Here is a 55522-nt window from a genome sequence, read left to right as displayed (position 1 = left end):
AGCAGTTTCAAGGGCGGCCGATGCATCGCTTCGTTGGAGCTCCGCCGACAGGTTCGCGCTGGAGGTGACGTGGTCTGAGCCCTGCCACTTCATCTCGCCGTCGTAGAAGTGGAAGTCGACCTGGCGGCAGACGCCGTCGCGGATCGCCCGTCCGTACCCGTAGGAGTAGTCGGCCTGGGACTTTCCGTCTTCGCCATACTGCACGAATGGGATGGGGTTGTTGTCCGAGCGGAACGGTGTGCCTGACATCGCCAGCCGTCGGCGCGCAGGGCCGAAGGCCGTCTGCACCGCAGCGCCCCACGCCTTCTCGTCACCGGCGTGGTGAATCTCGTCGAGGATGACCAAGGTCGGCCGTTGGCCGCAGCCCAGACGGTGAAGATCCGGAGTCGAGGCGACCTGCGCATAGGTCAGGACAGCGCCCTTGTAGTCGGAGGGGTTCTCGAGTCCGTCCGCGTTCTTCGTGGACGGATCGAGGGCGATGCCGCATTTGTGTGCGTTGTCGGCCCACTGGACCTTGAGATGCTCGGTGGGGACGACGACGATCACGCGCGTGATGACGCCAGCTGTCAGCAGCTCGTGGGCCACACGGAGAGCGAAGGTCGTCTTGCCGGCTCCGGGCGTTGCGACGGTCAAGAAGTCGTCCGAGTTGGAGCCGAGGTAGGCATCCAGTGCTTCGCGCTGCCAGCCACGCAGGCTCGGCCCAGTCCAACCCATGGATCGGTCTCCCTTGCTCAGGTTGCATGCCGGGCACAGAGCCTGGCCGTTGACTACGTCGGTAGGGCCGCCATGCGTCCACGCCTGTTTGTGGTCGGCGTGCCATCCGGGCAACAGGGGGGAGCCACAGGCTCCGCACTTGCCCCCAGCGGCGAGAAAGAGCGCCACTCGCTCACTCGAGTTGAATGACCGACGTGAGTCACGGAAGTCTTCGGGCAACGCGAAACCCCTCTCGTAACAGCGCCGTTACGACGTGTCAGTCAGCCTGCCAGAGGGGTCTGACAATCGGGTCACCCTCACGACATTTGGTGCGTCAGCCTTTGCAGGCATCGCTGGACGCAGCCAGCCATCTCATCAGCCTCGGCGCCCAGGACGCCCCAGATCATCTGCTCCGCGTGCTCGGGCAGCGCGGCGAGCACCTTCGCCCCCGGGGTCGGTGGGAGGAGCTCCTTCTGCGGCATACACCGGTGATGGCCCACCCCACTGACATCCCCGGCCCCGCCAAGTCCTGCCGCCGGGGAAAACCCCTGCATCAAGGACCTGTTGGAGGCCTACGCTCACGTCATGTACAGCAGCGCCTATCCCGTGCCGTTGACCGGCGGCGGCTTCCGGCTCGGAGTCTTCGACACCTCGGTGCTCACATCGGACGTCACCGCGGCCCTGAAGCGCGGCCAGCCGTCCTCGATCCTCGCCGGGATGCGGCACGGGACGCTGCGCGGGTTCATCCCTCACTACGTATGGGCGGAAGTCCCTCGTGTGCTGGCCGACCGCAAGCGCGAGGGCGGTACCTTCGATCTCGCCCAGGCGGAGCGGCTGTGGTGGCAGCAGTACGTGCCGCTGCTGCACGTCGTAGACGTGAACGGGCTTCCCATGACGGCGGCCGCCCACAAGCTCGCCCACGAGGACCTCAGCGACGTCGGCATCCTCCAGCTCGCCGGCGTACTCGCCCCCGTGGTCCTGCTGGCCGCCGACCGTGACCTGATCCGCCAGGGCGCCGCCGTCCCGAACTGGGAAGCGATCCGGGCTGTGCTGGGGAGGATTGGCAAGGCGGAGGCGGGCATGCAGGGCAGTACCAGCACGATCGTGGGAGCCGGATATGGTCTGGCCGGAGCCGTACGGCTGGCCCGAGCCCACCCGGTGGCTGCCACCGTGGCGGTTGCCGCCGTCGGCTCCTATGCGTACCTCAACCGCAGCCGGTTCTCCAGCGATACTCGCGCGAAGCTTGCCCGGTTCGGCACGGAGGCCTTCAAGATCCTGGGCGAGCCGTTCGTCCAGCATGAGGTGCACGGGCGCGACTGGGCTCAGGCGCAGCGCGGCGCCGCTGGGGACGACGTGCTCTCGCAGGTCGCTCGCCTGCTCGCCCGCGCGCCCGAGCCAATGACCCGGACCGACATCCTCGCCGCGCTCCCCGCCGCGGTTCAGGAACCGCACCGCCGGCAGATGGACGGACTGGGGCGGCTCCTGCACCGCTTCCCCGCCTTCCATCAGGCAGCACCCGGCCGATGGCAGCTCGGCAGGAACAACATGCAGATCACCGCCTCGCCTTGGGCGTAGAGCGGCGGAACGGCAGTGGCAGGCCATGCAGGACGCAGATGGCTACGATGCGAAACGACCTGACCCCGGCAGTTGCGATGCCGGGGTCAGGGCGTTGCCACTGGGTGGCTATCCGAGCCAGGTGATGGTGAGGACGGACAGGCGTCGCATGGGGCGGTTCACCCAGTAGGTGAGGGAGAGCTGGCCGACGGAGGCGTGCCGGACGTCCTCGCCCTCGGGGTCCTCCGTGTTCCACTGCCGAAAGCCCCACGGGTCGCCGGCGGCGGCGTCCAGGACGTCCCACACCATGTCTTCGACGTGCTCGGGCAGGGTGGCGAGGACCTTCGCGGCCGGGGCGGAGAAGCGGACCGCGTACGGCTGTTGGGTCACCGGCGCCGCCCGCGAAGCTCCGCCATGTCGATGAACTCGCTGTCGTCGTAGCCGGAGGCGACGAACGCGTCGACGGCCGGGGCGGAGGCGAGACGGCCCTGCCACTCCTGGACGACCTCGTACAGCGGTGCGAGGGAGAACGTGCGCCGCGATTCCTCGAGGGCGGCCGCCCACTCCCGCTCGAAGGCCGGTACCCAGGTGTCCGCGCGCCGGTCGGCGCGCAGCTGGGCGAGGAGTTCGGCCGGCGCCCCGGGCGCGGGGGCGTACGGCGTGACGGGTGCGTGGTCGGGCTGCGCGCTCATCTGGTCCTCCCGGCGGGTCGTCTCCTCACGGTACGCGCGCCGGGTGGCCGTGGATGCGGGCATGGACAGATCCCCTCCTACTGGGTGGTGGGCCGGATGATGTGGCCGAAGCCGAGGGCGTGCGGCCTGGTGTGGTAGCCGAAGGCGTTGAGGATGCTGCCGAGGGCGAGGTGCATCGTGGCGCGGGTGGTCTCGTAGCGGATGACCACGTCCTCGCTCTGGCGGCCGGCGTCCTGCATGTCGGTCGCGGCCTCGTGGAGCCGGTCGTGCATGCCCCAGCTGACGTGCACGTGGTCCAGGTCCTCGAAGACGGAGACGAGGAGGCCGCCTTCGGGGTCGTCCTCGTGGCCGGGCGCCACCGAGGTGAAGCCGGCGCTCGCGAGGTCGAAGCGCACGCGGGCCGCGAGGGCTTCGAGTTCCGTCAGCGCCATTCCAGCTCCCTCTCCCAGTCGAGGAAGTTGTGGCCTTCCTCCTCCTGGCGCTGGTAGTCGTCAGCGGCCTGGCGGTTCGCCGCGCGTTCGGCTTCGTTCTTCGGGTCCGGGTACGGGTACGGGTAGTTGATGCTCGCCATAAAGGGCTCCGAATTTAGTAGTCCAGATCGAGGTAGTCGATGTCGTTGATTTCCACCTCCGACAGTCCCATAGCGCGACCGCCACCGTCCTGGAAATACACTTCCTTAAACCCTTCGGCGATGATTCCGCGCATCTGCTGGTCGCTGGCACCCGCGTCGCGGGCCTCGAACAGGCGGCGGGCGTACTCCGGGGGAAGGTGCACGGGAAGTCGCCGGAACCGTCCGTCGTCGGTCGTGCCGACCGGCGCGGTGTAGCCGAACGGGGCCCGGGTCTCCCCCGTGATGCCGGTGGCGGCGGCCTGCTTGCGCACCTGCGGCTGCCAATGGGAGCGCACCACGTCGTCGATCTTCGCGGCGACATCCGCGCGGGCATGCTTGCGGGCACCGCGAACGGTAGCGGTCCACGGGGTCGGCGGCGACATCAAGCACCTGCACGACGGCCTTCGCGCAATGGACGAGGTCACACCACTCCTGCCCGAGGCAATCCTGCCATTCCGGCTGTTGAAGGTCCCTCACGTGGCTAAGTTTGGGACTGTGGCAACTAGAATTTTCTACCTAGACGACTCGGGCACGGTTGACACCGGATTCATCGTCTACGGCTGGCTGGAGATAGACATCGTCTACTGGAGCAGAGCTCTGCGCTGTTGGCTGGACTTCCGCAAGAAGTTGTACCGCGACACCGGCATCCCAGCGGACTTCGAGATCCACTCGACGAAGTTCATCAACGGTCGTGACCGACCTTCGACTGACGCGAGGTGGAACCGGTCAAAGGAAAATCGGCGCGTGGTGGCTCAGCAGGCGCTTGCTCAGCTGGCGTACATGCCTAGTGCCCGGGCCGGGGCCGTGTACCGGTGCACTGACAAGAAGGGAGCAGCGTACGGTGAGGAACGGGCCGCGGTGTACACAGCGACTCTTCATCATCTTGATCGACAGCTCGCTGGTTCCGGTGACCACGGCATCATTGTGATGGACGGCGATGGCTCGGACCTGTCCTATCAGCGTGAGCATCGGAAGCTGAAGCTAGCCACCAGGCACATCGTGGAAGATCCCTGGTTCGCAGCCTCTGACACCAACCAGCCGGTCCAGGTCGCTGACCTGCTGGCTTACACCGCTTATCAGGCCACTCTGAAGCATGCAGGCAAAAAGTTCATGTGGGATTGGTGGGGGCGTCACCTGCCTGCCGCTGACGTACCGCTGCACTTGTAGCAGTCCCGAGTCTTGCCTGCTGGCTGCGGTCATGCGCGGGAGGATGAGTTCTCTCGGACGGCAGAGAGACCACGGCTCCGGACCCCAAAAATAAGCTAGACCCGGTTTCCCCAAGTACATGGGCCGGGTCCGCCCACTCAGTATGACACAGCTCTGCGTTCTACGCCATCACTGCGTGCGATGAGATGTCACAAGGATTGCGATGTATTGCTCCCCCTCGCGTGGCCGCATGTGGAGACTTGCACGTGTTGACGGGCCAAGCCTCTGGGGGGTGCGATGAAGATTGAGCGGCAAGAAGTTGTCTGGGCGACGGCGCTTCGCGCTCTGGACGCCCTTCACCGCATCACCTCCTGGCTGAGGCTGGGGTGCGTCGCCGTCCTGTGGATCGTTGCGCTGCTCTGCGATCCACAGGACCAAGCGCGAGTCTTCCTGCAACTGCTTCCAGTGACCATGGGCAGTGTCCTGGCGCATGTGCACGCCCGGCCGGCTCTGCTTGAACACCTTGAATCGGTGCCGGCCTTAGACCGGGTGGCCGCCCACCTCGACGGCACGCGCGGTCGAGCCACATTCGATTTGCCTGGGATTCTTGAGGGGGGCGGCATCCTGCTCGCCAGCACTCTCTACGGAGGTTGGTGGGCCGTCACCGGGTTCTCACCCCAGGAACTGGCAGTCGCTCTCGTCGCAGTGGCCGTTTTCACGTGGTCCGTCTTCTTGAACGTCATACTCGACCCGGGCTACTACGCCCCGCAGAAGGAGATCACCTTCGGCGCGGAACAAAGCGCAGGCCCTCCCTCGCCTGTCCTGAACTGGCTGCGTCACGCTGTCCCTCCCGGCGTCGCCCTGCTGATGGCCCTGATGTTCCTTCCTGCCTGGACACCGTCCCTGGCGGCGGTCCCCCTAACCCTCCGCATCGTCCTTGTACTGAGCATCCTTTCGCTCCGCCTGACCTGGCTCGTCTTCGACCAGGTCTTGCTCGCCTCGGCCGAAACGGTTGCCGATGCCGAACAGGCTGCACGGATTCGGGAAGCGGGCGAGCTCCACAGCGTGGGCAAGAACGCCGTCGGCAGCATCCTCAACGCTCTGGAGAGCCCTCACTACAAGCGCAACGAGGTGCGCTCGCTGCTGCGCAACACCCTTGTGCAGATGGAAGAGTCGATCCGTACATCCCGGGGGACGGCATCGGTCTCCTCGGACTCCCCGCCACCCCTGGGAGAACTCTGGGACGCCGCGGTAGCGATCCTCCCCCTGGAATTGCGTCGACGGTGCACTCTGAACCCCGAAGCGCATTCCCTGACCATGGGAGATGCCGACCGACAGCTGACGCGCCGCCTCATCTCTGATCTTGTGACCAATGCACTCAAAGCTGGCGCCAAACAGGTCGCATGCACCGTGCGCTACCGACACGACGACCCCCAGGCCATCAGGGTGGAGGTCCTTGTCCGCGACGACGGCTGCGGCATGCCCCACGACGTCCTGAGGGATCCCAAAACCAGTCTGTCCGTCATGGCCAAGGAACTGCGTCGCTTCGGCGGAGAACTAACCTTCGCCACCCCAGCGGGGGACAGCACCGGAACCTTGGTGCGCGCGTGCTGGCGATCCGCCACTCAACTGATGCCCGCCTCGCCATCACGCGACGGCGCCATGCCCGCACTGCATAAGGAGAGCTAGAGATGCGCATCCTCGTCGTGGACGACATCGTCACGCTCCAGTCGGGTGTCGCCCGTGCCACCGAGACGGACGGCCACGAAGTCACAGGCGTCATGAGGCCGGCCCACTTGAAAGATCTGCTGGCCAACGACTCCGACTACCAACTGGCTTTCGTGGACATCGACTACGGGGCTAATTCGTCAGAATCAGGCCTGGCGGCCCTCGAAACGCTTGAAAAATACGATATCCCCAGCGTGGTTTATTGTGCAGACGCGGAAGTGAACAGGCTTCTTTATATACTTGCCGCATTTGAATTTTTCCCCCAGACCTGCACTTTCCTTTCGAAGCATGCAGGAGACCTGGAGGTTCATCGCGTGGTAACAGCGATCGCACAGGGCAATCGGCCGCACGATAAGGCCGCCCAACGCTACCGGCCACCCCGCAACGGCATGTCTTACCTTCGACAGCTCATCACACGTAGCTCCGACCTGGCTCTGTGGCGCGCATTGTCCACTCACAGCACGCTCTCGCTGGTTGCGAAAGCGGCCAATGTCTCCCCCCGCACCGTCTCCAGCTTCATCGCTGATCGCCAACAGGTCATTGCCAACCTGCATCACGAGATGCTCGATCTCCCCATCGCTCCGCCGACGCCCGAGGGGGGACGGCAGGCCAACCTCCTAGAGGTCTGTCGATTCGCCCGCCCGCACGAGAAGTTCTTCAGGGACAACGACGTGGAGAGGCTGGTTCGCCTGGCCTGGGACCCGGCCCCGCGGCGCAGCGCCGGCGCCCGCGCGGGTGACGCACACCGCAGGAAGCGCACATGAGCGCTTGGCTGCCGTACGTCGGCGAACCCATGAACCACGGCCCCCTGGCGACCTTCTTGATGGCCTTTGCCATTAGCCCGGGCATCCCGGCAGTCCTAGCCCTCTCGCTGGAACGACGTGTCATGAAGGGCAGTCGCGAGTTCGTCGCCTTCTACTACGGTGACCCGCTACTGGCCGTCGCTGCAGCGGTGGGCGTGACACTGAGCGGAGCGTCTCCGCAGGCTCCCGTCCTGCGCTTCACTGCGGGACCGGTGCCTGTGATCCTCATGGCGTGCTGGTTGGCCTTCGGGGTCTGGCAGTGGAACGCCGAGCTGAAGGCCGGTACGTATACGCGTACCCAAGCATGGTCTCCCACCAAAATCTGGCACCAAATGGTGGTGTACCCCGCGCTGGGATATGTCGTGACCGCTACAACTGTGGCAGGCATGACCGCTCCTGCCGGCGCCGCAGGCGTAGGGGCCAAGGCGCTCATGGCCGGCTGCCTGTTCGTCTGGGTCGTGGCCAACATCTACGACCGTCGACACCTCAAGCTCGGTCACCCTCCCTACGACTGGCGTCGCCTCAAACCAGCGCCTCAGCCATGGCCACTGCACTCCACGACTCTCCAGGCACACGCCCAAAGTCACAACTGAACCCCGCCTGTACAACTACGCACCAACCGCTGCAAAACAAAGCAACATCGCGTTCCTGTCTCGGCGGAGGCGCTCGCCTTAAATGGAATCCAGCACCACGAACCTTTGCTTTAATTTCACCCCTATCTCACGAGAACCTAGAGGGACTGAAATTAAAGCAAAGGGGTAAAGGGAATGACCCTCTGGGAAATAACAAAAGAATTGATCGGCATTTCTCCCTCACTGTTCGCGCTGGCGGTCGAAGTGGCCAAGGCGTACAAGGAACGGCGTTTCAAGAACGACAACACTTAAGGCTCGACAGGAGAGACTGGGGGGCATATCTGCGGACAGCAGGTATGCCCCAGGCGCTTCGCGCCTGCAGTTCCTATCAGTAGTCGATATCCAGGTAGTCAATGTCATTGATGGCCACGTCCGACAGGCCCATGGCGCGGGCACCACTGTCCTGGAAATAGACCTCTTTGAAACCTTCGGCGATGATCCCACGCATCTCCTGGTCGCTGGCCCCAGCGTCGCGGGCGTCGAAGAGGCGCTGCGCGTACCCAGGAGGGAGGTGCACGGTAAGGCGCCGGAACCGTCCGTCGTCGGTCGTGCCGACCGGGGCTGTGTAGCCGAACCGGGCTCTCGTCTCCACCGTGATCCCTCGGGTGGCGGCGGCCTGCTTGCGCCGGCGCTTGCGGACCTGGGGCTGCCAACGGGACCGCACGGCTGCGTCGATCCTCGCCGCGATGTCTTTCGGCGGGTGCTTGCGCTCGCCCTTGCGGTAACGCTCCACCGACCGCTGGCTCACCCCGAGTTCCGCCGCGACGGCCCGGGTCGTCTTGAGCTGCTTCATCAAGAAGCCGATCTGGCCCTTCAGCGTCTTGGGCGGCTCCCGGGTGAAAGCTTCCCGGTCGGCGCGCTCGATCGCGTCGTCGATTTCGCCCACCGTTACTCCCCTTCGTCCAGGACGGCGTCGCCGCCCTTGATGTGGCGGGCCGGGTTGAGGCCCTTCTCCATCAGGTCGACCGCCCACAGCATCGACTGGACGCCCTCCAGCTTCGCCAGGCCGGGCGTGGGCCCGAGGCGGAACCCGCCGGGCTGCGGCTTGCCCGAGGCGGCGTAAGGGAGGAAGTCGAGCGGGCTGTCGCCGGGGCTCGGGTAGACGACGCAGTCGGACAGCACAGCGAGCGGGAACAGCCCGGTCATCCGCGACATGTTCAGCAGCTTGCGGTGCATGTTCACCCGGGCCTTGCTGATGACGGCGGCACGGATGTCGGGGCGCCAGGTCGGCCGCTCCAGGGCCGGCCACCGCTCCCCCTCCTTGTAGTGCTTGCCCTGCGGGCGCTCGCGCAGCTTGCCGACGCCGCCCTTGACCGTCGCCTTGATGGCCGCGAGGACGGCGGCCAGGGCCGGGTCGACCTGCTTGTGCTGCTCCATCGCCGCGAGAAAGGCGCGGTCGTCCAGATCCCGGGTGACGCCGAGGTCGGCGAGGGTGTCGACGTAGGCGGTCTTGAGGCGGTCGTGCCACGGGTCGAGGTACGCGCCTGTCTCGCGGCGCAGGTACGCCTCGATCGGGTGGACGTCGTAGCCGAGCTCCTGGGCGTAGGCGACGGTGTGTGTCTGGTACCAGGCCGGGCCGGTCGGGCGGCTGCCGTCCGGGGTGAAAGGGCTCGGCAGGCGCGGGTCCAGCTCGATGTGGCTGAGGTCGACCAGCCAGGAGCCGGGGATCTTCGGGTTGAACTTCGGGGCGTGGAAGTGGTCGGGCGCGGACAGGCCGACGACCAGGCGGGCCGCAGCGGCGAGGAACGCCGTGTTCAAGTCGAGGCCCACCGCGAAGGGCAGCGTGCACTCCTCATCGGTGAGCGTGTCCACCGACCGCACCCACTGGTACGCCTCTTCGTTCAGGAACCCGCCGGTCCAACCGCTGTTCACGACCACGGGGTGCTCCGGGGTGGCCTCCGGCGGCGCCGGGTCCATCGGCTCCGTCCCCAAGCTGCCCGGGTTGTAGCCGGACACCCAGTTCCCGGTCTCCTCGTCCCGCACGGCCTTCGTCGGCGGGCGCAGCGCCGTCATCAGCTCCAGCCCGGACACGGCCGTCGACCCGCGCGGGGTGATGACCCGCTGGGCGTACACCCCGAGGACGCGGGCGATGTCGGCCGGCTCCATCTCGGCGACGCCGGGCCAGGACCGCTCATCGAGGGCGTCCCACGACAGGATCGCCAGCTGCACGCACTGCCGGTCACGTCCCTGCGCCTTGCGGTAGATCCGCGCCCACGGGCCGAACCCGCGCTGCGTGAGCTGCCACTTGGCCTTCGCCACCTGCTTGACGACTGGGTGGTCCTCCGGCAGGCGCAGGGAGCGGCGCTGCTCGTGGCCCTCCAGGCGCTCGGGCAGCCCGAGCTTCACCGCGGCCGTCGCCGTGAGGACGATCAGCGGGTCGGAGTCCTTGCCGTAGCGGTTGAGCTTCGGCGCACCGAGACCCGACTCGCGCAGCGTCCACTCCACCAGCTCCGGGATCGTGGTCGCCGGGCAGTCGAGCACCAGGCCGTTGACGCCGTACGCGGAGCCGTCACCGTCCAGCACCGCGAGCGGCCCGTGCGGGAACCGCGAGTCGGTCGCGGGCTTCACCGCCTTCTTTGCCGCCGGGCGCCGCGACGACGTCGCCGGGCGCGCGGCCGGACGCTCGGGCGCGGCCGGGACGGCGGGATCCTCCACCGGCGCGGAGGCCTTCGCCTCGGGCGCGGCCGGGCCCGTGAACGTCTCCGGTGCCACCGGCTGCGGCACGGGAGCCGGAGCTGCCGGGGCGGCGGGGGTGCCGTGCGCGGGGTACTTGGCAGCCCACCCCTTCAGTAGCCGCTGGTACGCCTCCAGGCGCGGCGACTTCGGCTCGGATCGGCCGTTCTCATAGTTCTTCACCGTCTGTGTCGACGTCTTCAACGCGACCGCCAGGCGGGCCTGGGTGATGCCAGCGGCCTCGCGAAGGCGGGCGCGTTCTGCCGGGGGCGGGAGCTGCGGCTCCTCCTCCAGCAGAGCGTCGATGTTTGCGAACAGCTCTTCCTCGGACGCCATGTCGAACTCCTTTCGCGCCCCCACTCTAGCAGTCTTTACCCTATTTATTTAACCCGTTTCTTTACCCCTATAGAATTAACTTCCTGGTCTGGGTCGGACGTGGGCGCAGGCCCTGTCTCACACCTGATGACCTCTCGCAGCGAAGGTTGAGCGTTGTCATCGAAGGTTGGTGACCGCTAGGTTTTCTCACCGAAGGTTGAGTGATCGTTTGAGGCTGACTGTCTGGGGAGACGGTGGGGGAACCGGTAGGCGCTTACGGCGATCCTGCGCTGAGCGCCTTTGACCTTGACTTCTTCGACAGCGGTCGGCGTCGACGCATTGCGCTGGGATCCGGGTGGGATGTCGGGTTCGAGGACGTAGCGCCTGTACGCGGGTTCCGGTGGAACAAGGGTGGCCGCGGCTTCGCGGGCTGGTATTACACGGTGACTACGGGCAGTCATGTGGGCTACGAGTCGTGGCTGGAGCGGGACCGGCTGATCCTGCTGGACTTCGTCCCAGATGTGGTGGGGATCGCCTCACAGCCGTTCTGGCTTCACTGGCGCGACGCGGAAGCGAAGCGGCGGCATGCGCCCGACTACTTCGTACGGCTGGCCGACGGACGTGCCCGGGTGGTCGATGTCCGCGCCGAGGACGATGTCGACGAGCGCACCGCGGAAGCGTTCGCCGCTACTGAGCGGGCCTGTTCGGCGGTGGGCTGGGAGTACGCGCACGTCGGTGTTCCGGATCCGGTGTTCATGGCGAACGTGCGGTGGCTGGCCCGCTACCGGCACGGCCGGTGCGGCCGTGAGAGCGACATCGCCGAGCGTCTGGTGGAGGTTTTCCGGCAGTCTCAGGAACTGCGGGCAGGAGCCGAAGCGGCGGGGAACGTTCTGCGCGTCCTGCCTGTCCTGTTCCACCTGCTCTGGAAGGGGGCACTTCGCGCTGACCTTGGTGGTGCTCTGCTGAGCAGTGGCACGGTGGTCCACACGTCGGAAGGTCATGTCGTCGGGCTGCAGCGGCGAGCCGGGGGTCACGGCCTGCTTCGGCCGAGGTCCGGCATGCACGGTGATGGGAGCCAGATGCGCAAGCTGTCGAGGCCGGCAACGGTCGGTGTGGGCGATCGGGTGCGGTTCGCCGGCCAGGTCCGGGCGGTGCTCGCGGTGTCCGCTCGTGCGGTGACGCTGACCAATGAAGACGACTCGCTGCGGGACGTCCCGCTGGCAGTGCTGCTGGGTGATGAGGACTTCGAGGTACTCGACAGCCCGGTGCGGCCTCCTCTGCCGCCGGTGTCGCTGCTGGACGCGCTTCCGGGGCACGCGCGGGAGAAGGCGTTGTGGTGGGAAGGCCACATCCTGGAGGTCCTGCACGGCGTCGGTCCGCATGCGGACGGAGAGGCCGGACCGCGGCCTGAGTACGATCCGGCCCGGCATTCGCTGACCGCGCGGGAGCGGGCGAAGGCGGCCGAGCTGACGGCCGCAGGCTACCGGGTCAGCGTGAGTACGGTCGGCAACTTCCGCCGCCGCTACCAGGCCGAGGGGCTGCTGGGGCTCGCCGACCGCCGGCCGGTGCGCAAGAAGCCGCAGTTCGGGGCGGTCGCCGACGTGGTGGTGGAGGCCATGCGGCAAGCGATCAAGGAGGGAGTCGACGACTCCACCCGCACCGGGACTTACATCCTCTGGCGGACCGGCGAGATCCTGCGGGAGAACGGCGAGTTGGTGGAACTGCCGTCGCAGGCAACGCTCTACCGGCTGCTGGCCAAGCTGACCTACGGCAAGCCCGTCTCGGCGACAGCGCGCAACCGCCGCTCGCGCGCACACGGGGCGAAGCCGCCGTTCGGGCAGTGGACGGTGTTCGCGCCGGGCGAGGTGGTGCAGATCGACTCCACCCCGCTGGACGTGCTGGTCCGCCTGGACGACGGGGTGGTGGGCAAGGTCGAGCTCACCGGCATGGTCGACGTCGCGACGAGGACGGTGCCGGCGGCGGTGCTGCGTCCCACCACGAAGTCGGTCGACGCGAGCGTGATGCTGGCCCGCGCACTCACCCCCGAGCCAATGCGGCCGGGCTGGGTTGACGCCCTGCGGATGTCGCGGTCGGTGCTGCCCTACCGCCGACTGCTGGACATCGACGAGCGTCTCGAGCACGCGGCGGCAAAGCCGGTGATCGTGCCGGAGATGATCGTCTGTGACCACGGGAAGGTGTTCATTTCCCGGAACTTCAAGGCGTCCTGCCGCTTCCTGGAGATCGACTTCCAGCCCACGCACAAGGCGTCCCCCTTCCAGAAGGGCCACGTGGAGAAGATGCTGGACTCCGTCGGCACGCTCTTCGCGCAGTTCGTCGCCGGCTACACCGGCCGCAGCACCGACCACCGCGGTCGCAACCTCGACAAGCAGCCTCTGTGGTCCCTGCCGGAGTTGCAGGAGCTACTCGACGAATGGCTCGTCGCGACCTGGCAGAATCGCGAACACGACGGTCTGCGCGACCCGTTGCACCCGAGCCGCTCGTTCACGCCGAACGAGAAGTACGCGGCCCTGGTCGAAGCCTGCGGCTACGTCCCGGTCGCGCTCAGCGCCGAGGACTACATCGAACTGCTGCCGTCGGCCTGGCGGGCGGTGAACGACTACGGCATCAGGATCAAACGCCGCACCTACGACGGCCCTGGCCTGATCCGCCGCCAGCACTCCGGAGTCACGGAGAAGAAGGGCCTGTGGGAAATCCACCACGACCCCTACGACATCTCCCGGATCTGGGTACGCAACCACCACGGCCAGGGCGAATGGATCGAGGCGACCTGGAAGCACCTGCGTCACGCCCCGGTTCCGTTCGGGGAACTGGCCTGGGACCATGCCGCACGAGGTCTGCCCGAGGGCACCGAGGCGGAGATCGCGGAGGCGGCCGCGGCCCTGCTGACCCGCGCACACGCCGGCCCCCAGGACACGAAGGCGAAGCCGAAGAAGCGTACTCGTCGGGACAAGTCGGTGGCTGCCCGAACCAAAGCGACCTCGCCGGTCCCGCTTCCGCCCCCGGTCCCGCACCCCTCGCCGGAACCTGAGCAGGCGGAGGAGGAAGAGCCCCTCGCCAAGGTGATCCCGCTGGGCCTGTTCGATCCGCTCGCCGACCCCTGGAAGACCCGATGACACAGTCGCAGAGCCTGCTCAACCCGCCGGCAGACGGCTCGCAGGAGCCGGATCAGCACCTGACGGTCCTGACGGGCTGGCGGGCTTTCGTCGCGAACCAGCCAGACATACCCGAGCTACTGAGTGACACGGCATACGCCAAGCTCGCGTCGGCCGAGCGGACCCACTACGACGAGGCCCGGATTGACCACCACACCCGCCTCCTGGTGGTGGCGACCTCGATCGTTCAGCACACGGTCACCTGCGGACGCCGCCTGGTGCTGCTGAACCGGCACGCGGTCAGCGCCCGCCGCGGGCTGATCGTCTCCGGCCCGGCCGGCACCGGCAAGACCACCGCGATCACCCAGCTCGGGCGGGCTCACGAGCTCCTGGACCGGGCCCGCCATCCCGGCGTCAGCGACCGCATTCCGGTCGTCTACATCACCGTCCCGCCCGCCGCCACACCGCGCATGGTGACGGTGGAGTTCGCGCGCTTCCTCGGCCTGCCCGCCCGCTCGAGGTCGAATATCACCGACATCCTGGAGTCGGTCTGCGGCGTATTGATCGACGCCCGAGTCGGCCTGGTCCTCGTCGACGAGCTCCACAACATCTCACTGACGACCAGGTCCGGCGCCGAGGTCGCCGACACGCTGAAGTACTTCTCCGAGCGCATCCCCGCGACGTTCGTCTATGCCGGGATCGACGTCGAACGCGACCTGTTCGCCGGCACCCGCGGACAGCAGATCGCCGGGCGCTTCACCCTGATCCCCACCACCCCGCTGCCCTACAACAGCGAATGGCAGGGACTGGTCGCAACCCTGGAGAACTCCCTCCGGCTCCACGCGCACAAGCCCGGCAGCCTCACCTGCCTGGACCGCTACCTCCACGACCGCACCGGCGGCATGATCGGCTCGCTCTCGCACCTGATCCGCGGCGCCGCCCTCGACGCGATCCTCACCGGCAGCGAGAAGATCACCGAGCAGAGCCTCCAGGCGATCCCACTCGACCACAGCTCCGACTCCCGCTGACCGCTGAGCGGCAAGGAACAGGCCACCACACGATGCCAACCCCGAATACCGGCTCGAAGCTGCCCCCTCTGCCGATGCAGGTCAGACCGCATCTGGGTGAAGGCATCGCCTCCTACATACAGCGCCTGGCCCAAGCCAACCACCTGTCGCCGAACGAACTCACCGCCGTCCTCCGCCCCAGCGGCCGAACACCAGACCTGCACCGGCTCGCCCAACTCACGAACAGCACCGTCGACGCCCTGCGACGCGCCCTGCCCGACGCACCAGGACGAGTCAACACCGACCCCAACCGGACCGGGCCGTTCCCGCAGCGGGTCGACCGCGCACTGCCCAGCCTCAACGATCGGGTCGACCTCCTCCTCGCGCTCGGAGACGCACTCCAAAACGGCGTCCACCGGAACGCTCTCCGCCGCCGCTTCCCGCAGCTGAACCGCCGCCACATCCGCCTCGCGCTTCAGCATCAACCACGACAGCACCGGCCGCACCACCTCAAATGACCACGTCCCGCCTCCCCTCCCGGCTCCCCAGACAGATCCGACCGGTCGCCGGCGAAGGGCTCACGTCCTTCATCGAACGCCTCGCCACCGCCAATCACATCAAGACCTCATACCTGCGCCGCTATCTCGTTGATCCCCCCTGGTCCTGGAACGGATCACCCAGCTGGGAACGACTTGCCGCCGTGGTCGGCCGCGAGCCTTCTTCCCTCAAAAAGATCCTTTTGAGCAGGCGGTGCGTCGCATGCGGGGCCGTCACGTTCCAGCCTGCCGGCGGCAGCCCGCGGCAGACCTGCTCCCAGGCATGCCGACAGGAGGCATACAGAAGACGGAACCCGAAGCCACAGAAGGAGGAGAGGCACGCGGCCTGCCAAGGCTGCGGCGAGAAGCTGACCTTCGTCCCCCGCGGAGCAACGCGCCTCTGGTGCTCGGACTCCTGCCGTCAAGACGCCGAGCGCCAGCGCCGACGCGAAAAGGTTGAGGCCAACCGCGCCCCGGCCCCGCCGAACCTGTCCTGCGGCGTCTGCGACGCTCCGCTCGAAGCCGGCCGGCGAGGTGCTCCGACCGCTGCTGCCACATCGCCTACATGCGCCGCCGAGCGGCCGGGGACATCCCTCTCCGGCTTCAGCCGACAGCCTGCACCGAATGCTCCGGGCCGCTGGAACCAGGACGCAACAAGCAAATACGCCTAACCTGCTCAACCCTCTGCCACGGCAGGCGGTCCAACCGGCTCAAGAAGGAGCGACTCAGCCGGGAGTAATCACTCAACCTTCGCCGAGAACTACCCTCCTTTCACTGCGACAGGTCATCAGTTTTCTCGTGGAGACCGCTCAAGTCGACATGTGCTGACCCCGGACGAGTTGGCGGTTGGCGCCCGACGGGATCACGAAGAAGATCAGTGCTGCGACTGCCGCCACGCTCGCTGCGAGTGCCAGCGTGCCTGGAAGAGACCAAGCCGCGGCTGGTCCGGCAACCGCTGCACCCAGGGCAAATCCGGTGATCTTCAGGCTGGCGCCGGTGGTGAAGATCTGGCCTCGTAGGTGGTCTGGGGCTTCCCGGTGGCGGACAGCGAACAAGGCGGCCAGTTGAGGTCCTTCCCCTATCCCCACGATGAGTACGGCCACAATGAGTACGACTGGTTGAGCCCACGCGGCCAACGCCAGCGCGGCAGCCTGGACAAGGGAACTGGCCCAGATGATCGTGTCGGGGGTGACTGAACGCGGGAACCCGGCGAGTGCGGCGTTGGCCACCAAAGCTGCGATCGCCACGCAGGAGAGCAGCATCGCACCGCGGCTGGCCCCGCCCAGAACACGTTCGCCGAGGAGGGGGATGCACGCCATCAGCATTCCCTGCGCGATGCAGGAGACGGTCGAGGTGAGAGTGGCTCGGGCCAAGGACGGTCTTCCGAGTATGACCCGCACTCCGGCAACAAGGTCTCTGGTCAGCGAAGTTGCTTGCACTGCGAGCACTCGGCCTGGACGGGCGGGCAGCATCCACGCGGCGGGCAGCGCCAAGGCGATGAGCACCGCAGAGACCACCACGGCCGTCGGAGCGCCAAGCGCCTCTGCCACACCGCCAGCGAGAGCCGGACCGGCCAGACCTGCCATGTTGAACGTCATGGCATCCAGGGCATTCGCTCGGGGCAGGTGGTCACCCTCCACCACACGCGGAAGTTGGGCCGTCCATCCCCCCGACAGCGCCGGCCCAAGCAGCCCTGTCACCGCTGCGATCAAGATCGTGACAGCGAACGGCCACCGGTCGAGTGCCCCAAGGATCATCCCCAGCCCCACCGCATACAGGACGAGGGCCCCAGCCAGCAGGCGTCCCGGCCGATCCCTTCTGTCGAGGAGCGCCCCGAGCACTGGCCCCCCTACCGCAGCAGAGATCGTGATAGCCGCGAGCAGCGATGACGCGGCGGTGGTCGATCCGGTCACGGCAAATGCGGTCAGCATCAGTGCCGGTCCCGACATCTCGTCCCCGGCACGGGCCGCCACCGCACCGACGAGATAGAAGCGGAGTGAGTAACGCTTTCCCATCAGCAGGACGTTACGGAGGTAACTCAAAGCTTCGCAAGATGCGTTACATTCCACAGGTGTCATTCCACAGCGACGATTGGTCCACCCGGCACTCCGTGCTGACCACAGCCCGGCGCACCGCCGCCCTGATCAACGCTCTCTCTGACGGCTGCCCCGACCCGGCTGACGTCGCCGACGTGCTCCGCGCATACGGCGAGACCGACCCCGTTGACCTCACCACCCTCGATATCGCAGAAATGCAGGCGGCTGCCTTCCTGCTGCGGCCAGTCTTCGCTGCCGAGCACGTCGATGACGCCGCGGCCACCCTCAACCAGCTCTTGACGGACCACACCGGACCGCTCCGCCTGACCTCACACAGCGGCAGCACCCCCTGGCACCCCCACCTCGACCGCGAGGACAACGCCCCCTGGAACGAGTGGCTCCTCGCCTCGTCCTGCATGGCCCTGACCGTTCTCGTCTGGGACCGCCAACGACCACCCGGCAGGATCTGCACATCCCCCACCTGCCAAAACGTCTTCATCAACCAGGGCAGCGGCCCGGAGCGTCGCTACTGCTCCCGCCGATGCGCGACCCGCGAACGAGTCGCAGCCCACCGACGCTCCCGCTCCGCCGAGCAGCCAAACGAAGCCAAATAGGACGCCAAGGTCCAGCGCAACATCGCTCAACCTTCGATGAGAATCACTCAACCTTCACCGCGACAGGTCACCTGACAGGCTCCTCCCGCAACGCGCGCACCTGCTAAAACACGGTGTGAGACTCGATGAGGACGGGCCGAGTTGCGGCGAGAGACCACCCCCATCGCAAGGGCGAGCTCGCTGCGGTGGCGACCATGGCGGATGAGAGCGGGGCGCGGACGCAGTACGGACGGGCGCGGCTGGGTACTGTCAGGCCGCCGCCGGGCGCCGGCCGGGACGGTGCGGATGGTCACTGGCACCCGATACGACTTCATGGATCGCGCCCCGCTCAGGCCGGGTGCGCCGTACGGTCGCTTCTACGGATGGCGACCAGTCAGTGACGCCGGGTCAGGTGTGGGAGGGGAGCCAGGGATGGTCAACGCCGGTACGTACTCGCTGTGGCGGGACCTCGCGATGAGCAAGGACCTCCCCAAGGAAGCGCTCAAGACGGTGATCGAAGCCCTGTGCACTCCGGCGACGACGCCGGACGGCTTCGACGTGAAGGCCGACCGGTGGCGGGAGGAAGCCCTCAAGGACGCGCTGCCCGCGCTGCTGGCCCGGACCTCTGCCAAGAGGCTGCGCGGCCGGCTCCTGGTGCACGCCGACGAAAGGAAGCTGGCCGCCCTGGCGGCCGACGGCACGGTGACCACCGCTGACGTGCCCACCATCCTGCGGCATCGCCGGGCCTGGGCCGGGCTGGTCTCCGCTCTGGCACGGCACTCCGATCAGGTCGAGGCGGCCATCGCGCTCCTGCCCCGCCTCCCCCAGCACGAAGTGGAGCAGGTCGTCCGGGACTGGGATCCCGACCGCTACACCCGGACCAAGGACACAGAGCCGGCCCCGCCCGTGCCCCAGAAGCTGTTCGACGCCGTCCTGGAAGCCTGCCTCACCCCGCTCGCCGCGTACCTCCTCCACCCGGAGCCCGAAGAGGGCTGGGAAGAGGTGTCCCCGTTCTCGAGGGACTGGTCGATGGAGCTGGGCGGCCGCGCCGGCTGGGCAATGCTGGCCCGCTGCCCCGAGCGGTGGGCGCAGCTCACCGCGCACCCCATGTTCGGGGCGGCCGCCCAGCACCTGCTGCTGGACCAGGCCGAGACGCAGGCCCTCGAGGACGCCCGGCTCCGCGCCGCCGACCCCGATGGTGAGGAACTGCCCGCCGACCCGGCGCCTGCGCTCAGCGAGGATCTACTGCTCGCCTGCCTTCCGGCCCTGTGCCTGCCCGAGCTGGCCGACCTGCCCAACCCGCAGGTGACCGCCCGCCGGTCCCTGCACCACCTCGCCAACCGCGTCCGCAGCAACCCGCGCCTGGCCGTCCTCGCCGCCGACCAGCTGCACGCGGCGGCCGGCGCGCTCGTCACCCGCGGCCAGCTGCTCACCTGGTCCGACAAGCAGGAGAACGACTACGAGTTCGACGGCCGCGTCCTGCGTCTCGCCGATGACCTGGCCCTCCTCAGCGCCAACCCCGACCACCTCGCCGGGGCCTGCGCCCAGCTCGCCCGGCTGGATCCGCCGGCCGTCGTCTCCCCCAAGCCGAGCCGGACCCTGATCCGCGTCCTCGACAGCGTCGACCCGGACCACGACCGACCGGCCCGGCTCCTGGAACGCCACTCCGAGCACCGCCGGGTCCAGGCCCTGACCGTTCTCACCGCCAACCCGCACACCCCACGCACCGCCGTCGCGGACGTCTTGAACGGGCTGCACCCCGCCGAACTCGCCTGGATCGCCGAGAAGGCCGGCGGCCCCGACTGGTTCCTGGCCGCGGCGGCCGCCGTCCCGGTGCCCGAAGACGAGGACGACGGTGTGGTGCGGCTGGTGGACGACGAGGAACTCGGCAAGCACCCCGATCCCGCGGCCGTCCTGCAGTCCTGGCTCGACTCCCCCGCCACCAGCGAGATCCTCTCCCGATCCGAGGTCTACCGCGCCGTCGTGAAGTCCCGCTACCGCACCCTGGAACATCTGCGCCAGATCCCCGCCGACGAGATCCTCGCCCGCCACGAACCCGACGTCGCCCTGCACATCCTGCTGGAGCACTGCGGGCGCAGCACCAAGCGGTGGGAAGCCCTCGCCGCCGCCATGACCTTCGACTACACCGACGAGAAGATCACCTTCGGTCAGCTCCTCGACTCCCTGGACCCCGCGCTGGCAGAGGCGCAGACGCCCTGACGCGTCCCGCCAGGCCGCCGCGTGCGGGTGCCTCCGGGAGCGCAGTCCGCGCAGAGGTCAGTCGCGTGCCATGTCGGCGAAGCGCTGGCTTTGTCTACGAGCACTCGTGTATGGAGCCAGAAGACCGTTTCCACTGGAAACGGCCCGGCAAAGCGTGGGCCTGGCGGCGCAGTGGCAGGTACCTCAGCCCCACAACTTGCGGGTGAAGTCCATCGCCCAGTCCACCCGCTCCTGGTGCGGGCCATGAGGGGTGCAGGGGGAGTTCGGGCGGGCCTGGCACTTCGGGCACGTGACCTCCTTCGCACGCCAGGTCCGCGCTGCCGAGCCCACGGTCTCCTGCGGCTCCCCGTCTGTCCTGCGCGGCGGCCGAGGAGGCTGGGCATTAGTGCGGGCAGGCGGCCGGGCTTGATGCTGGCGTTCGTCGCGGGTGCCCTGCTGCTGCTGACCGGGGTTACTACGGTCGTCGCTCTGCAGGGCGCGGCGCAGGCGTTCGTCGTGGGGAAGCTGTCGCTTCGCGCTGGGGCCGACGCGATCGTCGTTCTCGCACAGTATGCCGGGGCCGGCGTGGCATCGCGGGCACGCCATTCGGTACCAGTCGCCGCGCGGCACCTGGTGGTGCAGCCGGGGGGCCGCGGCGTTCCTCCTCGCTGCAGGCGCCTGGCCCCTCCGGTCGGCCTGCTCCCGCTCCTGGAACGGCCGTTGGGGGCTGGTTTCATGCTCGGGCGCCTCCGAGGCCGGCCGCGTCGGCTTGGCAGAAACCTTGCCTTCTTGCCGGGCCTTCTGCTGTTGCAGGGCCTTCTTTTGTGCGGCTATCCGCTCGTCCTGGATCAACTGCAGCCGCTCGATGTGGCCGCCTTTGCGTGGCTTCCCGCTGTGGGGCCCCTCGATCAGCACACAGTCCTTGCCCTGTTCCGCGTTGCAGCGCGGACAGCTCCGCTGGATCCAGTACCGCCGCGCGACGTGAAGCTGCGCCTGCGGTCCTCGTGCCGCCCGCTTCTTCCAGACCTCCACACGCCGCGCTTCGCCAGGGGTCAGCAGTTCTCCGGCCAAGGCCGCGGACTGCAGAAGCTCCTCGACCTGAGGGCACAGATCGAATGTGTAGGCGTCGTAGCCGCGAAGGTGCTGGAGGGCAGTGCGGACGCGAGTGGCGGCCTTGCGTGCTCCCTTCTCCGTGTCAGCTTCCGCTTCGACCGCATCCCGCGTGAGGTCGTCCAGGCTGCCGAAGTATGTGGTCGCCCGCTCGTAGACGGCAGATTCCGCGTCCGTGCGATCCTCAACGGCCATCCCGTTGACGCGCAGCAGAAGCCTGCGTACCCGCCCAGGCTTGCGTTCCTCCACCGCCCTGTTCAGCTTGGCGAACAGCTTGCGGCGCGCCTCGTCCTGCTCGACCCGCCAGATCCTCGCGTGGCGAACGGCTGCCTCGAGCTGGTCCTGGAGCTCCTCACCCACACCGGTCAGATCCTCGATGTCCGTGCACACCTGCTTTACCAGGGGCACGGACTCGATCCGACGTGCATACACCAGCCGGCGCAGCAGGGCCTGGGCGCGTGCCTCCGGCTCCGGTACCTTCCTCGCCTGGGCGGGCGACCACAGCGATGGCCGCGGCGCTGTGCGGGCCTGCACGATCTTTTCGATCGCCGGTGTCGACAACCCGCGCTCCGTCATCTCGCAGTCGTCCAGAGCAAACCATTCGATCGGCCGGGCGAACGCCTCGGTCCCGATCTGCACGTGGCGTGCGGTGCCCACGCTGTCCAGGCGGATCCGGTGCACGTACCAGCGGCGGATCAGTGTGTCGCGGTCGACCGGCACCATCGTCCCGAGCACCGGCTCGACGTCGTCGTCCCACACCGGCGTCACCGCCTGGTCCAGGTGCACCCGCAGAGCGCCGTGCCGCCAGCGCACATCCACGAGGGACCCGATCGGCGCCCCTTCAGTGCGGGTGTACTCGAAGGTTGCCTGCTCCCCGCGGCCGGCGAGCCAGGCCGCGGCCGCCGACCGCACATAGAGGTGGTCTGCGCTGTCCACACCGTGGGAGCGGCGCCCGCATACGTGCGGCAGCCCGTCCGGGTCCGGGTGATGTGCGAAATGACAGGCCCGGTCCGTGTACAGCTTAGTGGTCAACTGGCCGCCGCAGCCGCCGAGCAGAGTCCCGCACCAGAAGGTGTCGTCCTCGTGGACACGGCGGAAGACATCCAGCTCGATCGCTTCCATCGGCAACATCAACGGCTCATCCGAGTCCGCCCCGCCGAGCACCGCCGTCTGGATCCGTCGCCTGTCCGTGCGCACAAACTCCCCCTCCCCACCCGCCAACACATCCTGTCACCAGCCGAGTACACCAACCAGATCGCCTCTCGGCTCGGCTCAAGCCGTACGCTCCAGTTGCGATGCCCTCGCCGCACTGCCGATCACGTCGTCCGCGGCCTGCCCCTTCCGGGCAGCGCGCTCGGCTCGGGCCCGGCGCAGGGCGGCCGCCTCTGTGGTCGCGGCCTGGCGGCGGCGCTCGATGCGGGCCTGCTCGATCGGGGCCGACTGGTCGTCGGCGACCGCCTCCGGCTCCGGGAAGGCCCGGAGGCTGAGCGCCCGCATCGCCGCGGTCTGCCGCTCCACTGCCTCCGCGATCGACGGGTCGACGCGGCTCGGGGGCACGACGGCCTGGTGCGCGGCGAGCACCTGGTGGAACCCGGGCGACGCCTCCTTGCGGGTCTTCACTGGTGCCTGGGGTGCGGCGGCGGGCAGCGCCGGGGCTTCGCGGGGCCCTGCGCCGATCGCGCCGACGGCCAGGACCCGGACGGATCGGACCGCCTCGGTGCCGACCGCGTCGTTCGCCGCGGCGACGATCCGGGAGCCGATCAGGCGCAGTTGCGTCGCGTACGCGGGCGAGTCGGGGCGCAGGTCCAGCTGGCCGGTCTCCGCGTGGAAGGCGACCGCCTGGACGTGCGCGGCCAGCGTCGAGGAGAGGCTGGCTGCGATGTGGGACCACTGGGCCAGGATGCTTCCACCGGCGGCCGGGATGTCCCAGGCCCGGTCGGCCATCAGGCCCTGGAGCACGGCGGCGAACCCGGTGGGCTCCCGGCCGTCACGCCGCACCGTCGCTCCGATCCGGCGTTTCGCCTTGCGGGTGCCGGACTCGCCGCGGGCCTTGGCGGCCTCGCGCGCCTGGTGCAGTGCGACCCGGGCCAGGTCGACGCCCGACAGCTCCGGGGCCGGCCGCTCACTGCCGCTGGTGGTGTTGGTGTTCAGGGTTTCGGTCATCACGGCCTCCTACCGGCGTGCGACGGTCATGTGGTTGGTGCTGCTGAGCAGCCTGCGTACGCGCTGCACCAGGTCAGCGCCGTAGATCTCCTCAGCGCCGGCCGGGCCGAGGGTGTCGAGCGTCGTGATGACCTGGTCGGGCCTGCCGAGCATGAACTCCTGCCAGGCCGTGGCCCGGAGCTCCGTGAGCGCTTCCTCGTCGGGCACATCGAGGCCGGTCTCGCTGGCGTTCTGGTGGTCGTCCGGGATGTCGTACTGCGGCTGCTTCGGGGTGAGCGCATCGGCTACCAGGCGGTGAACGGACTCGCTGCGTGGCGGTGTCCAGTCGCCCTCCCATTCCTGGTGGCGGGCCTTCTCCGCGCGGCGGGAGTCCCGGTACGCCTGGACGGCGCGCTCCCGGCCTTCTTCGGTCGGCCACAAGGCCACCGCCCCAGCCAGGCGTCCGGCGAGGAACCCGGACGGCCGGTGGACGATCCCCGGGGCGTCGCCACAGTCGAGGAAGGCGATCACCTGGTCGGCCGTCCAGCCTGCGTCCGAGACCTCCTTGAGGATCCAGGCGATCCTGGGTACCGAGGCCCGGCCCATCCACGGCACCCGGCGGATCAGCTCCGAGGCCAGCTGGAAACGGCGCCCGACCGCGTTGAGCTTCCGGCGGCCACGCTTGACCTTCTTCGGGGTGGGGGACTTGCTCTGCGCGCTTGCGAGCTTGCTCTCAGGGGGGAGGGAAGTAGTACCCGCAGAAGAGACAGCTGAGGTACCGACCTGCATTGGGGTGCAACGGACCTCATCCGAAACAGCCGTCACAACCCCCTGCTCAACACCCCTCACGGAGGCCTTCGCCGGGGCCTTCGACGACGTCTTTGAGCGCGGCTTGCGCACCTTCCTGGCCGCCTTCTTCGCCAGCTTCGCCATCAGCTCCCGGCCGGCCTCCGCGATCCCGGACACAGCCCGCGTGTACGCCGGAGCGTCCTCGTCGCGCTGCACTGTGCGGATCCCCAGCGCGACGTCGAACTCCACCGGGATCATCCGCGCGAACTCTGAGGCCTGCGCCGGACCGCCGGACACCCGCGTGCCCTTGACGATGTAGGCGAGCAGCCCGGCCTCCCGCAGCATCCCCAGGTGGTACTCCACCGACCGCTCCGCCAGGCCGGTGCGGCGCACCAGGTAGTCGATGCTCGGACGGCACGGGAAGAGCTGCGCGAGCTCCTGGGCGACGCGCACGGTCGTCGGCCCGAACGAGCGCGGCCCGTGCGACCGGTGCCGCCGCGGCTTGTAGAGCCCGGACCCGGCGACCCAGTGGACCGCCTGCATCCAGGAGTAGCCGTCGCCCGCGATCCGGCCCGCCGACGTCGACAGCCACTGCGACGCCTCCGGCACGAACAGCAAGGGCAGCACGGTGACCGCGTCGGCGTCGTCGACCGACGGACGCGGAGCGGGCAGCATCAGGGCGGCCGGTGCCGCCACGGCGCTCACCGGCCCACCCGGATGCACGAGAAAGAGATCATTCCGGCAGCCTTGCGAGGACTGCCTGTGGACAGAGGCCGGGATCCGGCGAGACCCCCGATCCCTCCCGCCGGGCGGGCAACGACTTCGGATCGCGTCCCGTCGCACGGAACGGCCCTCACGCGGACGGTTTCGTCATCGGAGTGGGAGTGGGAGTGGGCTTGGGGGCCGGATCGTGCGCGAGCGGGCTCCGGCGCTGTTGCGGCACTCACGGAGGGGCTCGAGGTGTCGTGAAGGAGAGTAGGGGTGGCGGGGAGTGCTGGAGATGACAGTGCCCAGACGGCGCGAAATCGGATCAAACGGGCGTAGCTGGGCTGGAAAACGGCATGGCAGTCCTGCACAATGACTCCTGTCGTGGAGGCATCGCCAAGACGGCATGACGAAGCCCCCTGTGGGTGCTTCGTGGTTCTGGAGGAACCAGTACGAGCGTTCGGATCCGGCTGCTAACCGGTCCGGACGACCCCTTCGACCGGGGGTGCTAACCCGGTCGGTGTCAGAAGGGGGCGCTCAGCCGAGGTGCGCTAACACTTCGGGAACTGGGCGTCCCGGCGGCTATGGGCCCGAAGGGCGCCGCCGCATCAGGCGACTACGACGTCTCGGCCTCCCGAGTGGAGAGCTGCCCGTGCTGCCCACCAGCACGGAAGTCGAGTTGCCCCAGATTAGAGAAATAGCTCTGAAGTCGGTGGGTCCCAGAGCAGCTACCGGAACGCGGGCACCCCACCGGAGCGACGTACAACGGTCGCTTCAACGGCGGGGTGGTGTGTGTCCGCGTGCGGGTACGGGTACCCTTCATCGCGCGACCTCCTTTCTTGCCAAAGGGGGTTCGCCGGGCCAGGATCTCCTGGCCGAGAGCCCCCAGGACTTGCCTAAGGTCCAGGGGGCTTTTTCTCGTGCAGTTGTCGATCAGGTCCAGGGACACCCTACTCCCCAAGCGCACCACCGCGTAACGGTAGGTGACGACGTGTCGGGCCCGCCCTCGACACGTGCTCACACCCCGGGCAGGCACCTTCTGTGTAGCTTCGGGCGCGTACATCAGGCGGTGCGCCCCTTCGGGGCGTAGCGAACGAAGACCACGTCGTCGATCGCGCGGACCTCCAGCACCTTCATCCGGGCAGTCGATCCGCCGGGGTAGTCGGCGGTGCCCAGGAAGCGTGCCGCCTCCGGCTGACCCACTAGCAACGGCGCGATGGCCAGGTGCACCTCGTCGGCCAGGTCCGCGGCCATGAGCTGGGTGTGGATCGTGCCGCCCCCCTCCACCATGAGCCGGCCGATGCCACGTCGCCCGAGATCGTCGAGGACCAGGCCCCAGTCGAGCTCCGGCCCGACGCTGATGACCGCGGCGAGGTCACCGAGCGTGGCGCGCACCTTCTCCACCGCGTCGTCGACAGTGACGACCAGCTTCTCGCCGCCGTGGTGCCAGAAGTTGAGGTCGGCGGAGAGGTCGCCGGTCCGGGTGACAGTCACCTTGAGGGGGTAGGCCGGCTTGCCCTCGGCAACGCGCTGAGCCCGGCGTTCCTCACTGTTGACCAGGAGGCGCGGGTTGTCCTTCCGCATGGTCGTCGCGCCGATCAGGATGGCGTCAGACTCCGCGCGGACCTGGTCGACGCGGTCGAAGTCGGCCGCATTGGACAGGCGCAGCCGCTCGGGGCTGGCGTCGTCCAGGTAGCCGTCGACCGACATGGCAGCGGAGAGGATGACGTACGGGCGTGTAGTCATGGAAGTCGCGATCCGCTTCTCTCAGGCTTCGTGGGCGAGGACGGCGTCGAAGCTCTCACGGAAGGTGGACACTTCCGGCTGACGCTGCCACGGGATCGATGCTGCGCTGGGAGGGCTTTCTACGGCCAACGCCAGCCTGTGCCGCGTAGCGCCACGGCTTGTGCGCGGACGATCGTCCGGAGTTCTGCCTGGTCGGCTACCACGGCATACGAGGATTGTGACGTCATCTGGCCGGGGTGTTTCCGGTAGATGCCTCCTGGCGCCGAGATCATCCACCCGTCCGAGACGGCGGCGCAGCACATGACAGCCGCGATTGCCTCCCATGCCGGGATCGCCGGCCAGGCTCCTACCGCGAGCAACAGTGTCGTACGTGCGGTCAGATGTGTGCTGATCACCGGGAACCGGTCGTCGTCGTACGCAGCGAGCAGCGTCTCGTAGGTGAGTGGCCCCTCTGGGGGGTCATATGGCCCAGCCGTTGTGGATCCGTCCGGCAGGAGATCCAGCCCAGCCGAGATGCACCATCCCATCTCAGGATGCGCTTCTAGAGCGGCGATGTCGCGAGCGAGGCCGCCGGGGAGGACCACGTCATCTGCATCCAGCGCACGGACCAGATCGCCCGTCGCTCGCGACAGTGCCATTGTGCGAGTCGCTCCCGCACCGCTCTTGCTGGCCATCCCTGGAGAGATCCAAGGTTCTTCTGGGATGCCCCGAAGAGGCCTTCCTGTGGTCCCGTCCTCTTGGACTAGCCACTGCACATCCCAGCCATCAGGGAGGCGTTCGCGTTCATCTCTGACGGACTCATAGGCTTCGCTCAGGTACTTAGCTCCGCCGTCGTAGACAGGCGTTACTACGCTAATAATCCGGTTCATGACCATCGCTTCAGTGGTGTGATGTAACGGAGTTCCGTTCGATCCGCAGGCAGCGGAATATCCGTCACCTCTACGACCTGACCTTCCGTGGAATACGAGATTTTCCGTACACGCATCACAGGAACGCCTGGAGGGATGTCCTGCTCCTCGGACTCGGTGTCCGTCGGCATTGCTGCTGTGACCCGGTCCTCGATGCGGTCAACCTCAATGCCCACAGTGTGGAGTTGGTGCTGAGCGCCACCGGGCCACGGTTCGCGCTCAGGATCGAACAGGTCCGCATTCCTGCTGGCGAGATCGTGGGGCATGTACGAGACGGACTGCCCAATGCCAGCGCCCTGCTTGGTGCGTCGCGTGCCGATGCGGCGCAGAACCAGCGAGCCGGGTGGCACATCAAGAACCTCGGCCACATCGGTCGGGACGGGCACCACGTCGATCTGGACATAGTTTTCCATGGTCGACACGGACACGCCGTGGTCCGACTCCGCTACGCCGAAGCCTCCCCTCACCTCTTCTGGCTCCAAAACCAGTTCCTTTTCCGCCTGGTAGCGAGTGTTCGCCCTCACCTGGTGAATCGGCTGTACCCGCACGCGGGTTGTGCCGCCGGCTTTCCCCGACACCAACCCCCGTTCCTTGAGCACCTGCACTGCCCTCGATGCGGTATTGGGTGCCACATCGTGGGCCCCTGCTAGCTCCACCACCGTGGGGAACCGGTCGCCCGGTGCGTAATCCCCCCTGCGGATCGCATCGGCCAGCGTTTCCGCTAGCTGCAAGTACTTCGATGACGTGTGTGCCATGTCTGCACTCTCTCACTCGTCTGTCTCCTACGCAACAACCAACGCAACATGGAACGATCCATGTTGCGTTGGCTGTTGACGCGGCGATCCGAGTGTGTCAACGTCGTCATCGACCAAGCGTCGCAAGTTGGATGGTGCAACTTAATTTGGTCATCAGTAGCCCGAACGAAGGGAGCTCCTTCCGTGAACACTGCCAACTCCCCCACCACCGAGACCTTCGACGCTGAGACGCTCGCGCTCCTGGAGGCGGTGGAGGTCCCGCTCCCCGACTTCTCGGCCCTGGACCTGGATGTCGCCTTCGGCACACCGCTGGAGATGTACGAGGCCGGTTCCCTTCCCCACGAGCGGCTGGACGGCCTGGACATCACCGCCGCCGTGGCCGCGATCGAGGCCCGCGAGAACCGACTGCTCGCCGCCCGCGACATCGTCGCCACCGACCCGACCGCCACCGCGCTGGTGCGTGAGCGCTTGGTCGACGTGCTCTTCCCCTATGCCGCGCAGCTGCGCATCGCCCCGCTGGCTACCGCCGCGCCCTTGCCGCTTGTGGCCTGAACCCCTGCCCTTCGGCTCTGACGGCTCCCATCGTCGCCACCTCGAGTGGCGGCGGTTGAAGCGGCCAGATTCACCGACCGCCGAGCTCCCGAAAAAGCCGCACCAGCACCACGTGGCTGGACCGGGGAGTGACCGTTCCTTGAGAACCGAAGACGCGAAAGCCGGTGTGACGACTGCCGCCCCTGACCAGGCAACTGGCCGGGTGTTGCGCGTAAGGGTGAACCGGGCCTCAGTCCTTGCGGGACTGGTGACTGACGCGTCAGAAGGGCACGACCGGAGCCAGAAATCCGGTCACCGTGAACGGCGGTACGAGGCGGGGAAGTGAGAGCGACCCTTCTTCGTGCCACGGAGCGGCAGCAAGGCAGACCACGGTCTGTCTCGGCTGCCGCGTGGGTCCGAGCGATCACCCTCCCCCGCAGCACCTTGCGGCGGTAGCGCGACGACAGCCCCCAGCCGGTAAGCGGCACATCGCACGACCCGGCGGGTGAGCCAATGGTCGCGGGCACTCCACCTCCCGGTCGAAAGGTGGTCAGCGCGGAAGGCAGAAGGCCGCGCGCCGCAACACCAAACACTTCGCAGCCCCGCGCTGCCCAGTCGCCCACCGCGTGGCCCTCGGGTCGGTCGGTGGGCGGTGGAGAGCGCGGCGGACACCGGCTCTACCGATGCGACAGCCCCAGGGATCGGACCCCCGGGGCTGTCCAGGACCTGACTCGGAGGACCTGATGCGACACAGCATGACACGCACTGCGCCGCAGCCGCGGGCCGGGATCATCGACGACATCGAGCGCGAGGACGACGCCAAGGGCTATGAGCCCGAGGACATCGCCCGCGTCGCCCTGGTCCTCGTTGCCACCATCGGGCCGGCATTGGTCGGTTGGGAGGTTGCGGCGTGATCGTCAGCCTCACCGACGCCGAACGCGAGGCGCTCTCGCACAAGAACAGGGAGCAGAACCAGCGGTCGGAGGCCAACCGCCGATGAGCGCCCGACCGACCGATGACCTGTTCGTCCGCTACATGAAGGCGTTCGAAGACTCTGCCAAGCACACCGCCGCCTGCCCGGCCTGCCAGGTCGAGACGCCGTGTGCGGACGGGGTGCCGATCCACGAGCGGTTCGCCCGGCTCCAGGACGCCTACACCGCACGACAGAAGCAGCGCTGACCCCGGCTCTGCCCGTCGTCCCCGCGCCTTCATGGGCGGGGCCGGCGGAGAGCGCCGGGAGCTCACCCCCGCTCCGGCCGTCCGGCCGCCGCGCACGCAACAGCCCCAGGGTGGCCGCCCTGGGGCTGTTCTCGCTTTGGACCTTCTGGGAGGCCCCGATGAATCGCGAATCCATCGTACGCGCCAGCTACGCCCACTCCGCCGACCTGCCGGTCAACACCGACTGGCGGGCTCACTCGGCTTGCCGGACCGAGGACCCCGACCTGTTCTTCCCGGTCGGCAACACCGGACTGGCGCTGCTGCAGATCCAGGAGGCAAAGGCCGTGTGCCGTCGCTGCCCGGTCATGGAGCGCTGCCTGCAGTGGGCGCTGGAGAGCGGTCAGGAGCACGGCGTGTGGGGCGGAACCGACGAGGACGAGCGCCGCCGGATGAAGCGCCGCGCCGCCCGCAAGCGCGCCAACGCCTGATCGCTGGACGGGAGGAGCGCTGGGCAACTTCTGGCCCGCCCCGCAGCACTGCCATCGACCGGCCGCCCGCACGACGGGCGGCCGGCCTTTCGCACGTCCCCAGCCCGGGAAAGTCCCGGGCTTCCCTTCCTTCCCCCCGGGAGAGCTCATGGACCGCAACACCCCGACCGGCACCCGGCGGCTGCCGGACTCGCTGTGCACGCACACCCCGAAGTGCCCGGCCGCCGACAGCCCGGACCGCGAGAGCGCACGCATCACCGCGAGCCGCCCGGAGCAGGGCTGGAGCCTGCTGTGCAACGGGGTCTTCCTCTTCGAGGACACCGGCGAGCTGCTCCCTGACGGACACGTCGTCGCCCCGCACCGGCCCCTCGCGGTCACGGCCTGACTGACGGTTGCCTGATCCGCCCGCACCGACCGCTTTCGTGGCGGCCGGGTCGGGCGGTGATGGGGAGCTGGACAGCGTGGATCCATTTCGTTCCCGCCCGTCGGGAGCGGCAGGCAGTTTCGGGCCCGCCCTGCAGCGCTTCCATGCGCTGGCCGCCCGCCGCTCGGGAGGCCGGCCTTTTCGTGTGCCCGGAGCGGGTAGAGCCGGTGCCAGTTTGGTGATCAACCGTCCGCACTGGCCGCCGTTTCGGGAACGCACCCCTCGCGTTTCGGGAGCACCGGCCACCGTTTCGACTCCGCCCTGAACGACCCCTCTCGGAGGCCCTCATGACGATCACCGACATGCCGCAGACCGCGGCTCCCGACGCCCCCGCTTCGCACCCGCCGGACCGCGCTTCGGACGCACCCGAGAACGTTTCGGGTACGGCCCGGGGTGTTTCGCGGACGGACAAGCGGAAGACGATCAAGCCCGTCCGTGACCGGCTGATGACCGCCCTGTCCCTCGTCGCCGCGTTCGGTGGCACGCTGGTCGGCGTCATCGGCTTCGCGATGTCCTACAGCACCCTGGCCAAGGTCGCCCTGAGCTGGGGATTCAGCAAGGAACTGGCCCCCTGGTTCCCCGTCGGCGTCGACGCCAGCATCATCGCGTTCCTCGCCCTGGACCTGTACCTGATCCGCAAGGGCACCCCGTGGCCGCTCCTGCGGATGGCCGCGCACGCCATGACCGGCGCGACGATCTGGTTCAACGCCAGCTCACAGGGCCACATCGGCACCGACCCGGTGCAGGCCGCCAGCCACGGCGTCATGCCGATCCTCTTCGTGATCGGCGTCGAGGCCGCCCGCCGCCTGATCATCCAAAAGGCCAGGCTGGAGGCGGGAACGGTCACCGACCGGATCCCGCTGCACCGCTGGATCCTCTCCCCCGTCGCCACCCCGCGGTTCTACCGCCGGATGCGGCTGCACAACGTCACCTCGTACCCGGAGATGATCCGGCGCCAGCAGGAGCTCATCGGCTACGAGCAGTGGCTCAAGCGCAAGCACGACGGCGACCTCGGCAAGGCCACCGAGGACGAACTGCTGCCGATGAAGATGGCCGCCCACGGCTACACCGTCACGCAGGCCCTCGCAATGCCTGAGCAGCAGGAACGCGCTGCCGAGGCCCGCGCGGAGGAGGCGGAGCGCCGGCGCCTGGACGCGGAGACGCGCCGGGAGCTCGCGCGCACGAAGGCCGAAGCCGACCGGCTGCAGGCGGAGGGCCAACTCGAGGCCGTCCGCGCCCGGGTGGAGGGCGAGACCGGCCAGGCCCGCGCACACGCCCGAGCCCAGGTCAGCGCCGCCGAGCGGGCCGCTGAGCTGGAGGAGGCCGCGCTGGAGACGGCCGTCATCAAGGAGGCCCGCGCCCGCGAGGCGGAGGCGGAGCGCAAGGCCGCCCAGGAGCGCGAGGCCAAGGCCGCCGCGGATGTCCGCGCGGCGGAGCTGGAGCGCCAGGCGGCGGAGAAGCGGAAGGAAGCTGCGGAGGCGGACCGGGTTGCCGCGGCGGAGGCACAGGCCATTGAGACGGCGGAGATCGCGGATGCCCGGCAGCGTGCTGCCGAAGCCGACCGGGTCGCCGCCGAAACGGAACGGGCCGCTGCCGAAACCCGCCGCCGCGCCGCCGAAGCCGACCGGCTCACGGCCCAGGAGAACGAGCGCAGGGCGACCGCCGACGCGAACACGCAGGCGGCCCGCAGGCGTGAGGCCGAAACCGAGTACGCCGCTGCCGAAAGGCGGCTCGCCGCCGCCGAAGTCGAGCGGCGCGCGGTTGAAATCGAGGACGCCGCGAAGCTGACGCCGCGCGAGCGGGCGGTCCGCAAGGTCGCCCGCATGGCGTTCGCGGCTGACGCGGTGTTCGTCGGCCTGGACGCCGACGGGATCCACCGCGAGCTGTGCCGGGTCGTCACGATCGCCGACGTTCAGCGGGAGTTCGACGTGTCGTCCACGGACACCGCCTCCAAGTACCGCCAGGAGGCCGGCGCGCTCATCGCCGGCGGCTACCGCCCTTGATCCTCCGTCCGGCACACGCCAGTGAGGGCCAGCCCGCTCGAATCGGGCTGGCCCTCCGCTGCGACTGCCGGAAGCAGTCCCAGAACCCCAGTACAGCACCCCGACACCCCGAGGAGAAAACCCCTGATGAGCAAGGACATTGCCACCCGCGTCACCACGGGCGTGCAGGCCTTGGCGCTGCCCGGGCAGCGTGAGGGCTGGCAGGCCCAGCACCGCGGCTCCCTGCTGACCGATGCCCAGACCTACGACGCCCTCGCCGACGCCGTCCAGGCCGACTTGAAGGCCCGCCGCCTGGACGGTGACCTGCCCTGGGGCATCTCGGCAGCCGCCCGGGCCCGCAAGCGGGTCAAGCCCCTGCGGGACGCCGCGAAGGCGATGCGGCAGGCCGCCAAGGCCATCAACGGCACCGTCGCCGCCTACGAGGAGACCCAGCCCGACGTCGTCCTGCGGCGCCGCGAGGACAAGGCGCTGCGCAAGGCACAGCGCAAGCAGCAGCTCGGCACGGCCGCCCACAACAGCGCGCAGGCCACCCTTCAGCGTCTCGCCCCGGGCGACGGTGAGGAGGCGCCGGCGGGCGCGCCGAAGCTGCTCGGGGACTTCTTCGGCAAGCAGCAGCGGGGCGCCTGATGCCGCCGGCGATGTCCCCGAAGAAGGCGGCCCACTGGAACGCCCGATTCGAACAGGCCCGCGCCGCGGGCGAGCGGGGCCCGGAGGAGTTCTTCCGGGCCTGGCTCGACCTGGTGAAGATCTCCGCCCTCCAGAAGGTGAAGCACAGCGGCGACCACGCCACGTTCAACGCCTTGTCGGCGGAGCTGGAACGCCTCTACCGGGATCACTGCCAGTAATCGTCATCGTCATCATCATCACCGCCGAAACGGGGGTTGACGGGGGTCCCAACCACGCGTACGCGTACGCGTGCGAGAGGGCCTCCTCCCCTCACCGGTAGTCACCAGGAGAGGAGGGGCCGTGTCCGACGACGACAGCCCGGACAACGTGCTCCAGATGCCCCGCATCGGGTCCCCGCCGCCCCCGCCCGTCCCGCCCTCGCCGACGCTCAACGGGGCGTCGCAGCCGCCTGATGCGGCGCCCGGCGTTGTTCGAGTTTCCGCGTTCGACGCGCCTGCGGTGCCCCACGCTCCGAGCACAGTGGGCAGCGTCCCGGCGGCCCTGCGCAGCGACGGCGTGGCCCCCGCTGCGCCGGACCCGCACGGGCTCCCGCCCCGCACCGGCGCCCTGTCGCTCGCGGCGGTCCTCGCCATCGCGCTCGCCGCGTTCGAGGGGCTGCAGACCTGGCTGCAGGAGGCCGGTCCCCGCCGCGCCGAAGCCGCCAAGCACGAGCGGGAGATGGACCTGCTGGCCGCCAAGGCCCGCGCCGACGCCGCCCGCCTGGGCGCCGAGGCCGACAAGGAACACGCCCGCGCCCGCGTCCCCTCCAGCCACGCCTACGGCCGCAGCGCCCTGGGGCGCGGCGCAGGCGGCCCGGGAAGGGCCGGTGGCGGTGTCGGTCCGGGCCGGTCTGGATCGGGTCGCACAGCGCCGTCAGGCGCCTCCGCGCAAGGGCGTTCCACCGGTGCCGGCGGCCGGGCCCCGGGCGGCCGGGCCGGCCTCGGCTCGTCCGGCAGCCCGGCGGGAGCCGGCCGAAACGGCGGCTCCTCAGGGCGAAACGGCGCGGGGGGCACCCGAAACGGCCCTTCCCAGGACCGCAACGGCGGTCTGCGCGGCCGAAACGGTGGCACGGGCGGCGGCCGGGCCGGCGGGAGCGGGAACACGGCAGGAAGCGGCACACGAGGCGCCGGCGCTGCCGGTGGCGCACGCGGCCCTGCCCCCGGCACGGACGGAAAGGGGCGGCGATCGCCTCGCCAGGCCGTCGCCGACTGGTGGCGTAAAGGCAAGAAGTCCGCCGGCGGCTCGGGCGGTTCCGGGGCGTCCGGTGGCCCGGGCGCCACCACGGGTCCCAAACCGTCTAGGGGCGGCTCGGGCACCGCAGCATCCGGCGGCCGCGGCCCGGTCAAGGGCGGGCCGACGTTCTGGGACGACCTGAAGAACCGCGTCGGTGCCGGAGGCCGCTCCAAGCCCTCCCGCTCGACGGACGGCATACCGCCCAACCACGGCACCGGCAAGCCGCCCACCGTCGGCGGGGCAACCGGGTCCAGCAGTCAGGACCGGGTGCACCTCAAAGACGCCGCGTGGGAGGCCGTCAACGACCGCTGGAAGAAGCGCCGGGACGCGTGGACGGCAGACGCCAGTGAACGCCGACGCGGCAAGAACGATGCCCGCGACGGGGGGAAGAGCGGCTCGGGTTGGCGGCGCAAGGCTGACAGCGGCGGCCGCAGGAAGCAGGACCACGCCCCCAGGGGCGGCGAGCCCGGCCCGCACGGCTACGACCAGCCGCGCAGTTCGCCCTTCGACCAGGGCCCCGAGGGCCCGGTGACCATCACGGTGGAGCAGGTCGACCCGCCCGGCACGCACGCCAAACGCTGGGAGCCCACCGCGATCGCCCCTTCGCGCCAGGCCCTGCCCAAGCAAGCGGCACCCGTCCTTCCTCGTGCACCGCAGCGTCCCGCCGGGCCCCGGCCCGGCACCACCCGCAGAAAGGAACCCATCCCGATGCCCCCTGCCCCCACACCGGCCGCGCGTACGGCGGCACCCGCAGCCGCGGCGGGAGGCGCTCTCGCCTCCCAGCACGCCACCGACATCAGCCTTGGCAAAGCCCTCCAGGTCCTCACCGCGCTGACGACCGACGGCATGGAGACCTACGACGACGCAGTAGCCCTGGCCGGCCGGGCCCGGAGGCTGCTCGCCGAGCTGGAGCAGATGACGGACGACCTGGAGCGCACGCACAACGTGTCCGGCCCCCGCACCAAGCGAGCCATCGCCGGCCTGATGGAGAGCGTCTCCGAGATGACCGCCACCGTGGAACGCCTCGCGCAGGCCGCGCTGGACGCCGCGGAACGCGCTGAGGCGGAGGAGACGGCGATGGCCAGGGACTACCGGCCGACGCAGGACGCCACCGCCGACGCGGGCCTGCACACACCCAGCGCCCGCATCCACAACGAGAACTGACACGAGGGAGACGCAGTGACCATCGGCATGGAAGGCGACAGCAACGGATACCTCGCGCTGGTCGCGAAGTTCCGCGCGCTGCGCAAGGCCGCCTCCGGGCTCATGGAGGAGTCCGAACGGCTCGCCCAGCGCATGCGCGGCAATGCCAACACCGCGATCCAGCTGGCTGACCTGAGCGCTGCCGCGCAGGTCGACCCCCAGCACGTCACCACCATCGAGGACATCGCCGCCGCGTTCGGGTCGGTGGCGGGCCGGTGCACCCGCCTGGTGGGCGCGGCCGACGTCATGCACACCGCCGCAGGCCACCTCCACCACGAGCACCAGGCGGAGTACGGCGGCATCCACGCCGCCGTGACGTCCTCCCGTGCCCGCCAGGCCAAGCCCGGCTTCTACCAGCAGAACTGACCACGCCCACGTTCCGCATCCGGGGCCGCTCCTGCCAAGCAGGCACGGCCCCGGCCCGTGTCCGAGAAGGGAACCCTGCATGTCCGAGGCAACCGAAACCGTGCAGATGACCGCCGACGTGATCTGCGTACGAGGCGGAGAAGTGCTGCTCATCGAACGGGGCTGGCCGCCCTACGCGGGGCATCTCGCCTTGCCGGGCGGATACGTCGACGCCGGGGAAACGTCCCGCACGGCCGCCGCGCGTGAGCTGCGGGAGGAGACCGGCGTTGACGTCGCGGAGGAAGACCTGGTCCTGATCGGTGTCTACGACCGACCCGACCGAGACCCCCGCGGCCGCTTCGTCAGCGTCGCCTACATGACCACCGTCCAGACGGACACCATCGCCCGGCCCGGTGACGACGCCGCCGCCGTGCAGTGGACGCCACTGGCCGCACCCCGCGTCGGCCTCGCGCTCGCCTTCGACCACAGCCAGATCGTGGCCGACGCCCTGCACCGGCTCGCCCGCAGCGACGACAGCGAGTAGTGACCCCTGGCCTCGCTGGAGGCCGCACCGCCCCCGCCCGGGACGGTGCGGCCTCCAGCACGACCAGCGGACCACCCCCTCCCCCGACCTGCTGGAAGGAACCGACCGATGAGCCAGATGCCCGCCCGCGCAAAGGCGGAGATGGTCGCCTACGGGGCGTCCGCTGCCGCCCTCGCCTACGTCCCCTCCCTGGACGCGCTGCCCGCCCACGCCACCGCCGCCGCAGTCAGCGGCGGCTGCGTGTGGTGGCTCTACCGCAAGGTCAAAACCCGCGACTTCCACCGCACGCTGCGCACCGCGCAGCGCGTCCTGGGGCCGGTCACCGGCGGCGCCGTCTACGCCGCGGCCGCGATCGTGCCCGGCCGCCCCTGGTGGGAGCCCGCCGCCGCGCTCGGCTGGGGCGCCCTCATGTCGTTCGTGCTGCCCATCACCCGCTCCACCTGGACCCCGCCCGCCGGCACGTCCACCGCCTACCCGCCCGGCTTCCGTGGCCTGGTCATGCGCCTGTGGGACGAAGCGGAAGTCGCCGAGGGCACCCGGCTGGAGAACATCGAGCAGACGATCGACGCCGCGCACCCGGACTTCACCGCCGACATCGTCGCCCCCGCCGGCAAGCCCGTGCCCCGCATCGACCCGGTCGACGCGGCCGCCGCCTACGGCGTGCCCGTCGCCTGCGTCGCTGTGGGCGACATCCCCGGCACCGGCCCGGGCCGCCTGCGCCTGACCGTCGCGCCGACCACCCGCCGCGGCGGCGGCAGCATCGAGGACATGTGGGCCGACAAGGTGGCCCGCCCCGGCGGCGCCATCCCCGGCAGCGACATCGTCCGGGTGGAGAGCTTTCCCGCCACCGGTGACCTGCCCGCCCGCGGCATGGTCCTCGCCCAGGTCGAGCCGGGCGAGATCGCCCGCATCAACCACCAGCAGCTGTGCTCCGCGTTCGGAGTGGAGCCCGAGGAGCTGCGCCTGGTCGCGGAATCCCGGGGCCGCGAGGCCCTGGTGACGCTGTACGAGTCAGCACCGCTGAAAGCCTCCCGACGGGCCACCCGCGAGCTGCTCACCCTGGACGCGTACGGCCGCTACACCATCGGCACCGCGCACGACGGCACTGACGCCAAGGTCCACATGCAGTCCGCCGCCGGCACCCTGCACGGGTTCCTGGTCGGCGTCACCGGCTCCGGCAAGACCGTCGCCCTGGCCCTGATGTGCGCGGCGTGGGCGCTGGCCGGCCTGGCGAACTGGGTGACCTCCGCCCGGCCCGACGCGCAGATGAGCGCCGTCGGCCGGCACATCGACCGGCAGAACGCCGGGCCGGTCTTCACCTGGTGGATGCTCAAGGCCGCCATCGCCCTGATGGACATCCGCGGCGAGATCAACGCCGAGGTCGGCCACGACTTCTCCGCGCACTCCCCCTACCCGGGCCTGGTCCTGGTCCTCGACGAGTTCAACTCCCTCGTCGGCGACGACGCCCTGGGCGACGAGATCGCCCACATGACCGACGTCCTCGCCCGCGAGGGCCGCAAGTTCGGCATCGGCATCGTCTTCGCCGGCCAGTCCCTCAACCTGTCCAAGCTCGGCGGCGAAGCCTCCCTGCGCGACCAGGTCCAGGGCGGCATCGGCGTCGTCCTGCGCATCGCCGGCTCCTCCGGCGGCATCGCCGCCCGCCAGGCCACCGGCGGCCTCGCCGGCGACGTCGACCTCGCCGACATCCCCGACCGGTTCAACGCCCGCACCTCGCTCATGGACCGGATGCACGGCGTCACCGACGACGTGCCCGGCGACCCCACCCAGGGCGTCGGCCACACCGTCACCGGATCCGGGGCGACCATGATGCGCAGCCTCTACGTGCACCTGCCCAAGGACGGCTCCCCCGACGGCCTCGGTGAGATCTTCCCGGAACACGGCGGCATCAACACGCTCACCGACCGGGAGATCAACGCCTTGACCGAGCTGGGCCTGTGGCACGACTGGACGACGCCGCCGCCCTCCAAGAACGACACGGGCGACGCCGACGACCTCGCACTGGCACCGGAGTTCACCGGCATCGGCTCGTTCACCCCGCCCGCCATCAAGCCCAAGACCCGCACCGTCAAGGACAAGGTCCTCGACGTCGTCGACCGCCAGATGACAGCGAAGGAGATCCGCCAGCAGGTCGACGCCGCCTCCGGCACGATCCGCAACGCCCTGTCCGACCTGGTCACCGACGGCCGCCTGCTCCAGGTCGACCACGGCCTCTACGCCCCCGCCGGCCACCAAGCCGCCGCCCCCGACCAGCACGACACCCAGGACCAGCCCCGGCAGCCGCAGCTGCCTGAGGGGGTCGACGGCGCTCTGGTCGTTCAGGCCGCCGATCTCATCATCAGCAGCCAGTTCGGGTCGCAGTCCATGGTGCAGCGCAAGCTGCGTGTCGGCTTCGCCCTCGCCGGACGCCTCCTGGAATCCCTGGAACAGCGCGGCATCGTCGGCCCCGCCGACGGCAGCAAGGCCCGCCCCGTCCTGGTCACCCCCGACGCGCAGGACGACGTCCTGCGCGAGCTGCGCGCCGACTTCGCCCTGGCGGCCGACGACTGACCGGCCCCCGCTGTCTGCCGGAGCCCCCGGCCGCCGCTGCCGAGGGCTCCGGCACCCACCTCCCGGCATCCGTCCGGGCTACACCCCTGCGCCCCCTCACATGGAAGGAATCCCCCTGTGATCGTCTCCGTGTCCGCCGTGCTGGTCCTGGCCGTCGTCGTAACCGTCCTGCTGCGCCAGCGCACCGTCGGCTTCGGCTCTGCCCTCGCCTGCACCACGTTCGGGTTCTGCCTCGCCACCACCGGCATGGCCCCCGCCCTCACCCGCGCCCTGCACGCCGTGGCCGGCCTGCTGTCGCTGAACTGACGGGAGCTCCCCTCATGGCCGCACTGCACACCGTGCCAGCCGCCCAGGCTCTCCAGCCGCCCCCGGCAGCACACCCCGCCGCCGCTGAGGACGGTCTCAGCCTCGAGGACCGGCTCACCGCTGTCGCAGCGGCCATGTCCCTGCGGCTGGACGAAGCCGCCGTCGCCTACGAGGTCAACACCGCCCACATCGACACCGAGCCCGTCGACCTCGCCGACATCATCACCGTCCCGCTCACGCCCACGCTCCAGCCGCCGGCGCAGCAGCACAGCACCACGCAGCCGGACACGCCGGTGGCCGCTCTCCTGGAGCGGGCCCGCGCCCGGATGGAAGCCGACGGCTGGTGCGCGGGCGCACTGCGCGACGAATCCGGATCGGTCTGCCTGCTCGGAGCCATCCGCAACGAAGCAGGCGGAGACCGCGCCTTGGAGGCCGACGCCGCATCCGTGGTCCTGGACACCATCCGCCGCCGCTTCGGCGCCCACGTCGACTCCGTGCCCAGTTTCAACGACGCCCACGGATCTGGCCGCATCCCCTTGCGGATGCTGGACCAAGCGGCGGCGACGGCTGCGGCGAAAGACCTGTGAACGCGCGACCCTGCTGGCCGGTCAGCCGTCCAGCTCGATGACCAGGCGTCCGTAGTCGTCGACCCACGCCGGATACACGAACCCGCCGACGATCGCCCGGTTCACGAACACCTCGACGTCCGCGTCGGTGTCGATGACCAGCACCCCGTCCTCGTCCGTGAACGCCTGCCACGTGACGCCGTCGGTATCGATGACCGCCTCGAAGTCCACGACGGGCGGATCACTGCGGAACAGGCCCATCACACCCCCATCTCCCTGTCATCCGGCTCCCAGCGTGACGCACTCCTCCCCCACGCGACAGGCCCACGGCACACCAACACCCGTCCCCGCCCACGAGAGAAGGAGACCCCGTCTTGGCGAAAGCCCCGACCGTCATAGGAGTGCTCACCGAGCCCCCGGCTCCGACCTGGTGGAAAGCCAACCGCCACAAGGTCTTCGGCGTCACCGGACTGCTGATCGGCTACCTGATCGGCACCCACCTGCACGGCGCCCCCCAGCAGCAGCCGGACACACCCCGGCCGGGCCACACCACGCCCGCGCCGGCCACGCCCGGTGAGCACCCCACGCGCACGGCCCACGGCCTCGCCGCATAACCCAGCCGCACCACCCGCTGCACCCCGCCGACACCAGCACCACGTCGACGGGGTGCAGCGCTGCCCACCGACGATTGGAGGAGATCACTCGTGCTCATCCCCCGCCCGCGCCGCCGGATCGGCCGGCCCCGCCCGCAGCGTCCCGGCCCCCGCTACCCGCAGCCCCAGCGCCGGCTGCCCGGTACCTGGAGCAGGTGATGGCCGGCCAGGACCAGGACGTGGTGGACGTCGACCCGTACGACCCCGGCGACGGATCTCTACCGGTCTTCCGGTGGAGGCAGGCCGGGCGCGAGAACCTCGCGACCCGCCGTCAGCTGCGCCAGATGGGACTGCGCCCGGGCGGCCAGGAGCCGGTCGCCCGGCTCGAATGCCGCGGCGGGAAGCGGTGGGCGTGGCTGTACAGGATCGACCTGGCGAAGCCGAAGCTCCCGATGACCCTCGCGAAGGAAGCCGCGCTCGACAAAGCGATGGCAGCCCGCCAGACATGCGGAACCTGCCGCCGGCGCTACTTCCACTGCATTCCGATCAAGACCTTGGGGTCCTGCCTGGAGTGCTTCGACGGCACGCCCGCCGACCCCGCCTCCTACACCGCTCCCCCGGCGAGGCACCTGCTGGCCGCATGAGCCGACAGGACTTCCCGCCCATGACCACCGCTGTCCGCGCGGGCGATTGGTCGGACCGGCGCGTGCTGCGCGTCCGGTTCGGGCCCATCCCGACCTGGCCGGACAACGAGCCTTCGTTCTGACCGACCCGACCCCGGCCAGTGCGGCCGGGGCCGGACCGCGGCGTGGCCGTGCATCGGCAAAGGGCCGGCCACCCCGCTCCCTCACCCTCTTCGAGATCAGGAGACCTCCAGCATGCATCGTCCCGCCGTCTTCGCCGCCCTCCTCGGACTGACCCGCGCCGCCAGCGCGGTCGGCGACTTCTGGGTACAGAACGACTTCTGCGCCCGCGTGAAGGGCGCCTCCGACGACGCCCCGGTGACCTACGAGAACCCGGCCACCAAGGAGAAGACCACCCACGGCACCGCCGACGGCCGCAAGGCGTGCCTGCACCACTGCCTCACCTACACCGCCACCCAGGCGGTTGCCGTCGGACTCGGGGCCCGCGCGCTGGGCATCCGGGTCCACTCCGGCGCGGCCGCGGCCGCGCTCGCCCTGTCCTTCGGCACGCACTACATCGCGGACCGCCGCGTGCCCGGCCACGGCGTCCTGGAGAAGCTCGCCGACAAGACCGGCAACACCAACTTCTACACGCTGGCCGACTTCGGCATGAACGGCGCCTTCCACCTCGACAACTCCTGGCACCACGGCTGGGAGACCGTCGCCGCGCTCATCGCCACGGCCAAGGCCACCACCCGGTGACCGGCCAGCGCCGTACGCGCCTCGAACGCGTCCGCGCCGCGGCCGGGATCGCATCGCTGGCACTCCAGCAGATCGAAGACGACCTCAGCGCCGACGACGTCGACCAGGAGGAGCTCGCCGCGATCCTGCGCGAGCTCATCGAAGACACCGACCCGCCCGGCGGCTTCCTCGCGGCCCTGGCGCAGCTGCTCACCACCGCCGCGCGCCGTGCCGAGCAGATCGAGCCCGACCGCGACGGCGACGCCTCCTGCCCCCTGCACGAAGCCGCTGCCCTGATCACCGACAACGCCGGGCTGCGCGTGCTATGGGCTGCCCGCGGCCTTCACCCCCAAGGAGAATCCGCATGACCGAACCCAAGCCCGAGAGCATCCGACACACCGCCGACGCAGTCGCGATGACGCCGGAGGGTGACAACTACGTCTCCGAACAGCGAGCCCGGATTGCCGAGCTTCAAGCCCGCCCGGATCGGCTCACGCCGGAAGACGCGCGATGGCTTCTTGACCGGCTCGCGTGGGCGGACTGGCACCTGGAAGAGCTGCGAGACCGCATCGACAACGCCGGAAGCACGATGAACACGAGTTACGTGTCCAGCGCGATCGACTACACCCGCTGGTCCCGGGGGACCCGCGAGGGCCTGTGATCGCTAACCGCCGTACCTACAGCACGGGCACCGGCACCCAGTTCACGATCCTGCGCCGCCCCCAGCGCTGACCGGACGCTCTCCGTACGGCCCCGCCGCACCGCCCCCGAGCGGGCGCCGGCGGGGCCGTGCGGTGTCCGTCCGGTCAGCCGAGACCGGACGACCGGCCCTCCCCGGAGGTCACCGTGCCCCTCGCCCGCCGCTCCCTCATGGAAGCCGCCGCCGCCCGCTTCGGCTGGCGCCACGCCTACGGCGACACCACACAGGTCGACGCGCTGCTCACCGAGCAGACCGAGACCGCGTACACCCAGGCCGCCGACCACGCGGCCCTGGCGACCGCCAAGAACACCGACGTCCTCACCGTGCAGCCCTGCGTCCTGGACGTCCGCGGCCGCGTCCTGGCCGACGTCCTCTACCTGAAGGGCGTCCTGACCGGCGCCCGCAACCGCGGCCTGCCCCCGGAGCTCATCGAGCGCCTAGAGGACGCCGTCGGCCACGGCCACGAGCTGACCGTGCTCCTCGCGGACACCGCCCGCATCACCGCCGCCCACACGCCGCCCGGCCACTGAGCGCCGGGTCACAACCAGCAAATGGAGGGAGATGGGCCGTCATGCCGCTTCGGTACTTCGAGGTTGACGTCCCGATACACCACACCACCAACCGCCAGCTGAAAGGCGTACACGTCTTCACCGGCGAAGCGTCGTCCAAGAGCGAGGCCCTGCGCATCGCCCACGACGTGTACGACGCGGCGCTCGCCGCGCAACAGGCCGGACACGAGGTTCCCGGCAAGCAGGCCGGGGGCTGGGGAGCGCGGGGGCTTCGGCCCGACTGGGCGCTCGACTGGCACGCCGCGCAGGCCGGCCCCTGGCACGACCCCTACAGCTGGCTCAGCCCCCAGCCCTTCGAGCTGTAGGTCCGCCCCGGGACGGCCGCCAAAGGCCGCAAAACCAGTCGGCCGCCCCGGGCCACCCATCCCGTACATGACGAGAGGGAGCAACCAGTATGGCCTCCACCGCGCGCGTACAGGCCCCGATCGGGCAACGCGCCCTGTTCATCACCACACTCGCCGTGCCACTGACTGGCTGGACCGTCCACGCCGTCAGCCTCCACCGCAAGCTCGCCGTCGCCCGCCGCGAGCTCTCCGACCGCCGTGACCCGCTCACCGGACTGCTCGGACGCGACGGCTACACCACCCGGGCCCGCCAGATCATCGACCGGTACGGCGACAGCTCCCTGGTGGTCTTCGTGGACCTGGACCACTTCAAGGAGATCAACGACGGCCGCGGCGGCCACGCCGCCGGCGACCGCGTCCTGGCCGCCACCGCGCAGCGCCTCACCGCCTGGGCGGGAAGCCGCGGCGTGGTCGGCCGACTCGGAGGGGACGAGTTCGCCGTCACGGTCCGGATCGCACCGGCCCGCCGCGAACTCCGTCTCGCCCAGCTCGTGCAGTTGCTCGCGCAGCCCGTGGAGATCGACGGCGGCGCCCTGGTCCACGTTGCCGCGTCGGTCGGCGCCGCTTCCCCCGACGTCCTCGGCACGACGGACCTGTCCGTACTCCAGCGGGCCGCCGACGCCGCGATGTACGCGGGCAAGCACACCGGCCGCGCGGTCCTCGCCGGACCGCAGCACGCCACGGTGCCCTCCATCAACGGGCGCCGCGCCGGACGGCCGGGCACCCACACGCTGGGGCGGGCGGCATGAGCGAGACCACCACCGTCGACCCGGGCACCTGGATCCGGGGCATCACGATCCGCCAGCCCTGGACGACCTGCATCCTCGCCGGGAAGGACGTGGAGAACAGGCCGGCCCTCTGGTCCTGGCGCGGCTGGCTGCTGCTGCACGCCGGGCAGGCCACCGAGCGGGCCCCGATGCGCGATCCGCTGGTCGCCACTGCGATCCGCGGCCGCGCCCTGCACACCCGGGCCGTCATCGGCGTAGCCCGCCTCACCGACTGCCACCAGGACGCCGCCGGCTCCCCCCCGCGCTCCCGCTGGGCGCAGCCCGACGCATTCCACCTGGTCCTCTCCGAAGTCCAGGAGCTCGCGCTTCCTATCCCGTGGCTGAACGGCCAGCTCGGGCCGTGGCGCCCGACGCAGGACCTCGTGGACCAGGTGCTCCTCCAACTCCCCGACCTCGCTTCGGAGGGCACCTCATGAGCGGCAACCGCACCGGCATCGCCAAGTTGCCGGACATCGTCCTCGCCGACGACCGGATCCCCTTCCCTCACACCGACCAGGCCCTGAGCTGCCGCACGGAACCCGGCCTGTTCGCCATCGAGGACATCCACAACACCGACGAAGACCCCCGGGCCCGGGAGAAGGCGTTCATCCAGGCCAAGCACGCCTGCTCCGGCTGCCCGATCGTTACGGGCTGCCTGAAGTGGGCGCTCGCCAACGCCGACCTGACGAAGAAGGGGGTGTGGGCGGCGACCACCGCCCGCGACCGCAAGCAGCTGCGCAAGCAGCTCGTGGCGCGGCTCGGGGACGACTGGGTTGGCGTGGTCGCCGAACAGGACCGCCGCCGCCGTGAGCGGCAGCGCGCGCCGCGTGCCGTGCCGCCGACCGCCCGCGAACAGGCCCTCGCCCGCCTCGAGCTGGAGTCCATCCCCACCCGGCCCGCGCCGTACAACCGCTGGAAGGAACCGATCACCCCCGCACAGGCCGCGTCCAACCGGCGCGTGCTGGAGCTGGTCGCCAGCGGCAAGGCCGCGTGATGTTCACCGACTGGACCGAAGCCCTCGAGGCCGAAGCGCTGCCCCTGGATCCGAACCCGGCGCAGCAGCTCGCCGCCGCAGCCCGGGTCACCGCCCGCAGCTCCCGCGACAAGGACGACATGGCGCTGCTCCTGGACGTCCTCGGGCTGCCCACCGACACCGACACCCTCACCGCCCTGCTCCCCCTCATCCCGGAAACCCGGAGACGCACCCACCATGACGTACACCCCCGCCGCCCCGGCCCTGTCCGCGCACGAGGCCATGGCGATCTCCATGCACAACAACGGCGACACCGAGCAGGCCATCCGCGAGGCCACCGGCCTGAGCGAGACCGAACTCAGCGACCTCATCGCCAACCAGGTCCTCGGACTGCCCCGTCCGGCCGCCGACGCCCCGGCCATCGACGTCCCGGTCGTGCCGCTCGCCGTCTCCAACGAGATCCAGGAACTGCTCGACTGGGCGGCCGCGCACCCGGCCGCCTCGGTCCGCAGCCGCGCCGCCCGTATCACCGCAGACCTCTCCGAGCTGACCGACCGCCGCGACAGCGAGGCCGCGCAGCGCGAGGCCGAAGCGAAGGTCGCCAAGGCCCGCGCCGAACTGGAGAAGGCGCAGGAGGAACTGCGCACGGTGAAGGCCGGCACCCGCACCACCACGGCGGCCGCCACCGCGCCCACCCCGATCCGCTCGGGCCTGGGCAGCGGTCGCACTCGGGAGGAGCTCGCCGCAGTCAGGACGTGGGCGCGCGCCAACGGCCACCAGGTCGCCGAGGCGGGCATGGTCCGCAAGGCGGTCCTGGAGGCGTACGACGCCGCCCATCAGGCGCCGGTCCGGAAGGCCGGCTGACCCATGGCCGACGACGCCATAGCCCTGGACGGCTTCCTGGACGAAGAGATCGTGCCCGGTGACCTGCACGGCAGCACGGCCCGGTTCCGCCTCACCGTCTCCCCGACGGACGAGCGCACGGACGAGATGATCCTGCCGTGCAGCGTCGCCGACGCGGAGCTGGCGCACGCGGTCATCCACGACCTGGTTCCCGGTGACAAGCTCCGCGTCACCGGCCACCTCCGGCTCCCCCGTACGCCGGACGACCCGATGTGGCTGGTCGTCACCGCGCTCACCGTGCTGGAGACCGCGCCGCTGATGACCGACCCGGCCACCGTCGCCACGGCGGTCATCGAGAGGTACGGGCCGTACGTCTGTTGGTTCGACGCCGACACCACCGACGTGGAGGTGTTCACCGAGGGCGGCATATGGGTCGGCACCGCACCCGAGCCGAACGACCTGGGTGAACTGCTCGAAGACTTCGAGCACCGCCAGGCCGCCGGCGGCGAGTAGCGGAGCCGCCGTGCCCATCCGTCCCGAGAACCTGCACCGGTACCCGCGCGACTGGAACGAGATCAGCGCGCGCATCCGGTTCGGGCGGGCAGGCGGCCGCTGCGAGTGCACGGGCCAGTGCGGCCTGGCGCACCCGGGCGGCCGCTGCCCGGCCATCCATGAGGAGATCCACCCCGATACCGGCTCCGTGGTCGGCCTCACCACCGCCCACCTCAACCACACCCCCGAAGACGTGCGACACGAGAACCTGCTCGCCGCCTGCCAGCTGTGTCACCTGCGCATCGACCACGGGCACCACCGGATCACCCGCTCGATCACCCTCGCTGCTCGCACGGCCGCTGCCGGACAACTCGGCTTCCTCACCGACGCCGACCTCGAGCGCACCGAGCCGCCGACGCCGCCCCGGCCGTCCGCGCCCCGCACAGCACACCCCGCCCTCCAGCTCTCCTTCACCGACCAGGAGGCACCCTGATGCCCAACCAGTCCTCGCGCACCGTCCTGGAGCGCTTCCCCGCCGGCGGCCCCCGCGGCTCCTGGCCCGCAGACGAATACGCAGCCGCCCAACGCGCCCAGGGCACCAACGCCCAGGTCGTGATGGACCTGCGCACCGACCAGTTCCTCGTGGTCACCGACACCACCACCCCGTAGCACCCCAGAGCGCCGCACCCGCCCTTCCCGGCCGGGCGCGGCGCTCTGTGTGTCCCGCCCCTCACCATCGAGCAGGAGACTCCCTTGCGCCCGATCCGTCTGATCTCGTTCGGCTACCTGCACCTGCCCACAAGTCCGGACGGCTGCCCCGTCCCGCCCGCCGCCGACCGGATCGAAGACGTCCGCGACCGGCTCCGCGACCCCGCTGCAGCCCGCGACATCCTCGATCTCGACGGCCTCAGCCCCCGCGTCCAAGACGTCGTCCTCGCAACCCCCCGGCGCCCGCGAGCTACTCGCCAACCTCGCCGACTACGCCGACCTGCCTGCCGGTCCCAGCCGCATTGCCATCGGTTGTGCGGGCGGCAGACACAGGGCCAGCGGCCTTACCGAACTCCTTGCCCGAGAACTCCGCGACCGCGGCCGCGAGGTCGTAGTCGAGCACCTGCACGTCCGTCAGCCGCGCGTCCTCAAGACGCCCGCCTGCCCCCGCACCGCCAACACCGAGCAGGAGACCGCCCGATGATCCGTCGCTTCCGCCGCTGCGGCCACGGCACCGGCGCCCTCACACCCGAGGACCAGGCCGTTCTCGACCAATTCCGCGCGACGCTCACCGCCCTGCGCAACCCCGAGCCCTGGACGCCCGGCAGCGCCCGGGACGTCGCCGTGCGCGTCGGCCCGTTCGTGGAACGCGCGCACACCCGACCCGGCGACGACCACGGCCCCGAGATGATCGCCGCCGCCCTGGTCCACCCCGACACCCCGCACGCCAGCGGCTACCTCCACGGCCGTCAACTCGGCTACACCGAACGCGGCTGGCTGCGCTGCCAGACGGGCGCGATCCTCGGCTTCTGGCAGCCCGGCTACGCGATGCTCACCCACGCCGCCGCCGGCCTGCCCCTGCCCGACGACATCGGCATGGACCCCGCGCACTACGCCCTCTACATCGAGGCCCGCAAACGCGACGGCAGCCGCGATGGCTACACCCTGCTGCGCGTCGGTCCGTACACCCAGACCCAGCACGCTCAGCAGGACCACGACCGGATCACCGCCGCGCTGGACGGACGCGAGACTATCCTCGTGCCCGGCCACCGCGTCTCCGTGCGGTACGCGTCGTTCGACGTCAGCGACCACCAGTTGTTCGTCGACCCGTACGAGGCCGACGTCGTGGCGCTCCTGGACGTCGCCGTCGCGAGGGTGAGCGCGTGACCGCCCCGGCCCTGTACGAGATCGAGACCAGCGAGGGCGACGACGGCACCATGCACCCTGCCGAACAGCTCTGGATGCGGGCGAGGACGCGGTGGAGAACGGCTTCATCGCTCACGGCGGCCTGCACGTCACCGGCCTCGATGACCCCACCGACGAACGCGAGTGGGACGACACCTGGCGCATGGTTTGGGCACCCAGCACCCAGCACCGAGCCCGACGCCGTCCCAGTCGCCGCCGTGCGGCGGCCGGGCGCCAGCACCCCCAACCCCGACACGGGCGAACCCGACCTGGGCAGTCTGACAACCGAAGGCCCGGCACTTCCCCCCAGACGATCTGCGGGGGAGTGCCGGGCCTTCTCTGCGTTTCGGACCCGTGCGGCGAATCCCGGCACGTGCCGCTGACTGATCGTTAGAAACAACTGCTTCCAAGTCGTTCGACCAGCTCGAACAGTGGGCGGCTGCTCCGGCGGTCTTCGCAAGTCTGGCCTCGCCGCTGCCTGTCCTGCCCGCGACGCTGTGAGTCGGGCATCTCGTGTGAGGGATCGCCAGCGTCAGCACTGCCGCTAGAACGTGGAGCCCCATGGCAAGAGTGAGACGCCAGCGGGTCGCGGAGTGCGGCTACAGGCTTGGCTATTACGACGTAATAGGGAGCCCCCTCCCCCGCCTCGCAGGCATGAGCCATTACGACGTAATAGGCAGCTGAGGCGATCTCCGCTGCAGGCTAGGGTTTCTAACGTGTCGAAGACGCTAACGATCATCAGCGTTAGTAAGGTGACCTCCATGAGTTCACCAGCTACCGCGAACGACCGCGAGAAGGTCGTCTCCAAGCTGCCGGGATGGCTCCGGCAGAACCTCAAGATCAGAGCAGCACAGCACGGCATCGAGATCCAGACAGCGGTCGAACAAGGCATCAGAGCCTGGTGCAATCTGGCCTCGGCCCCAGCGACGGTTGACACCGCAGGAGCCGACTCCTTCTCCACCTTCCTCCCCCCAGGCCAATGGGAGGAGTTCCGCCAGGTTGTCGCGGACCGTCGAGTCTCCCTGATCCAGGGAGTCGCCCAGTCCATTCAGCTGTGGCTCGACACCAACCCGGCACCCGACGTCGAACGCCCCGAGGTCACCCGACGGATCGTCGTCTGCAACCAGAAGGGCGGCGTGGGTAAGACTGCGATCACAGCCGGTCTCGGTGAGGCTCTCGCCGAAGACCCCAACGCCCTGCACTCTGTGCGGATCGCTAAAGCACTCGCCAAGGCACTCAGCGCCAGCGAAGCTCCGCTCGAGGACCAGCAATCCAGCGAACCACTTGAGATCGAGAACCTGCCCGGTCTTGGGCTCCGTGTCCTGCTCGTGGACTTCGACCCCCAGTGCCACCTGACCAACCAGCTCGGTGCCAGCCCGCTACCTATGAACGGTGACAGCCTCACCAACCACATGGCTGGCGACTCGAAGGGCGACCTCCGCGACCTCGTTGTCTCGGTCGACGACGAGCACTTCAACGGCCGACTCCACCTCCTGCCGGCCTGCAACGACGCCTTCCTCCTTGACGTACGCCTATCCGCAGTACGCGCCAGGGAAGCCGCCCTTGAACGAGCACTCGCCCCCCTCGAAGCCGACTACGACGTCATCCTCGTCGACTGCCCGCCCAGCCTCGGCCTCAGCATGGACGCCGCCTCCTACTACGGCCGCCGCAGAGACGGAGAACGACCTGGCCAGTCCGGAGCCCTCATCGTTGTTCAGGCCGAGGACAGCTCCGCAGACGCCTACGACCTCCTCACCACCCAGATCGATGACCTTCGCGGAGACCTCCAGATCGACGTCGACTACCTCGGCATCGTCGTCAACCTCTATGACTCTCGCCGCGGCTACATCGCCACGTCCTCACTTCAGGGATGGGTCGACATAAAGGACCCCCGAGTCGTTGGACTCATCGGAGACCTCAAGGAACAGAAGGAAGCAGTCCGCATGAAACAGCCACTGCTGTCCTACGCGCCGAAGTCCCAGCAAGCCATCGGCATGCGCGCACTGGCCAGGGAGATCGCATGAGCAAGGCCGACCAGCTGGGCGCAGGCCGATTCGGTGGGGGAGCACGAGCGGTCAGCGCCCGCCGACAGGCCGTCGCCGCCGCTACCGGCGTACCCACCGACGGCGTCGCCCCGCCCACGGAACTCCCACCGGACCACATCAGCCTCAACCCCGACAACCCCCGCTCCAGCCTCGGCGACCTCACCGACCTGTCCGGCAGCCTCAAGACCCACGGCCAGAAGCAAGCGATCACGGTCATGAACCGTGACGCCTACGTCAAAGCCAACCCCGAGCGGGAAGGCGACCTCGAACGCGACACCACCCACGTCGTGATCGATGGCAGCAGCCGCCTCGCCGCAGCCCGCGAAGCCGGTCTCGCCACCATCAAGGTCATGGTCAGCGACGACGAAGGCAGCACTTCCGAAGAAATCCTCGAATCCGCCCTCGTCGCCAACATCCACCGCCAGGACCTCGAAGAACTGGACGAAGCCCGTGCCCTGCAACGGCTCCTCGCCATTCACGGCAGCCAGACCGCTCTGGCCAAACGCCTCCACCGCTCCCAGGGATGGGTATCCCAGCGCCTCGCCCTGCTCCACCTCACTCCCGAACTCCAGGCCCGGATCAGCCACGAGCCGATCGACCTGCTGCGCGCAGTAGGGAACAAGCCGGCCGAGGAACAAGAGACTGCTCTGCAAGCACTGAAGGAACAGCGCGCGAAGAAGGAAGCCGAGCGCAAGCGCCGTCGCAGCGAGAGGGCTGCAGATACCGGGGACACCGAACGACGTGGGGGAGTGGACAAGGCCAACAGCCATTACGACGTAATAAGGGATGCCGCGGCCGAGGGCGCGCAGACGATCCTCCAGCCAGAGGCCGACCTTACGCCGGCACAGGGGGTGCCGGAGCCGCGGGCCGACAAACCCGCACCCCCTCGGACGAGCAGCAGCGGCACCGACGGCGTCGTACGAAAAGTCCCCTACGACGAGCCGGGGACCCTCGCCATGCTCCTGGACAAGGAGATGGAGAGCGATGACAACTTCTTCGCGCTCCTGCGTTTCCTGGGCAGCAAGGCGGCCACTCGTGATCCCCAGCGCCTGGCCGAGCTGCTCGGCGAACTCGCCCAGCACGCACCGGCACCAGCTGAGTGACTTGGGACGAAGGTTGACCAATGGCCTGGCCCGGTACGTGGCAACGCCGCAACCGGGCCAGCAACCAACGGGGGAGTGGCGACGAGTTCTGCCACTACGTGTACATGTCCCGATCAGCACAGAGGCGACCGACTGATCCTGCTCCTGCTCGACAACCCCGTGCCTTAAAAACCGGGAGGTCTCGCTTTTGCTACCAAGGGCCAGTGCCGACGCGCCCGGGGCGGGCCGCACTGCCACCGGATCGAGGGAGAAGCCGATGCCATCACCAGTAGAACGAGCTTAGATGTCCAGATGGTCAAGCATGCGAATCAGGCGGGAGGGGGTTCTCCCTGAGCCAGCGACGGACTGTCTCTGACTCTTCCTGAAGCCCCAGCCTTTCAAGCAGATCCGCCTGTAGCCGCGTCACAGCGTGGAGTCGGGGGAGCATGGGCGGCGCCCTAGCAACGTGTCTGCGGTACAGCTCCACAGCCTCCTCCGTTGCGCGCAGCGCCTCGTGCAAACCACTCTTGGCTGCCAGAAGCATCGCGAGAACAGTGAGCGACGTGGCGAGGTTGGGTTCGTAGGTGGCCGGGTTGTCCTGCGCCAGCCGGCGCCAGATTTTCGCCGCTTCCTCGGCGGCGGTCAGGGCTTCGCTGCGGCGCCCCGCCTCTCCCAGATGGATGCCGAGGTTGGACAGGGAGCCGGCGAGGTTGGGTTCGTAGGTGGCCGGGTTGTCCTGCGCCAGCCGGCGTCGGATCTCCACCGCCTCCTGCTCGGCGGTCAGGGCCTCGCTGCGGCGCCCCGCCTCTCCCAGATGGATGCCGAGGTTGGACAGGGACATGGCGAGGTTGGGTTCGTAGGTGGCCGGGTTGTCCTGCGCCAGCCGGCGTCGGATCTCCACCGCCTCCTGCTCGGCGGTCAGGGCTTCGCTGCGGCGCCCCGCCTCTGCGAGCCGGTTGCCGAGGTTAGATAGCGAGGTGGCGAGGTTGGGTTCGTAGGTGGCCGGGTTGTCCTGCGCCAGCCGGCGCCAGATTTTCGCCGCTTCCTCGGCGGCGGTCAGGGCTTCGCTGCGGCGCCCCGCCTCTCCCAGATGGATGCCCGAGGTTGGACAGGGACATGGCGAGGTTGGGGTCGTAGGCGGCCGGGTTGTCCTGCGCCAGCCGGCGCCAGATTTCCGCCGCTTCCTCGGCGGCGGTCAGGGCTTCGCTGCGGCGCCCCGCCTCTCCCAGATGGATGCCGAGGTTGGACAGGGAGTCGGCGAGGTTGGGTTCGTAGGTGGCCGGGTTGTCCTGCGCCAGCCGGCGTCGGATCTCCGCCGCTTCCTCGGCGGCGGTCAGGGCTTCGCTGCGGCGCCCCGTCTCTGCCAGCCGAATGCCGAGGTTGGACAGGGAGCCGGCGAGGTTGGGTTCGTAGGTGGCCGGGTTGTCCTGCGCCAGCCGGCGTCGGATCTCCACCGCCTCCTGCTCGGCGGTCAGGGCTTCGCTGCGGCGCCCCGTCTCTGCGAGCTGGATGCCGAGGTTAGATAGCGAGGTGGCGAGGTTGGGTTCGTAGGCGGCCGGGTTGTCCTGCGCTAGCCGACGGTAAATCATCACCGCTTCGTCGGTGGTGGTCAGGGCTTCGCTGCGGTACCCCGTCTCTGCGAGCCGGATGCCGAGGTTGGACAGGGAGCCGGCGAGGTCGGGTTCGTAGGCGGCCGGGGTGTCCTGCGCCAGCCGGCGCCAGATTTCCGCCGCTTCCTCGGCGGCGGTCAGGGCTTCGCTGCGGTACCCCGTCTCTGCGAGCCGGATGCCGAGGTTGGACAGGGAGCCGGCGAGGCCGGGTTCGTAGGCAACCGGGTTGCCCGCGGCGAGTTGCTTGTGTGTGTGGGCGAGGGCAGTGGTGAGGTGAAGGGCGAGGGGGGCGATGACGCGTGATGGGTAGGGGAGGGCGTCTGCTGCGCTCTGGACGCCTTGGTAGCTCATGGGGGCGGCGTCCAGGGCTGTGTCCAAGATGGTGAGGACTTGTTCGCTGGCCGTCGTGCGGCCGGTGTTGTAGTGGGCGATGGCGGCTCGCGCCAGGACGGTGATGAGCTGGGCCTGTTGTCCGGGCGCCGCCGCGCTGAGCAGGGCGGGCAGCGCAACGTTCCCGTCGGTGAGGGTGCGGGAGGCGTGGTATTCGGCGATGCGGTCGGGTTGGAGGGAGCCCCAGTAGCGGTCGCCGTCGGCCGGGTACAGAGAGGCGAGCCACGCGGCGGTGGTTGCCGTCTGGTGGGCGGGCAGGCTGGGCAGGGTCGCGATGACGCGTACAGCCTCTTCTCTCGTGCCGGCGCCGCACAGGGCGGCCACCGCCACGGCAGCGGCCAGGGTGGGGGCGGACAGGCCCAGCCTGTAGGCGGGTGAATCGGCGCTGGCTTCCCAGAAACGGTCCTCATGCTGGAGGAGGGTGCGCTCCGGTGGTCTGCCAGGGGCCGCGTCGACGGGTCGCGGGCCGTGCTGCAACAGGCCGACCAAGGCGGCCATCTGCAGGGTGAGGACGTTGTCGTAGCGGGGCTCGTGCAGGTCTGCGGGGGGCCGCAGCGCGGCGGCCAGGGCAGTCCACTCGTGCGCGGGCAGAGCCGGAAGCAGAGGCAGCAGCAGGGCGAGGTCATGGGCGGCGCGGTGGAAGGCATGGCGCCGGTCCTGCGCGGCCTGGCTGGTGGGGATGAGCGGGGCAAGCGGGATGACCGGGGCCTCTTCGAGAAGGTCCCGGACGTCAGCGATGGCCTGGAGGGAGCCGGTGCGCCATTGCCCGTCGGAGCGTGCGAGGAGCAGCACGCGCACCCGGTGACGGGAGCGGTGCAGGTGGGTGATGAAGCGGCGGAGCAGGCGGGGGCGGGTCTCTGCGTAGTCGACGACCAGCAGCAGGGGCAGGGCGGTGGTCAGGGTCGTGAAGTCGGGCGGTGCGGCGTCCGGAGCGGGGTCGTCGGTGAGGTCCGGGCTCAGGTGTCCGGTGACCCAGCCGCGCCAGCCGAGGGTGTCGGTGAGCCGGCGGGCGAGGCGCGTCTTGCCCTGTCCTCCGGCGCCGGTCAGCACGCGCACCTGGATGTCGGGCGAGCCGGTCTCGCACCAGGCGTGCAGGTCGGCGAGTTCGCTCTCGCGTCCATGGAAGGCGACGGCTTCGGCGTCGGCGCGCAGGAGGGCGGCGGGGGAGCGGAGGTTGCGGGCAACGGCGGCCGGGGGGAGGAGGGGAGAGGAGGGGGGAAGGAGGGAGGAGAAAGAAGGAGGGGAGAGAGGGGGAACCTTCCCCTGACGCGTGGAAAGAAGGGGACGACATGCCGTTGACCGTCGACGAGAAGAGCCTCAAACACGGAGTGCTGTCG

59 protein-coding genes and 3 pseudogenes (1 of these 62 cut by a window edge) are annotated in these 55522 nt (G+C 69.6%); 43 read left to right on the top strand and 19 right to left on the bottom strand.

The genetic code is table 11. The features are described 5' to 3' along the window. Together DMH12_RS10315 and DMH12_RS40455 are read right to left on the bottom strand one after the other, a co-directional pair. Positions 1-714 carry the start of a DEAD/DEAH box helicase gene (locus DMH12_RS10315; protein WP_260474165.1) on the bottom strand. It extends 972 nt beyond the left edge of the window, so the window shows 714 of its 1686 coding nt (coding positions 1-714); its start codon is at positions 712-714; the stop codon falls past the left edge of the window. A 15-nt stretch (positions 715-729) separates the two neighbouring features. Beyond that, positions 730-882 (bottom strand): annotated as a pseudogene (locus DMH12_RS40455) (HNH endonuclease); the annotation flags it as partial. Positions 883-1278: 396 nt separating this feature from the next. Between DMH12_RS40455 and DMH12_RS10310 the strand changes: the two are divergent. Further along, entirely contained in the window at positions 1279-2268 is a 990-nt protein-coding gene (locus tag DMH12_RS10310) for a PIN domain-containing protein (protein ID WP_125491267.1), read from the top strand. A gap of 108 nt (positions 2269-2376) precedes the next feature. Here the strand turns inward: DMH12_RS10310 and DMH12_RS10305 are convergent, their stop codons facing one another. From DMH12_RS10305 to tpg (DMH12_RS10290), 5 genes and pseudogenes are all read right to left on the bottom strand, one after another. Next, positions 2377-2637: a hypothetical protein gene (locus DMH12_RS10305; RefSeq protein ID WP_125491266.1), complete on the bottom strand. Its 261-nt coding sequence runs from the start codon at positions 2635-2637 to the stop codon at positions 2377-2379. Next, positions 2634-2939, bottom strand: coding sequence for a DUF6247 family protein (locus DMH12_RS10300; protein ID WP_031045436.1), 306 nt, complete (start codon positions 2937-2939; stop codon positions 2634-2636). Before DMH12_RS10300 ends, DMH12_RS10305 begins: the two co-directional genes overlap by 4 nt. Positions 2940-3016: 77 nt before the next feature. Then, positions 3017-3370: a hypothetical protein gene (locus DMH12_RS10295; protein WP_125491265.1), complete on the bottom strand. Its 354-nt coding sequence runs from the start codon at positions 3368-3370 to the stop codon at positions 3017-3019. Next, positions 3361-3510 (bottom strand): hypothetical protein, encoded by a 150-nt coding sequence (locus tag DMH12_RS39015; protein ID WP_185832236.1) that lies wholly within the window; start codon positions 3508-3510, stop codon positions 3361-3363. The genes DMH12_RS10295 and DMH12_RS39015 overlap by 10 nt, the downstream gene beginning before the upstream one ends. A 14-nt stretch (positions 3511-3524) precedes the next feature. After that, a pseudogene (gene tpg / locus DMH12_RS10290) lies at positions 3525-3957 on the bottom strand (telomere-protecting terminal protein Tpg); the annotation flags it as partial. Positions 3958-3960: 3 nt separating this feature from the next. On the opposite strand from tpg (DMH12_RS10290), the gene DMH12_RS10285 reads away from it, so the two are divergent. The 4 genes from DMH12_RS10285 to DMH12_RS10270 all read left to right on the top strand — a co-directional run bounded on the left by DMH12_RS10285 (position 3961) and on the right by DMH12_RS10270 (position 7819). Next, positions 3961-4716 carry a DUF3800 domain-containing protein gene (locus DMH12_RS10285; protein ID WP_125491264.1) on the top strand — a complete coding sequence of 252 codons (756 nt, stop codon included), beginning with the start codon at positions 3961-3963 and terminating at the stop codon, positions 4714-4716. A 276-nt stretch (positions 4717-4992) separates the two neighbouring features. Beyond that, positions 4993-6384 (top strand): ATP-binding protein, encoded by a 1392-nt coding sequence (locus DMH12_RS10280; RefSeq protein WP_125491263.1) that lies wholly within the window; start codon positions 4993-4995, stop codon positions 6382-6384. 2 nt (positions 6385-6386) lie between these two features. Next, a complete protein-coding gene (locus DMH12_RS10275; protein ID WP_125491262.1) occupies positions 6387-7187 on the top strand; it encodes a response regulator in 801 nt (266 codons plus the stop codon). Next, positions 7184-7819 (top strand): hypothetical protein, encoded by a 636-nt coding sequence (locus DMH12_RS10270; protein WP_125491261.1) that lies wholly within the window; start codon positions 7184-7186, stop codon positions 7817-7819. Before DMH12_RS10275 ends, DMH12_RS10270 begins: the two co-directional genes overlap by 4 nt. Positions 7820-8186: 367 nt before the next feature. On the opposite strand, the gene tpg (DMH12_RS10265) is transcribed toward DMH12_RS10270, so the two are convergent. Next, positions 8187-8744 (bottom strand): telomere-protecting terminal protein Tpg, encoded by a 558-nt coding sequence (gene tpg / locus DMH12_RS10265; protein ID WP_125491260.1) that lies wholly within the window; start codon positions 8742-8744, stop codon positions 8187-8189. A 2-nt stretch (positions 8745-8746) separates the two neighbouring features. After that, a complete protein-coding gene (gene tap, locus DMH12_RS10260; protein WP_125491259.1) occupies positions 8747-10867 on the bottom strand; it encodes a telomere-associated protein Tap in 2121 nt (706 codons plus the stop codon). 233 nt (positions 10868-11100) lie between these two features. Here tap and DMH12_RS39445 point away from each other — a divergent pair. From DMH12_RS39445 to DMH12_RS10245, 4 genes and pseudogenes are all read left to right on the top strand, one after another. Then, positions 11101-11817: pseudogene (locus tag DMH12_RS39445) on the top strand (TnsA-like heteromeric transposase endonuclease subunit); the annotation flags it as partial. Between the two features lie 108 nt (positions 11818-11925). Beyond that, positions 11926-13980 (top strand): Mu transposase C-terminal domain-containing protein, encoded by a 2055-nt coding sequence (locus tag DMH12_RS10255; RefSeq protein ID WP_221763121.1) that lies wholly within the window; start codon positions 11926-11928, stop codon positions 13978-13980. Further along, positions 13977-14987 (top strand): TniB family NTP-binding protein, encoded by a 1011-nt coding sequence (locus DMH12_RS10250; RefSeq protein ID WP_125491257.1) that lies wholly within the window; start codon positions 13977-13979, stop codon positions 14985-14987. The genes DMH12_RS10255 and DMH12_RS10250 overlap by 4 nt, the downstream gene beginning before the upstream one ends. Before the next feature lie 74 nt (positions 14988-15061). Then, positions 15062-15484 (top strand): TniQ family protein, encoded by a 423-nt coding sequence (locus DMH12_RS10245; protein ID WP_185832234.1) that lies wholly within the window; start codon positions 15062-15064, stop codon positions 15482-15484. An 827-nt stretch (positions 15485-16311) separates the two neighbouring features. On the opposite strand, the gene DMH12_RS10235 is transcribed toward DMH12_RS10245, so the two are convergent. Beyond that, a complete protein-coding gene (locus DMH12_RS10235; RefSeq protein ID WP_125491254.1) occupies positions 16312-17517 on the bottom strand; it encodes an MFS transporter in 1206 nt (401 codons plus the stop codon). A 38-nt stretch (positions 17518-17555) separates the two neighbouring features. Here DMH12_RS10235 and DMH12_RS10230 point away from each other — a divergent pair, with 38 nt between their 5' ends. Both DMH12_RS10230 and DMH12_RS10225 read left to right on the top strand, forming a co-directional pair. After that, the gene (locus DMH12_RS10230; protein WP_125491253.1) at positions 17556-18152 is read left to right on the top strand and encodes a CGNR zinc finger domain-containing protein; all 597 of its coding nucleotides are present in this window, start codon (positions 17556-17558) and stop codon (positions 18150-18152) included. 411 nt (positions 18153-18563) lie between these two features. Continuing rightward, positions 18564-20351 (top strand): hypothetical protein, encoded by a 1788-nt coding sequence (locus tag DMH12_RS10225; protein WP_125491252.1) that lies wholly within the window; start codon positions 18564-18566, stop codon positions 20349-20351. A 183-nt stretch (positions 20352-20534) separates the two neighbouring features. Here the strand turns inward: DMH12_RS10225 and DMH12_RS10220 are convergent, their stop codons facing one another. From DMH12_RS10220 to DMH12_RS10195, 6 genes are all read right to left on the bottom strand, one after another. Then, a complete protein-coding gene (locus DMH12_RS10220; protein WP_125491251.1) occupies positions 20535-22637 on the bottom strand; it encodes a hypothetical protein in 2103 nt (700 codons plus the stop codon). A 75-nt stretch (positions 22638-22712) separates the two neighbouring features. Beyond that, positions 22713-23603, bottom strand: a complete 891-nt coding sequence (locus DMH12_RS10215) for a DciA family protein (protein WP_125491250.1) — start codon at positions 23601-23603, stop codon at positions 22713-22715. A 9-nt stretch (positions 23604-23612) separates the two neighbouring features. Then, a complete protein-coding gene (locus DMH12_RS10210) occupies positions 23613-25076 on the bottom strand; it encodes a transcriptional regulator (RefSeq protein ID WP_260474164.1) in 1464 nt (487 codons plus the stop codon). Between the two features lie 1062 nt (positions 25077-26138). Further along, positions 26139-26822, bottom strand: coding sequence for a dihydrofolate reductase family protein (locus DMH12_RS10205; protein WP_125491249.1), 684 nt, complete (start codon positions 26820-26822; stop codon positions 26139-26141). Positions 26823-26941: 119 nt separating this feature from the next. Beyond that, a complete protein-coding gene (locus DMH12_RS10200) occupies positions 26942-27697 on the bottom strand; it encodes a glycosyltransferase (protein WP_260474163.1) in 756 nt (251 codons plus the stop codon). Further along, the gene (locus DMH12_RS10195) at positions 27688-28485 is read right to left on the bottom strand and encodes a GntR family transcriptional regulator (RefSeq protein ID WP_125491248.1); all 798 of its coding nucleotides are present in this window, start codon (positions 28483-28485) and stop codon (positions 27688-27690) included. Before DMH12_RS10195 ends, DMH12_RS10200 begins: the two co-directional genes overlap by 10 nt. 183 nt (positions 28486-28668) lie before the next feature. On the opposite strand from DMH12_RS10195, the gene DMH12_RS10190 reads away from it, so the two are divergent. The 14 genes from DMH12_RS10190 to DMH12_RS10130 all read left to right on the top strand — a co-directional run bounded on the left by DMH12_RS10190 (position 28669) and on the right by DMH12_RS10130 (position 40541). Then, positions 28669-29037 (top strand): hypothetical protein, encoded by a 369-nt coding sequence (locus tag DMH12_RS10190; RefSeq protein ID WP_125491247.1) that lies wholly within the window; start codon positions 28669-28671, stop codon positions 29035-29037. A 734-nt stretch (positions 29038-29771) separates the two neighbouring features. Then, positions 29772-29930 (top strand): hypothetical protein, encoded by a 159-nt coding sequence (locus DMH12_RS39010; RefSeq protein ID WP_185832239.1) that lies wholly within the window; start codon positions 29772-29774, stop codon positions 29928-29930. 82 nt (positions 29931-30012) lie between these two features. Next, positions 30013-30195 (top strand): hypothetical protein, encoded by a 183-nt coding sequence (locus DMH12_RS10185; RefSeq protein ID WP_125491246.1) that lies wholly within the window; start codon positions 30013-30015, stop codon positions 30193-30195. Between the two features lie 158 nt (positions 30196-30353). Continuing rightward, positions 30354-30662 (top strand): WhiB family transcriptional regulator, encoded by a 309-nt coding sequence (locus DMH12_RS10180; protein ID WP_125491245.1) that lies wholly within the window; start codon positions 30354-30356, stop codon positions 30660-30662. Positions 30663-30855: 193 nt separating this feature from the next. Further along, positions 30856-31047: a DUF5999 family protein gene (locus DMH12_RS10175; RefSeq protein WP_312023917.1), complete on the top strand. Its 192-nt coding sequence runs from the start codon at positions 30856-30858 to the stop codon at positions 31045-31047. Between the two features lie 326 nt (positions 31048-31373). Beyond that, a complete protein-coding gene (locus DMH12_RS10170; protein ID WP_125491243.1) occupies positions 31374-33089 on the top strand; it encodes a DUF2637 domain-containing protein in 1716 nt (571 codons plus the stop codon). A 126-nt stretch (positions 33090-33215) separates the two neighbouring features. Further along, entirely contained in the window at positions 33216-33716 is a 501-nt protein-coding gene (locus DMH12_RS10165; RefSeq protein ID WP_125491242.1) for a hypothetical protein, read from the top strand. A gap of 11 nt (positions 33717-33727) precedes the next feature. After that, positions 33728-33934 (top strand): hypothetical protein, encoded by a 207-nt coding sequence (locus tag DMH12_RS10160; RefSeq protein WP_125491241.1) that lies wholly within the window; start codon positions 33728-33730, stop codon positions 33932-33934. Positions 33935-34055: 121 nt separating this feature from the next. Next, complete coding sequence (locus DMH12_RS10155; protein WP_125491240.1) at positions 34056-36152, top strand: hypothetical protein; 2097 nt, start codon at positions 34056-34058, stop codon at positions 36150-36152. Positions 36153-36167: 15 nt separating this feature from the next. Then, positions 36168-36557 (top strand): conjugal transfer protein TraB, encoded by a 390-nt coding sequence (locus DMH12_RS10150; protein ID WP_125491239.1) that lies wholly within the window; start codon positions 36168-36170, stop codon positions 36555-36557. Positions 36558-36636: 79 nt separating this feature from the next. Next, positions 36637-37080 carry an NUDIX hydrolase gene (locus DMH12_RS10145; RefSeq protein ID WP_125491238.1) on the top strand — a complete coding sequence of 148 codons (444 nt, stop codon included), beginning with the start codon at positions 36637-36639 and terminating at the stop codon, positions 37078-37080. 108 nt (positions 37081-37188) lie between these two features. After that, positions 37189-39648 carry a DNA translocase FtsK gene (locus DMH12_RS39725; protein WP_260474162.1) on the top strand — a complete coding sequence of 820 codons (2460 nt, stop codon included), beginning with the start codon at positions 37189-37191 and terminating at the stop codon, positions 39646-39648. A 117-nt stretch (positions 39649-39765) separates the two neighbouring features. Beyond that, a complete protein-coding gene (locus DMH12_RS10135; RefSeq protein WP_125491237.1) occupies positions 39766-39954 on the top strand; it encodes a hypothetical protein in 189 nt (62 codons plus the stop codon). 14 nt (positions 39955-39968) lie between these two features. After that, positions 39969-40541, top strand: a complete 573-nt coding sequence (locus DMH12_RS10130; protein WP_125491236.1) for a hypothetical protein — start codon at positions 39969-39971, stop codon at positions 40539-40541. A gap of 21 nt (positions 40542-40562) precedes the next feature. Here DMH12_RS10130 and DMH12_RS10125 read toward each other — a convergent pair whose 3' ends face one another. Continuing rightward, entirely contained in the window at positions 40563-40781 is a 219-nt protein-coding gene (locus DMH12_RS10125; protein WP_125491235.1) for a hypothetical protein, read from the bottom strand. A gap of 113 nt (positions 40782-40894) precedes the next feature. Here DMH12_RS10125 and DMH12_RS10120 point away from each other — a divergent pair, with 113 nt between their 5' ends. The 18 genes from DMH12_RS10120 to DMH12_RS10040 all read left to right on the top strand — a co-directional run bounded on the left by DMH12_RS10120 (position 40895) and on the right by DMH12_RS10040 (position 52206). Next, positions 40895-41134 carry a hypothetical protein gene (locus DMH12_RS10120; protein WP_125491234.1) on the top strand — a complete coding sequence of 80 codons (240 nt, stop codon included), beginning with the start codon at positions 40895-40897 and terminating at the stop codon, positions 41132-41134. Positions 41135-41331: 197 nt separating this feature from the next. Continuing rightward, entirely contained in the window at positions 41332-41757 is a 426-nt protein-coding gene (locus DMH12_RS10115; protein WP_125491233.1) for an RRQRL motif-containing zinc-binding protein, read from the top strand. A gap of 234 nt (positions 41758-41991) precedes the next feature. Beyond that, on the top strand, positions 41992-42498 hold the full coding sequence (locus DMH12_RS10110) for a hypothetical protein (RefSeq protein ID WP_125491232.1): 507 nt from the start codon (positions 41992-41994) through the stop codon (positions 42496-42498). After that, positions 42495-42845, top strand: coding sequence for a hypothetical protein (locus tag DMH12_RS10105; RefSeq protein WP_185832233.1), 351 nt, complete (start codon positions 42495-42497; stop codon positions 42843-42845). The genes DMH12_RS10110 and DMH12_RS10105 overlap by 4 nt, the downstream gene beginning before the upstream one ends. After that, positions 42842-43138 (top strand): hypothetical protein, encoded by a 297-nt coding sequence (locus DMH12_RS10100; protein WP_125491231.1) that lies wholly within the window; start codon positions 42842-42844, stop codon positions 43136-43138. The genes DMH12_RS10105 and DMH12_RS10100 overlap by 4 nt, the downstream gene beginning before the upstream one ends. A 185-nt stretch (positions 43139-43323) precedes the next feature. Next, a complete protein-coding gene (locus tag DMH12_RS10095; protein ID WP_125491230.1) occupies positions 43324-43707 on the top strand; it encodes a hypothetical protein in 384 nt (127 codons plus the stop codon). A gap of 41 nt (positions 43708-43748) precedes the next feature. Next, positions 43749-44051, top strand: a complete 303-nt coding sequence (locus DMH12_RS10090; protein WP_125491229.1) for a hypothetical protein — start codon at positions 43749-43751, stop codon at positions 44049-44051. Positions 44052-44140: 89 nt separating this feature from the next. Beyond that, positions 44141-44839 carry a GGDEF domain-containing protein gene (locus DMH12_RS10085; RefSeq protein ID WP_125491228.1) on the top strand — a complete coding sequence of 233 codons (699 nt, stop codon included), beginning with the start codon at positions 44141-44143 and terminating at the stop codon, positions 44837-44839. Continuing rightward, positions 44836-45294 (top strand): hypothetical protein, encoded by a 459-nt coding sequence (locus DMH12_RS10080; RefSeq protein WP_125491227.1) that lies wholly within the window; start codon positions 44836-44838, stop codon positions 45292-45294. Before DMH12_RS10085 ends, DMH12_RS10080 begins: the two co-directional genes overlap by 4 nt. After that, positions 45291-45851 (top strand): WhiB family transcriptional regulator, encoded by a 561-nt coding sequence (locus DMH12_RS10075; protein ID WP_125491226.1) that lies wholly within the window; start codon positions 45291-45293, stop codon positions 45849-45851. Before DMH12_RS10080 ends, DMH12_RS10075 begins: the two co-directional genes overlap by 4 nt. Positions 45852-46067: 216 nt before the next feature. Further along, positions 46068-46694, top strand: coding sequence for an Lsr2 family protein (locus DMH12_RS10070; protein WP_260474161.1), 627 nt, complete (start codon positions 46068-46070; stop codon positions 46692-46694). Between the two features lie 3 nt (positions 46695-46697). Beyond that, on the top strand, positions 46698-47186 hold the full coding sequence (locus DMH12_RS10065) for a hypothetical protein (protein WP_125491225.1): 489 nt from the start codon (positions 46698-46700) through the stop codon (positions 47184-47186). A 10-nt stretch (positions 47187-47196) separates the two neighbouring features. Then, positions 47197-47658, top strand: a complete 462-nt coding sequence (locus tag DMH12_RS10060) for a hypothetical protein (RefSeq protein ID WP_125491224.1) — start codon at positions 47197-47199, stop codon at positions 47656-47658. Beyond that, a complete protein-coding gene (locus DMH12_RS39000; protein WP_185832232.1) occupies positions 47658-47834 on the top strand; it encodes a hypothetical protein in 177 nt (58 codons plus the stop codon). Before DMH12_RS10060 ends, DMH12_RS39000 begins: the two co-directional genes overlap by 1 nt. 205 nt (positions 47835-48039) lie before the next feature. Beyond that, a complete protein-coding gene (locus DMH12_RS40450) occupies positions 48040-48357 on the top strand; it encodes a hypothetical protein (protein WP_399186998.1) in 318 nt (105 codons plus the stop codon). Then, complete coding sequence (locus DMH12_RS10050; RefSeq protein ID WP_125491223.1) at positions 48354-49040, top strand: hypothetical protein; 687 nt, start codon at positions 48354-48356, stop codon at positions 49038-49040. Before DMH12_RS40450 ends, DMH12_RS10050 begins: the two co-directional genes overlap by 4 nt. Positions 49041-49819: 779 nt before the next feature. Continuing rightward, positions 49820-51082 (top strand): ParA family protein, encoded by a 1263-nt coding sequence (locus DMH12_RS10045; protein ID WP_125491273.1) that lies wholly within the window; start codon positions 49820-49822, stop codon positions 51080-51082. Beyond that, positions 51079-52206 carry a ParB/RepB/Spo0J family partition protein gene (locus tag DMH12_RS10040; RefSeq protein WP_125491222.1) on the top strand — a complete coding sequence of 376 codons (1128 nt, stop codon included), beginning with the start codon at positions 51079-51081 and terminating at the stop codon, positions 52204-52206. Before DMH12_RS10045 ends, DMH12_RS10040 begins: the two co-directional genes overlap by 4 nt. A gap of 295 nt (positions 52207-52501) precedes the next feature. Here DMH12_RS10040 and DMH12_RS10035 read toward each other — a convergent pair whose 3' ends face one another. Together DMH12_RS10035 and DMH12_RS10030 are read right to left on the bottom strand one after the other, a co-directional pair. Continuing rightward, positions 52502-53086 (bottom strand): tetratricopeptide repeat protein, encoded by a 585-nt coding sequence (locus tag DMH12_RS10035; protein ID WP_125491221.1) that lies wholly within the window; start codon positions 53084-53086, stop codon positions 52502-52504. 64 nt (positions 53087-53150) lie between these two features. Continuing rightward, positions 53151-55235 (bottom strand): tetratricopeptide repeat protein, encoded by a 2085-nt coding sequence (locus tag DMH12_RS10030; protein ID WP_125491220.1) that lies wholly within the window; start codon positions 55233-55235, stop codon positions 53151-53153. Between the last annotated feature and the right edge of the window lie 287 nt (positions 55236-55522).

The sequence above is a fragment of the Streptomyces sp. WAC 04229 genome (assembly GCF_003947455.1).
Taxonomy (GTDB): Bacteria; Actinomycetota; Actinomycetes; order Streptomycetales; family Streptomycetaceae; genus Streptomyces.
This window is presented reverse-complemented; position numbering and strand designations above follow the sequence as displayed.

Bases quoted from the DNA above. Each gene is read 5' to 3' on its own strand.
- DMH12_RS10310 (WP_125491267.1), top strand. From the start codon at position 1,279: ATGTACAGCAGCGCCTATCCCGTGCCGTTGACCGGCGGCGGCTTCCGG.
- DMH12_RS10300 (WP_031045436.1), bottom strand. From the start codon at position 2,939: ATGAGCGCGCAGCCCGACCACGCACCCGTCACGCCGTACGCCCCCGCG.
- DMH12_RS10295 (WP_125491265.1), bottom strand. From the start codon at position 3,370: ATGGCGCTGACGGAACTCGAAGCCCTCGCGGCCCGCGTGCGCTTCGAC.
- DMH12_RS39015 (WP_185832236.1), bottom strand. From the start codon at position 3,510: ATGGCGAGCATCAACTACCCGTACCCGTACCCGGACCCGAAGAACGAA.
- DMH12_RS10285 (WP_125491264.1), top strand. From the start codon at position 3,961: ATGGACGAGGTCACACCACTCCTGCCCGAGGCAATCCTGCCATTCCGG.
- DMH12_RS10280 (WP_125491263.1), top strand. From the start codon at position 4,993: ATGAAGATTGAGCGGCAAGAAGTTGTCTGGGCGACGGCGCTTCGCGCT.
- DMH12_RS10275 (WP_125491262.1), top strand. From the start codon at position 6,387: ATGCGCATCCTCGTCGTGGACGACATCGTCACGCTCCAGTCGGGTGTC.
- DMH12_RS10270 (WP_125491261.1), top strand. From the start codon at position 7,184: ATGAGCGCTTGGCTGCCGTACGTCGGCGAACCCATGAACCACGGCCCC.
- tap (WP_125491259.1), bottom strand. From the start codon at position 10,867: ATGGCGTCCGAGGAAGAGCTGTTCGCAAACATCGACGCTCTGCTGGAG.
- DMH12_RS10255 (WP_221763121.1), top strand. From the start codon at position 11,926: ATGCGCAAGCTGTCGAGGCCGGCAACGGTCGGTGTGGGCGATCGGGTG.
- DMH12_RS10250 (WP_125491257.1), top strand. From the start codon at position 13,977: ATGACACAGTCGCAGAGCCTGCTCAACCCGCCGGCAGACGGCTCGCAG.
- DMH12_RS10245 (WP_185832234.1), top strand. From the start codon at position 15,062: ATGCAGGTCAGACCGCATCTGGGTGAAGGCATCGCCTCCTACATACAG.
- DMH12_RS10235 (WP_125491254.1), bottom strand. From the start codon at position 17,517: ATGGGAAAGCGTTACTCACTCCGCTTCTATCTCGTCGGTGCGGTGGCG.
- DMH12_RS10230 (WP_125491253.1), top strand. From the start codon at position 17,556: ATGCGTTACATTCCACAGGTGTCATTCCACAGCGACGATTGGTCCACC.
- DMH12_RS10225 (WP_125491252.1), top strand. From the start codon at position 18,564: ATGGTCAACGCCGGTACGTACTCGCTGTGGCGGGACCTCGCGATGAGC.
- DMH12_RS10215 (WP_125491250.1), bottom strand. From the start codon at position 23,603: ATGACCGAAACCCTGAACACCAACACCACCAGCGGCAGTGAGCGGCCG.
- DMH12_RS10205 (WP_125491249.1), bottom strand. From the start codon at position 26,822: ATGACTACACGCCCGTACGTCATCCTCTCCGCTGCCATGTCGGTCGAC.
- DMH12_RS10200 (WP_260474163.1), bottom strand. From the start codon at position 27,697: ATGGTCATGAACCGGATTATTAGCGTAGTAACGCCTGTCTACGACGGC.
- DMH12_RS10195 (WP_125491248.1), bottom strand. From the start codon at position 28,485: ATGGCACACACGTCATCGAAGTACTTGCAGCTAGCGGAAACGCTGGCC.
- DMH12_RS39010 (WP_185832239.1), top strand. From the start codon at position 29,772: ATGACACGCACTGCGCCGCAGCCGCGGGCCGGGATCATCGACGACATC.
- DMH12_RS10185 (WP_125491246.1), top strand. From the start codon at position 30,013: ATGAGCGCCCGACCGACCGATGACCTGTTCGTCCGCTACATGAAGGCG.
- DMH12_RS10180 (WP_125491245.1), top strand. From the start codon at position 30,354: ATGAATCGCGAATCCATCGTACGCGCCAGCTACGCCCACTCCGCCGAC.
- DMH12_RS10170 (WP_125491243.1), top strand. From the start codon at position 31,374: ATGACGATCACCGACATGCCGCAGACCGCGGCTCCCGACGCCCCCGCT.
- DMH12_RS10165 (WP_125491242.1), top strand. From the start codon at position 33,216: ATGAGCAAGGACATTGCCACCCGCGTCACCACGGGCGTGCAGGCCTTG.
- DMH12_RS10160 (WP_125491241.1), top strand. From the start codon at position 33,728: ATGTCCCCGAAGAAGGCGGCCCACTGGAACGCCCGATTCGAACAGGCC.
- DMH12_RS10145 (WP_125491238.1), top strand. From the start codon at position 36,637: ATGTCCGAGGCAACCGAAACCGTGCAGATGACCGCCGACGTGATCTGC.
- DMH12_RS39725 (WP_260474162.1), top strand. From the start codon at position 37,189: ATGAGCCAGATGCCCGCCCGCGCAAAGGCGGAGATGGTCGCCTACGGG.
- DMH12_RS10130 (WP_125491236.1), top strand. From the start codon at position 39,969: ATGGCCGCACTGCACACCGTGCCAGCCGCCCAGGCTCTCCAGCCGCCC.
- DMH12_RS10125 (WP_125491235.1), bottom strand. From the start codon at position 40,781: ATGGGCCTGTTCCGCAGTGATCCGCCCGTCGTGGACTTCGAGGCGGTC.
- DMH12_RS10115 (WP_125491233.1), top strand. From the start codon at position 41,332: ATGGCCGGCCAGGACCAGGACGTGGTGGACGTCGACCCGTACGACCCC.
- DMH12_RS10110 (WP_125491232.1), top strand. From the start codon at position 41,992: ATGCATCGTCCCGCCGTCTTCGCCGCCCTCCTCGGACTGACCCGCGCC.
- DMH12_RS10100 (WP_125491231.1), top strand. From the start codon at position 42,842: ATGACCGAACCCAAGCCCGAGAGCATCCGACACACCGCCGACGCAGTC.
- DMH12_RS10090 (WP_125491229.1), top strand. From the start codon at position 43,749: ATGCCGCTTCGGTACTTCGAGGTTGACGTCCCGATACACCACACCACC.
- DMH12_RS10085 (WP_125491228.1), top strand. From the start codon at position 44,141: ATGGCCTCCACCGCGCGCGTACAGGCCCCGATCGGGCAACGCGCCCTG.
- DMH12_RS10080 (WP_125491227.1), top strand. From the start codon at position 44,836: ATGAGCGAGACCACCACCGTCGACCCGGGCACCTGGATCCGGGGCATC.
- DMH12_RS10075 (WP_125491226.1), top strand. From the start codon at position 45,291: ATGAGCGGCAACCGCACCGGCATCGCCAAGTTGCCGGACATCGTCCTC.
- DMH12_RS10070 (WP_260474161.1), top strand. From the start codon at position 46,068: ATGACGTACACCCCCGCCGCCCCGGCCCTGTCCGCGCACGAGGCCATG.
- DMH12_RS10065 (WP_125491225.1), top strand. From the start codon at position 46,698: ATGGCCGACGACGCCATAGCCCTGGACGGCTTCCTGGACGAAGAGATC.
- DMH12_RS39000 (WP_185832232.1), top strand. From the start codon at position 47,658: ATGCCCAACCAGTCCTCGCGCACCGTCCTGGAGCGCTTCCCCGCCGGC.
- DMH12_RS10050 (WP_125491223.1), top strand. From the start codon at position 48,354: ATGATCCGTCGCTTCCGCCGCTGCGGCCACGGCACCGGCGCCCTCACA.
- DMH12_RS10045 (WP_125491273.1), top strand. From the start codon at position 49,820: ATGAGTTCACCAGCTACCGCGAACGACCGCGAGAAGGTCGTCTCCAAG.
- DMH12_RS10040 (WP_125491222.1), top strand. From the start codon at position 51,079: ATGAGCAAGGCCGACCAGCTGGGCGCAGGCCGATTCGGTGGGGGAGCA.